The organism is Stenotrophomonas sp. FW305-C-20-S1, from assembly GCF_058783335.1.
In genome coordinates this window covers 57,672-111,244 of sequence record NZ_JBYTEK010000008.1, presented here as the reverse complement: position 1 = coordinate 111,244, position 53,573 = coordinate 57,672, and the positions used below count along the sequence as shown (strand labels likewise).

The 53,573-nt window shown below is 66.6% G+C and carries 60 protein-coding genes and 1 riboswitch (2 of these 61 cut by a window edge); of the genes, 25 read left to right on the top strand and 35 right to left on the bottom strand.

Annotated elements, in window-relative coordinates:
* The 5 genes from AC3WTC_RS06545 to pnuC all read left to right on the top strand — a co-directional run.
* Positions 1-1,687, top strand: the 3' portion of a protein-coding gene (locus AC3WTC_RS06545) for a peptidoglycan-binding protein (RefSeq protein ID WP_080150314.1). Its footprint begins 341 nt before the window's first position; the window shows 1,687 of its 2,028 coding nt (coding positions 342-2,028); its start codon lies off the left edge, out of view; its stop codon occupies positions 1,685-1,687.
* Positions 1,688-1,935: 248 nt separating this feature from the next.
* A complete protein-coding gene (locus AC3WTC_RS06540) occupies positions 1,936-2,334 on the top strand; it encodes a glycine zipper 2TM domain-containing protein (RefSeq protein ID WP_025875877.1) in 399 nt (132 codons plus the stop codon).
* A 129-nt stretch (positions 2,335-2,463) separates the two neighbouring features.
* Positions 2,464-3,591 (top strand): phosphotransferase enzyme family protein, encoded by a 1,128-nt coding sequence (locus AC3WTC_RS06535; RefSeq protein ID WP_080150313.1) that lies wholly within the window; start codon positions 2,464-2,466, stop codon positions 3,589-3,591.
* A 155-nt stretch (positions 3,592-3,746) separates the two neighbouring features.
* Positions 3,747-3,842: riboswitch (TPP riboswitch) on the top strand.
* 70 nt (positions 3,843-3,912) lie between these two features.
* Positions 3,913-6,090: a TonB-dependent siderophore receptor gene (locus AC3WTC_RS06530; protein WP_080150307.1), complete on the top strand. Its 2,178-nt coding sequence runs from the start codon at positions 3,913-3,915 to the stop codon at positions 6,088-6,090.
* Complete coding sequence (gene pnuC, locus AC3WTC_RS06525; protein WP_025875884.1) at positions 6,087-6,671, top strand: nicotinamide riboside transporter PnuC; 585 nt, start codon at positions 6,087-6,089, stop codon at positions 6,669-6,671. Before AC3WTC_RS06530 ends, pnuC begins: the two co-directional genes overlap by 4 nt.
* 108 nt (positions 6,672-6,779) lie before the next feature.
* Here pnuC and AC3WTC_RS06520 read toward each other — a convergent pair whose 3' ends face one another.
* From AC3WTC_RS06520 to AC3WTC_RS06490, 7 genes are all read right to left on the bottom strand, one after another.
* Positions 6,780-7,196, bottom strand: a complete 417-nt coding sequence (locus AC3WTC_RS06520; RefSeq protein ID WP_032978314.1) for a TonB C-terminal domain-containing protein — start codon at positions 7,194-7,196, stop codon at positions 6,780-6,782.
* Positions 7,197-7,356: 160 nt separating this feature from the next.
* Positions 7,357-8,331 (bottom strand): Dyp-type peroxidase, encoded by a 975-nt coding sequence (locus AC3WTC_RS06515; protein WP_059063175.1) that lies wholly within the window; start codon positions 8,329-8,331, stop codon positions 7,357-7,359.
* Positions 8,332-8,436: 105 nt separating this feature from the next.
* A complete protein-coding gene (locus AC3WTC_RS06510) occupies positions 8,437-8,706 on the bottom strand; it encodes a hypothetical protein (RefSeq protein WP_080150305.1) in 270 nt (89 codons plus the stop codon).
* A 7-nt stretch (positions 8,707-8,713) separates the two neighbouring features.
* Positions 8,714-9,040, bottom strand: a complete 327-nt coding sequence (locus AC3WTC_RS06505) for a hypothetical protein (protein ID WP_080150303.1) — start codon at positions 9,038-9,040, stop codon at positions 8,714-8,716.
* A gap of 24 nt (positions 9,041-9,064) precedes the next feature.
* Positions 9,065-9,433 carry a VOC family protein gene (locus tag AC3WTC_RS06500; RefSeq protein WP_059063170.1) on the bottom strand — a complete coding sequence of 123 codons (369 nt, stop codon included), beginning with the start codon at positions 9,431-9,433 and terminating at the stop codon, positions 9,065-9,067.
* A gap of 69 nt (positions 9,434-9,502) precedes the next feature.
* Positions 9,503-10,270: a helix-turn-helix domain-containing protein gene (locus tag AC3WTC_RS06495; protein ID WP_080150302.1), complete on the bottom strand. Its 768-nt coding sequence runs from the start codon at positions 10,268-10,270 to the stop codon at positions 9,503-9,505.
* A 115-nt stretch (positions 10,271-10,385) separates the two neighbouring features.
* On the bottom strand, positions 10,386-10,958 hold the full coding sequence (locus AC3WTC_RS06490; RefSeq protein WP_025875896.1) for an OmpO family porin: 573 nt from the start codon (positions 10,956-10,958) through the stop codon (positions 10,386-10,388).
* A 341-nt stretch (positions 10,959-11,299) separates the two neighbouring features.
* On the opposite strand from AC3WTC_RS06490, the gene AC3WTC_RS06485 reads away from it, so the two are divergent.
* The 4 genes from AC3WTC_RS06485 (at position 11,300) to AC3WTC_RS06470 (ending at position 14,069) form a co-directional block, all read left to right on the top strand.
* Positions 11,300-11,890 carry a hypothetical protein gene (locus tag AC3WTC_RS06485; protein WP_218788352.1) on the top strand — a complete coding sequence of 197 codons (591 nt, stop codon included), beginning with the start codon at positions 11,300-11,302 and terminating at the stop codon, positions 11,888-11,890.
* Positions 11,891-11,923: 33 nt separating this feature from the next.
* The gene (locus AC3WTC_RS06480) at positions 11,924-12,517 is read left to right on the top strand and encodes a hypothetical protein (RefSeq protein WP_218788350.1); all 594 of its coding nucleotides are present in this window, start codon (positions 11,924-11,926) and stop codon (positions 12,515-12,517) included.
* A gap of 428 nt (positions 12,518-12,945) precedes the next feature.
* Positions 12,946-13,215 carry a hypothetical protein gene (locus tag AC3WTC_RS06475; RefSeq protein WP_025875897.1) on the top strand — a complete coding sequence of 90 codons (270 nt, stop codon included), beginning with the start codon at positions 12,946-12,948 and terminating at the stop codon, positions 13,213-13,215.
* A gap of 155 nt (positions 13,216-13,370) precedes the next feature.
* Positions 13,371-14,069: a hypothetical protein gene (locus tag AC3WTC_RS06470; protein WP_025875899.1), complete on the top strand. Its 699-nt coding sequence runs from the start codon at positions 13,371-13,373 to the stop codon at positions 14,067-14,069.
* Between the two features lie 39 nt (positions 14,070-14,108).
* On the opposite strand, the gene AC3WTC_RS06465 is transcribed toward AC3WTC_RS06470, so the two are convergent.
* Both AC3WTC_RS06465 and AC3WTC_RS06460 read right to left on the bottom strand, forming a co-directional pair.
* Complete coding sequence (locus tag AC3WTC_RS06465; RefSeq protein ID WP_492711103.1) at positions 14,109-15,305, bottom strand: GAF domain-containing sensor histidine kinase; 1,197 nt, start codon at positions 15,303-15,305, stop codon at positions 14,109-14,111.
* 204 nt (positions 15,306-15,509) lie between these two features.
* Entirely contained in the window at positions 15,510-15,674 is a 165-nt protein-coding gene (locus tag AC3WTC_RS06460; RefSeq protein WP_279207914.1) for a hypothetical protein, read from the bottom strand.
* A gap of 11 nt (positions 15,675-15,685) precedes the next feature.
* On the opposite strand from AC3WTC_RS06460, the gene AC3WTC_RS06455 reads away from it, so the two are divergent.
* The 3 genes from AC3WTC_RS06455 (at position 15,686) to AC3WTC_RS06445 (ending at position 17,594) form a co-directional block, all read left to right on the top strand.
* A complete protein-coding gene (locus AC3WTC_RS06455) occupies positions 15,686-15,958 on the top strand; it encodes a helix-turn-helix domain-containing protein (RefSeq protein ID WP_099786278.1) in 273 nt (90 codons plus the stop codon).
* Positions 15,959-16,030: 72 nt separating this feature from the next.
* A complete protein-coding gene (locus AC3WTC_RS06450) occupies positions 16,031-16,579 on the top strand; it encodes a TetR/AcrR family transcriptional regulator (protein WP_025875904.1) in 549 nt (182 codons plus the stop codon).
* A gap of 28 nt (positions 16,580-16,607) precedes the next feature.
* Entirely contained in the window at positions 16,608-17,594 is a 987-nt protein-coding gene (locus AC3WTC_RS06445) for an NAD-dependent epimerase/dehydratase family protein (protein ID WP_354275536.1), read from the top strand.
* Positions 17,595-17,597: 3 nt separating this feature from the next.
* On the opposite strand, the gene AC3WTC_RS06440 is transcribed toward AC3WTC_RS06445, so the two are convergent.
* Positions 17,598-18,452 (bottom strand): AraC family transcriptional regulator, encoded by an 855-nt coding sequence (locus AC3WTC_RS06440; RefSeq protein WP_492711100.1) that lies wholly within the window; start codon positions 18,450-18,452, stop codon positions 17,598-17,600.
* Between the two features lie 148 nt (positions 18,453-18,600).
* Here AC3WTC_RS06440 and AC3WTC_RS06435 point away from each other — a divergent pair, with 148 nt between their 5' ends.
* From AC3WTC_RS06435 to AC3WTC_RS06425, 3 genes are all read left to right on the top strand, one after another.
* The gene (locus AC3WTC_RS06435; RefSeq protein WP_140227939.1) at positions 18,601-19,371 is read left to right on the top strand and encodes an SDR family NAD(P)-dependent oxidoreductase; all 771 of its coding nucleotides are present in this window, start codon (positions 18,601-18,603) and stop codon (positions 19,369-19,371) included.
* A gap of 211 nt (positions 19,372-19,582) precedes the next feature.
* Positions 19,583-20,152: a TetR/AcrR family transcriptional regulator gene (locus AC3WTC_RS06430; protein ID WP_492711098.1), complete on the top strand. Its 570-nt coding sequence runs from the start codon at positions 19,583-19,585 to the stop codon at positions 20,150-20,152.
* A gap of 63 nt (positions 20,153-20,215) precedes the next feature.
* Positions 20,216-20,692 carry a nuclear transport factor 2 family protein gene (locus AC3WTC_RS06425; protein ID WP_154879023.1) on the top strand — a complete coding sequence of 159 codons (477 nt, stop codon included), beginning with the start codon at positions 20,216-20,218 and terminating at the stop codon, positions 20,690-20,692.
* A 94-nt stretch (positions 20,693-20,786) separates the two neighbouring features.
* Here AC3WTC_RS06425 and AC3WTC_RS06420 read toward each other — a convergent pair whose 3' ends face one another.
* A complete protein-coding gene (locus AC3WTC_RS06420; protein WP_025875920.1) occupies positions 20,787-21,230 on the bottom strand; it encodes a RidA family protein in 444 nt (147 codons plus the stop codon).
* Between the two features lie 145 nt (positions 21,231-21,375).
* On the opposite strand from AC3WTC_RS06420, the gene AC3WTC_RS06415 reads away from it, so the two are divergent.
* Both AC3WTC_RS06415 and AC3WTC_RS06410 read left to right on the top strand, forming a co-directional pair.
* Positions 21,376-21,807, top strand: coding sequence for an HVO_A0114 family putative DNA-binding protein (locus AC3WTC_RS06415; protein WP_492711096.1), 432 nt, complete (start codon positions 21,376-21,378; stop codon positions 21,805-21,807).
* Positions 21,808-22,274: 467 nt separating this feature from the next.
* Entirely contained in the window at positions 22,275-22,643 is a 369-nt protein-coding gene (locus AC3WTC_RS06410) for a hypothetical protein (protein WP_492711094.1), read from the top strand.
* Between the two features lie 30 nt (positions 22,644-22,673).
* On the opposite strand, the gene AC3WTC_RS06405 is transcribed toward AC3WTC_RS06410, so the two are convergent.
* Positions 22,674-23,351 (bottom strand): hypothetical protein, encoded by a 678-nt coding sequence (locus AC3WTC_RS06405; RefSeq protein WP_309909232.1) that lies wholly within the window; start codon positions 23,349-23,351, stop codon positions 22,674-22,676.
* Positions 23,352-23,459: 108 nt separating this feature from the next.
* Here AC3WTC_RS06405 and AC3WTC_RS06400 point away from each other — a divergent pair, with 108 nt between their 5' ends.
* On the top strand, positions 23,460-23,936 hold the full coding sequence (locus AC3WTC_RS06400) for a YybH family protein (RefSeq protein WP_354275538.1): 477 nt from the start codon (positions 23,460-23,462) through the stop codon (positions 23,934-23,936).
* 97 nt (positions 23,937-24,033) lie between these two features.
* On the opposite strand, the gene AC3WTC_RS06395 is transcribed toward AC3WTC_RS06400, so the two are convergent.
* The 5 genes from AC3WTC_RS06395 to AC3WTC_RS06375 form a co-directional block, all read right to left on the bottom strand.
* Positions 24,034-25,059: an NAD(P)H-dependent glycerol-3-phosphate dehydrogenase gene (locus AC3WTC_RS06395; RefSeq protein ID WP_492711091.1), complete on the bottom strand. Its 1,026-nt coding sequence runs from the start codon at positions 25,057-25,059 to the stop codon at positions 24,034-24,036.
* Between the two features lie 20 nt (positions 25,060-25,079).
* Positions 25,080-25,598, bottom strand: a complete 519-nt coding sequence (gene secB / locus AC3WTC_RS06390) for a protein-export chaperone SecB (RefSeq protein ID WP_025875931.1) — start codon at positions 25,596-25,598, stop codon at positions 25,080-25,082.
* Between the two features lie 99 nt (positions 25,599-25,697).
* Complete coding sequence (locus AC3WTC_RS06385; RefSeq protein WP_025875933.1) at positions 25,698-26,135, bottom strand: rhodanese-like domain-containing protein; 438 nt, start codon at positions 26,133-26,135, stop codon at positions 25,698-25,700.
* 57 nt (positions 26,136-26,192) lie between these two features.
* Positions 26,193-26,624, bottom strand: a complete 432-nt coding sequence (locus tag AC3WTC_RS06380; RefSeq protein ID WP_032978037.1) for a hypothetical protein — start codon at positions 26,622-26,624, stop codon at positions 26,193-26,195.
* 32 nt (positions 26,625-26,656) lie between these two features.
* Positions 26,657-27,124, bottom strand: a complete 468-nt coding sequence (locus tag AC3WTC_RS06375) for a YiiD C-terminal domain-containing protein (RefSeq protein WP_032951885.1) — start codon at positions 27,122-27,124, stop codon at positions 26,657-26,659.
* Between the two features lie 33 nt (positions 27,125-27,157).
* Between AC3WTC_RS06375 and AC3WTC_RS06370 the strand changes: the two genes are divergently transcribed.
* The 3 genes from AC3WTC_RS06370 to AC3WTC_RS06360 all read left to right on the top strand — a co-directional run bounded on the left by AC3WTC_RS06370 (position 27,158) and on the right by AC3WTC_RS06360 (position 30,345).
* A complete protein-coding gene (locus tag AC3WTC_RS06370) occupies positions 27,158-27,946 on the top strand; it encodes a uroporphyrinogen-III synthase (protein WP_099786287.1) in 789 nt (262 codons plus the stop codon).
* 104 nt (positions 27,947-28,050) lie between these two features.
* Positions 28,051-29,031, top strand: coding sequence for a uroporphyrinogen-III C-methyltransferase (locus AC3WTC_RS06365; protein ID WP_059063155.1), 981 nt, complete (start codon positions 28,051-28,053; stop codon positions 29,029-29,031).
* Positions 29,032-29,037: 6 nt separating this feature from the next.
* The gene (locus AC3WTC_RS06360; RefSeq protein WP_492711087.1) at positions 29,038-30,345 is read left to right on the top strand and encodes a heme biosynthesis HemY N-terminal domain-containing protein; all 1,308 of its coding nucleotides are present in this window, start codon (positions 29,038-29,040) and stop codon (positions 30,343-30,345) included.
* Between the two features lie 154 nt (positions 30,346-30,499).
* On the opposite strand, the gene AC3WTC_RS06355 is transcribed toward AC3WTC_RS06360, so the two are convergent.
* Positions 30,500-31,795: an acetyl-CoA C-acetyltransferase gene (locus tag AC3WTC_RS06355; protein ID WP_088100805.1), complete on the bottom strand. Its 1,296-nt coding sequence runs from the start codon at positions 31,793-31,795 to the stop codon at positions 30,500-30,502.
* Positions 31,796-31,888: 93 nt separating this feature from the next.
* On the opposite strand from AC3WTC_RS06355, the gene AC3WTC_RS06350 reads away from it, so the two are divergent.
* Positions 31,889-32,776, top strand: coding sequence for a hypothetical protein (locus tag AC3WTC_RS06350; RefSeq protein WP_093820883.1), 888 nt, complete (start codon positions 31,889-31,891; stop codon positions 32,774-32,776).
* Positions 32,777-32,891: 115 nt separating this feature from the next.
* Here the strand turns inward: AC3WTC_RS06350 and AC3WTC_RS06345 are convergent, their stop codons facing one another.
* From AC3WTC_RS06345 to glnA, 11 genes are all read right to left on the bottom strand, one after another.
* On the bottom strand, positions 32,892-33,524 hold the full coding sequence (locus AC3WTC_RS06345) for a superoxide dismutase family protein (RefSeq protein ID WP_301867359.1): 633 nt from the start codon (positions 33,522-33,524) through the stop codon (positions 32,892-32,894).
* Positions 33,525-33,557: 33 nt separating this feature from the next.
* Entirely contained in the window at positions 33,558-34,127 is a 570-nt protein-coding gene (locus AC3WTC_RS06340; RefSeq protein WP_492711084.1) for a superoxide dismutase family protein, read from the bottom strand.
* 93 nt (positions 34,128-34,220) lie between these two features.
* Positions 34,221-35,669 (bottom strand): nitrogen regulation protein NR(I), encoded by a 1,449-nt coding sequence (gene ntrC / locus AC3WTC_RS06335; RefSeq protein WP_492711082.1) that lies wholly within the window; start codon positions 35,667-35,669, stop codon positions 34,221-34,223.
* Positions 35,662-36,723, bottom strand: a complete 1,062-nt coding sequence (locus AC3WTC_RS06330) for a two-component system sensor histidine kinase NtrB (RefSeq protein WP_033832857.1) — start codon at positions 36,721-36,723, stop codon at positions 35,662-35,664. Before AC3WTC_RS06330 ends, ntrC begins: the two co-directional genes overlap by 8 nt.
* Before the next feature lie 163 nt (positions 36,724-36,886).
* Positions 36,887-38,932: a TonB-dependent receptor gene (locus AC3WTC_RS06325; RefSeq protein ID WP_492711079.1), complete on the bottom strand. Its 2,046-nt coding sequence runs from the start codon at positions 38,930-38,932 to the stop codon at positions 36,887-36,889.
* 83 nt (positions 38,933-39,015) lie between these two features.
* Positions 39,016-39,318 (bottom strand): hypothetical protein, encoded by a 303-nt coding sequence (locus tag AC3WTC_RS06320; RefSeq protein ID WP_033832709.1) that lies wholly within the window; start codon positions 39,316-39,318, stop codon positions 39,016-39,018.
* Between the two features lie 109 nt (positions 39,319-39,427).
* The gene (mltA, locus tag AC3WTC_RS06315; protein WP_492711077.1) at positions 39,428-40,582 is read right to left on the bottom strand and encodes a murein transglycosylase A; all 1,155 of its coding nucleotides are present in this window, start codon (positions 40,580-40,582) and stop codon (positions 39,428-39,430) included.
* A 116-nt stretch (positions 40,583-40,698) separates the two neighbouring features.
* On the bottom strand, positions 40,699-41,445 hold the full coding sequence (locus tag AC3WTC_RS06310; RefSeq protein WP_140227947.1) for an N-acetylmuramoyl-L-alanine amidase: 747 nt from the start codon (positions 41,443-41,445) through the stop codon (positions 40,699-40,701).
* 288 nt (positions 41,446-41,733) lie between these two features.
* A complete protein-coding gene (locus AC3WTC_RS06305; protein ID WP_033832704.1) occupies positions 41,734-43,164 on the bottom strand; it encodes an ammonium transporter in 1,431 nt (476 codons plus the stop codon).
* A gap of 22 nt (positions 43,165-43,186) precedes the next feature.
* The gene (locus tag AC3WTC_RS06300; protein WP_004134334.1) at positions 43,187-43,525 is read right to left on the bottom strand and encodes a P-II family nitrogen regulator; all 339 of its coding nucleotides are present in this window, start codon (positions 43,523-43,525) and stop codon (positions 43,187-43,189) included.
* Positions 43,526-43,872: 347 nt separating this feature from the next.
* A complete protein-coding gene (glnA, locus tag AC3WTC_RS06295; protein ID WP_010487206.1) occupies positions 43,873-45,282 on the bottom strand; it encodes a type I glutamate--ammonia ligase in 1,410 nt (469 codons plus the stop codon).
* Between the two features lie 219 nt (positions 45,283-45,501).
* On the opposite strand from glnA, the gene AC3WTC_RS06290 reads away from it, so the two are divergent.
* The 3 genes from AC3WTC_RS06290 (at position 45,502) to AC3WTC_RS06280 (ending at position 47,805) form a co-directional block, all read left to right on the top strand.
* Positions 45,502-46,296 carry an undecaprenyl-diphosphate phosphatase gene (locus AC3WTC_RS06290; protein ID WP_033832703.1) on the top strand — a complete coding sequence of 265 codons (795 nt, stop codon included), beginning with the start codon at positions 45,502-45,504 and terminating at the stop codon, positions 46,294-46,296.
* Positions 46,297-46,369: 73 nt separating this feature from the next.
* Positions 46,370-47,197, top strand: coding sequence for an META domain-containing protein (locus AC3WTC_RS06285; protein WP_492711065.1), 828 nt, complete (start codon positions 46,370-46,372; stop codon positions 47,195-47,197).
* 140 nt (positions 47,198-47,337) lie between these two features.
* Positions 47,338-47,805 (top strand): META domain-containing protein, encoded by a 468-nt coding sequence (locus AC3WTC_RS06280; RefSeq protein WP_033832702.1) that lies wholly within the window; start codon positions 47,338-47,340, stop codon positions 47,803-47,805.
* Between the two features lie 111 nt (positions 47,806-47,916).
* Here the strand turns inward: AC3WTC_RS06280 and AC3WTC_RS06275 are convergent, their stop codons facing one another.
* From AC3WTC_RS06275 to AC3WTC_RS06250, 6 genes are all read right to left on the bottom strand, one after another.
* Positions 47,917-48,528, bottom strand: coding sequence for a YbhB/YbcL family Raf kinase inhibitor-like protein (locus tag AC3WTC_RS06275; protein WP_492711062.1), 612 nt, complete (start codon positions 48,526-48,528; stop codon positions 47,917-47,919).
* 10 nt (positions 48,529-48,538) lie between these two features.
* Positions 48,539-50,617, bottom strand: coding sequence for a tetratricopeptide repeat protein (locus AC3WTC_RS06270; protein WP_492711060.1), 2,079 nt, complete (start codon positions 50,615-50,617; stop codon positions 48,539-48,541).
* A 62-nt stretch (positions 50,618-50,679) separates the two neighbouring features.
* Positions 50,680-51,714, bottom strand: a complete 1,035-nt coding sequence (locus tag AC3WTC_RS06265; protein WP_025875982.1) for a YheT family hydrolase — start codon at positions 51,712-51,714, stop codon at positions 50,680-50,682.
* 7 nt (positions 51,715-51,721) lie between these two features.
* On the bottom strand, positions 51,722-52,513 hold the full coding sequence (locus AC3WTC_RS06260) for a lysophospholipid acyltransferase family protein (protein WP_492711058.1): 792 nt from the start codon (positions 52,511-52,513) through the stop codon (positions 51,722-51,724).
* A 119-nt stretch (positions 52,514-52,632) separates the two neighbouring features.
* Positions 52,633-53,067 (bottom strand): hotdog fold thioesterase, encoded by a 435-nt coding sequence (locus tag AC3WTC_RS06255; protein WP_025875986.1) that lies wholly within the window; start codon positions 53,065-53,067, stop codon positions 52,633-52,635.
* Positions 53,068-53,077: 10 nt separating this feature from the next.
* Positions 53,078-53,573, bottom strand: partial view of a phospholipase D family protein gene (locus tag AC3WTC_RS06250; protein WP_025875988.1) — the 3' portion only. The gene runs 1,562 nt beyond the window's last position; the window shows 496 of its 2,058 coding nt (coding positions 1,563-2,058); its start codon lies off the right edge, out of view — the gene reads right to left on this strand; the stop codon is at positions 53,078-53,080.

Sequence of the window (53,573 nt, the reverse complement as noted above, 5' to 3'; positions counted from 1 at the left end):
TGACCTGTATCTGGCACACCAGCAGGGTGCGGCCGGCTACGGTTCGATCCAGACCGCGATCGCCACCGGCACGTTCGGCGTGGTGCGCGACGGCCACGGCGATCCGATCGACATGCGCCCGCGCATCATGGGCCAGATCGGCGGTGACGTAGAAGCGCTGACCGGGCATACGCGCGCGGAGATGCGCACGATGAATGATCGTGACCTGGCCAGCACCTTCGCCCAGTACTACGACCGCAAGTACGACGCGATCAGCATCCCGGAAAAAAACATCGCGCCGATCACCGAGGCCCAGGCGCGTCCGGCGCCGGTGCAGGCCGCACCGACGCAGACCGTGACCCCCGCCGCGCAGGCCGCCGTCGCCGCCGGTGCCGCAGCCATCGCCGCTACCGCCACGGCTGCTGCCGCCAAGCCCGATGCACCCGGCATTTCGCTGGATGCGGCCTACAACGCCGGCGTGAAGTACGACAACGTCAAGTACGCGATCAACATCGAATCTAGCCAGTACTACCGTGGCAAGGGTGTCACCGGCAAGAACGTCGAGCAAGGCTACATCGACTGCTCCGGCTGGGTCGGCACGATGCTCAACAAGACCCAGGATGAGATCAACCAGAAGGCCGGCCATGCGGTGTTCGCCGACGCCGACAAGATCAAGCTGGGCTTCGCCGGCTCCGGCGGTATCGTGCATGACGCCTACAAGGACTCCGGCGTGCTGCTCAAGCGCGACGACATCCTCAAGCCGGGTGCGCTGAAGGAAGGCATGGTGATCGGCCTGGATACGGCCAAGACCAAGCACGAGCACTGGAACGGCATCGACCACATCGTGATGGTGGTGCGAGACCCGAACACCGACAAGCTGCTGATCAGCCAGTCCACCGGCAAGCTGGGCGTGCATACCATGCCGGTGGAGGATTACCTCAAGCAGGTAAAGGACCACCCCAACTGGAAGCTGTTCGCCTCCGATCCGCTGCACCAGGCACGCGATCTGCTGGAAAACCGCAGCCAGGCGCACGAGCAGGCGCAGGCCAAGGGCGCCGCCGAGCCGAAGCCGTCCCCGCAGGAAAAGCCGCAGACCAGCAACGAAGTGCATAAGCAGGGTGCGCACGGCGAGGATGTGCGCAGGGCGCAGGAACAGCTGGGCCACCTGGGGTATGTGGGTGCCGACGGCAAGCCGCTGGTCGAGGATGGGAAGTTCGGTCGCAACACCGAGGCTGCCGTGCGCCAGCTGCAGAAGGACAACGGTCTGGCAGTGGACGGCATCATCGGCCCGAAGACGCTGGATGCGATCAAGGACGCGCGCGAGCGCCCGCTGCTCAATGACGAGCGCCATCCGCAGAACCCGATGTACAACCAGGCCGTGAAGGGCATGGAAGGCCTGCCGGCAGGCACCTTCAAGGACCGCCATGCACTGGAGGCCGCCGCCGCTGCACTGACCAAGGAAGCGCAGGCCAGCGGCATGCAGCGCATCGATTCGGTGGTGCCCAGCACCAACGGCGAGCGCATGTTTGCCGTACAGGGCACCTCCGGTGACCCGGCTGCCTGCCGCGCGGCGGTGGACACCCGTGCGGCCAGCGAGCAGAGCATGGCACTCAGCAGTGGTGCGGTGCACGGTGCACCGAATGTCCTGCAGCAGCAGGACGCCCAGCAGGAGCAGGTGAAGCAGGCCCAGCGCGCCATGGGCCACTGAGCCAGGCCAGGCAGGGGAAGCCATGGGAAGGGCCGCGTACTGCGGCCCTTTTCCTTTCTGGCAGCTGAGCGGCCGCCGCGCTTTCAGCCTCGCTTCATGCCGCCTGACGCTAGATGAATGCGCAAGCCGCACGGGGATCGCGCGCAATGTTCCGGCAATGTCCGGGCACCAGCGTGGTCCCTACGGCAGCCGGGGCGCCCAGCGCCCTTCCTGCCCACCGTGGCATGCACCTCACAGGAGAACCCAACATGCTCAGCACTTCCGCACTCAGCTTCCGTGGTCTGGCGATGGCCCTGGCACTTCTTGCCGGCGTGGCCGTGGTCAGTGATGCCAGCGCGATGTCGAGGAAGGACAAGCGCACCGTGGTCGGTGCCGTCGTCGGCGGCGTGGCGGGTCACCTGATCTCCAACGGCGACCCGGCTGCCACCGTCGGCGGCGCGGTTGCCGGCGGCGCCATCGGCAACCTGACCACCTCCGACCGCCATGATCGACGCTACGACGGGCGCTATGACCGTCGCTACGACCGCCGTTATGACCGGGGCTACAACCGCGGCTATGGCTACGACCGCCGCGATGACCGTCGCTGGCAGCGCGAGCGCCATGACAACCGCTACTACCACGACCGCGGCCGCCATCGCGGCTGGTAAGCGCGCCGGCCACAGGCCGCACGTGGCGTCCCTGACGGGCGGGTCGATGACCCGCCCGTTTGCGTCTGTGGCGTCCATGGCGTTGAATGCGCAGCCTTGGATGTTCCATTACTCACCAGCGGCCGTGGCATGACTTCTTCCCCCCATCGCGTGCAGGGCCTCAACAACGACGAGGTCGTCGCCGACTGGCCGGCGATCGACGCGCAGGAGATCACCTGGCTGCGTGGCCACTTTCCGCAGCTGGGCGCGGACAGCACGCTGCGCTGGCACAGCCCGCGTCCGTTGTCGGCCGCGGCCATCGTCGACGGCACCGGCGGTCCGGTCTTCATCAAGCGCCACCACCACAGTGTGCGCAGCGCTGGAAGCCTGGAAGAAGAACACCGTTTCATCGCGCATCTGGCAACTGCCGGCATGCCGGTGGTGCAGGTGCTGGCCAGCAACGACGGCCGCACCGCACTCGAACACGGCCCGTGGACCTACGAACTGCATGCGGTGGGCGCCGGCAAGGACCTGTATCGCGAGCTGCCGTCATGGTCACCACTGACCGACATTGCCCAGGCCCACCAGGCAGGGCGCGTGCTGGCCACGCTGCACCGCGCGGCCGCCAGCTACCACGCCCCGCAGCGCAGTACCCATCTGCTGGTGGCACGCGACGACCTGATCCGCGCCGATGACCCGATCGCCGCGCTGAAGGCCGACCTCGGCAACCGCCCCGGGTTAGCCCGCTACCTGGCGCGCATTCCCTGGGAAGAACAGCTGCGCCGCGATGTGCTGCCGTGGCACCACGGCCTGGCCGCGCGCCTGCAGGACGAACCGCGGCTGTGGGCGCACAACGACTGGCACGTCTCCAACCTGCTGTGGAACGACGACGGCACGATTGCCACGGTGCTCGATTTCGGCCTGGCCTCGCCCACCAGCGCGCTGTTCGACCTGGCCACCGCGATCGAACGCAACGCGGTGGCCTGGCTGCAGCTGGAGCGCGGCACCGATGCTGTTCGCATCGACATCGCCCTGGCCCTGCTGGACGGCTATCGGCAGGAACTGCCGCTGTCGCCCACGCGCGTGCACCTGCTGGCCGACCTGCTGCCGATGGTGCATTTCGACTTCGCTCTGTCCGAAGTGGAGTATTTCGAGGGCGTCACCGGATCGACCGCGAACGCCGATGTGGCCTGGCAGCCGTTCATGCTCGGGCATCCGGCGTGGTTCGCCACGGCCCCCGGCCAGGCCCTGCTGGCGGCCCTGCACGCCGCCGCGTGAGCCGCGAGCCAGCAAACACGCGGGGTACTCAGTAGATCGACGCCATGCGTCGATGATGCGCTCGGCCGGGGTCAGATCCCTTTCCGTTGGAAAGGGATCTGACCCCGGCTGAAGGGCGGTAGCTCGCAAATCCGTACCATTTGTAGTGAAATGGTCACCTGAAGCGGGGGTGCCTGGATCTGCCAGGCTGAGAGAGTCCCTTGGAACCTGATCCGGTTTGCACCGGCGTAGGGAGCTTTGAGCCGCAGCCACACCCCCGTCATGGGCCGGTGCACCTGCGCGCCGTCGCTTCGTCTCCCTTGTTGTCTGAAGACGAATCGAATGAACCGCTGCCTGCGCCCCACCCTGCTCGCCCTCGCCCTGTGCGCCGCCCTGCCGCTGTACGCCAGCGAGGCAGGCACCGACGCTGCTGATGCGCCCTCCTCACCCACCGAACTGGCGGCGGTGCGCGTGCAGGCCGGCAAACCGAAGGCCGACACCTCGCGCGTCAACGCCTTCGGCGGCGGCTCGTGGAAGGACACCCCCGCCTCGGTGAACGTGCTGGAGCGCGACTACCTCGACCGCCGCCAGGTGCGTTCGCTGTCCGAGCTGGCCAGCAATGATGCCTCGCTGGGCGATGCCTATGCGCCGGTGGGCTACTACCAGAACATCGCCATCCGCGGCTTCGCGCTGGATGCGGCCACCGGCTACCGCTTCAACGGCATGTCCATCGCCGGCGAGCAGCGCCTGGCACTGGAGAACATCCAGGAAGTACAGATCCTCAAGGGCGAAGCCGGCCTGGCGGCTGGCGTGATGGCGCCCGGCGGCATCATCAACTACGTGGGCAAGCGCCCGGCGGAAGTGCGCACGGTCACCCTGGGCACCGATTCGGAAGGCTCGCGCTATGCCGCCGTGGATGTCGGCCACTGGCTGACCCCGCGCTTCGGCGTGCGTCTGAACGCGGCCTGGGATGCCAGTGATTCCTACGTCGAGCATGCCGACGGTCGGCGCAACTTCTATTCGCTGGCCACCGACTGGCTGATCGGCGAACACGGCAAGCTGGAAGTGGATGCCAACTACCAGACCAGCGCGCAGCGCTCGGTGTCCGGCTTCCAGCTGCTGGGCGCGCGCGACCTGCCGCGCGGCGTCGACCGCGAACGCCTGCTCGGCTACCAGCCGTGGCAGCGGCCGGTGGACATTGCCAGCACCAACATCACCGCGCTGCACACCTATGACTTCAACGATGCGTGGCAGTCGCGCGTCTCGTTCGGCCACAGCCGCTCGGTGATCGATGACAACGTCGCCTTCGCCTACGGCTGCTACTACACCGCAGGGTGCGCAGACGGCAGCGTGCCGGGCAACTACTTCGCCCCCAACGGCGACTACGACATCTACGACTACCGCAGCCCGGATGACACCCGCCGCAACCAGCAGGCCCGTGCCGAACTGCGCGGCAGTTTCGAGACCGGCAGCGTCGGCCACCAGCTGAGCATCGGCGCCGACTACTTCCGCCGCACCATCGACAAGCGCCCGAGCGTCAACGAGTACGTCGGCACCAGCAACATCCACGACGTGCAGGTGCCGGTGTTCGAGCCCTCGCCGAAGATGCCGGGTGCATCGGCACGGCGCCTGGACAGCCGGCAGACCGCGTTCTTCGCGCTGGACCGGATGAGCTTCGGCGATGACTGGCAGTGGCTGGCCGGCGGCCGCTTCGTGCGCCTGGACGAGCGCGCCTACGACAAGCGCGGCACGCCGCAGCGCCACAGCCGCCTCTCGCGCTTCCTGCCGCAGACCGCGCTGGTGTGGAAAGCCACCGACCAGCTCAACGCCTACGCCAGCTACGTGCGCGGCATTTCGCTGGGCCAGGAAGCACCGTTCTGGACGTCCAACGCCGATACCTTCCTGCCGTCGATGCAGTCGCGGCAGCTGGAAGTGGGCGTGAAGTACGTGCCAGTGGACGCCCTCACCCTGGGCGCGGCCGTGTTCCGCACCTCCCAGCCCTACCAGTACGCAAAGCCCGACGGCAGCGACGTCGGCTACACCTTCGTCGAAGAAGGCCAGCAGACCCATACCGGCCTGGAACTGACCGCCAACGGCCAGCTGACCGACGCGCTGCAGATCGTCGCCAGCGCCAGCGTGCTGCAGGCGCGCGCACGCGACACCGGCACCCCAGCCTATGAAGGCCATCAGCTGGTGAACGTGCCCAAGGTGCGCGCCAGCGTGCACCTGGCCTACGCGCTGCCGTTCGTTGAAGGCCTGGATGTGACGGGTGGCTGGCGCTATGCCTCCTCCAACGTGGCCCGCGCCGACGGCGGTGTGCGCGCACCGGACTACTCGGTGTTCGACGCCGGCCTGCGCTTCCAGCACCGCCTGCACGACCGTGCGGTCAGCTGGAACCTGTCGGTGGACAACCTGTTCAACCGCTTCTACTGGCGCGACACCGGCAGCAGCGGCGGTGACTACTACCTGTTCCCGGGTGCGCCGCGGCAGGCGCGCCTGTCGGTGACGTTCGCGCTGTGAGCGGCGTCGCGCTCGAGTGGACTGCCGCGCTCTTCAGCATCCTCGGGGTGTGGCTGATGGCAAAGCGACGGCTGGCCGCGTGGCCGGTCGGCCTGCTGTCGGTCGCGCTGTACGGCGCGGTGTTCGCCGAAGCCAAGCTGTACTCGGACACGCTGCTGCAGGTCGCCTTTGGTGGTTTCCTGGTCTACGGCTGGATCAACTGGCGCCAGCACGCCGCCGATGAAGGCAGCATCCGCATCGTGCCGCTGGCGCGCGGCAAGCTGCTGCGCGACCTGGCCATCGGCCTGTGTGGCGGCGTGGCGCTTGGCGCCGGCATGCACACCTTCACCGATGCAGCGTTGCCGTGGCTGGACGCGATGCTGACCGCACTGAGCCTGGTCGGGCAATGGTGGCAGGCCCGCCGGCACACCGCCTGCTGGTGGGTGTGGATCGTGGTGGACGTGGTCTACGTGGGCGCCTATCTGTTCAAATCGCTGCACGTGACTGCTGCGTTGTACGTGTTCTTCCTGGGCCTGGCATTGTTCGGCCTGCGGGCGTGGCGCGCCGCCGCGCGCGAGCCGCAGGCAGTACCTGCGCAGTAGAGTCACGCCATGCGTGGCTGCGTTTGGTAGATGCCGACCTTGGTCGGCAGGTGAGCGCCAACCAAGGTTGGCGTCTACCGATGCCCGGCATCCACGCATGGCGTGGATCTACTGGGTAAGGGTCAGCCCCAATCGCAGTGGCTGGCGCATGTCCTTCGGCGGCGCCGCCGGCAACGGCGTGGCCTGCAGCGCCGCACGCAGATCGGCATCGACCTGTGCATCACCCAGGCTGTCGAATTCCAGTTTCGAGATAGCGCCATCGCCGGCGATCCACACGCTCACCACCAACGGCGCCGGCGCATCGGGGTGTTCCTGCAGCCAGGCCAGCAGGCGCTGCGCGTGCGGATCCTGCTCCTGCTGCAGACGCTGCTGCAACTCGCCGCTGACGGAGGCGGCATAGGCCATCCAATGCGCAGGCGCGTCCTGTGCGGACACGCTGGCGCTCCCCAGCGCCAACAGGCCCAGCAACCATGCCAACGGGCGCCAGCCACGGCGCGAGGTGCGCTTGTTTCCTGCGGAAGCCATCACCCACGTCTCCACGTCCATCCCAACGCGTCATGGTCGGCGCCGTAGATGACAGGCAGATGGCGGCGCAGTAGAGCCACGCCATGCGTGGCTGTTCCGGGCAACCGGTTGATCCATCCACGCATGGCGTGGATCTACCTGGCTGCCCCACCCGGCGTGATCAGTCGCCCAGGTCGGCCAGCACCTTGCGCGAGGGCGCAAAGAAGGTGACGCCGGTGGTCGCGGTGGAGAAATCGAGAATGCGGTCGTGCAGCGGCGCCGGATTGCCGATGAACATCCGCTCCAGCATCTTCTCGATCACCCACAGCCGACGCGTGTAGCCGATGAAGTAGGTGCCGTACTCGCCGCGCCCCGGATTGGCGAAGGGCATGTTGTCGCGCAGGATCTCGTGCTCGCCGTCGGCATCCTCGATGGTGCACAGCGTCTTGTGCGACTTCTGCGCGTCGGCCGGTGCGTCGTCCAGCTCGATGTTGTCGTGCTTGGTGCGTCCGATGATCGCCTCCTGCGCCTCGGTCTTCTGCGCACGCCAGGCATCGAGGTTGTGCAGGTACTTCTGCACCACCACGTAGCTGCCACCGGCATGGTCGGGATCCTCGTCGCCGACGATGGTCGCCTCCGGAAGTGACAGGCCTTCGGGGTTGGCCGTGCCGTCGACGAAATCGAGCAGGTCGCGGCCGTCGAAGTAGCGGAAACCGGCCACGTCATCCACCGCGTCCACCGCATCGCCGAAGGCCATCATCAGGTTGCGCTCGAAGGCCACGATCAGATCCATCGTGCGTGCACGGATGTGGTACAGCAGGTCGCCCGGCGTGGAGACTGCCGTGTGGGTCGCACCCTTCACTTCCTGGAACGGCTTCAACTCGCGCGGCGGCGTACTGCCCACCAGCGGCGCCCACACGCGGTGGCCGATGGCCACGTTGCAGGTGAAGGTGCGCTCGATCTCGCGGATGGCGGTGTTCTTGATCAGGTCATCGGTGCTGGCCAGCACCTCGCGCACCTTCGCCAGCGATGCCGCATCGTCCTTCACCGTCAGCACCAGGAACGCGGCCGAATGGGTCAGCGGCGCGGTGATCTGCTGCGGCTCGTTGTCGAGCGTGTGGTTGAGGGCGGTGATGGGTGCGGGCTGGGCGTTCACGATGGTTCCTGCTGGCTTGAGGCGGGCACATCGCCTGCGGCGATGTGCGGGCGATCATAGCGGAACGACCTTGCCGGCGACGGAGCGGTTCTCAGTTCGCGGTGGTCAGCCGACGGGCGCCAGCCACTCGTCGGCAAGCACCTGTGCCTGCTGCCCGCTGTCGGTGATCGAGTGCTGCGGCTGCTGCACCCACCACTCCCCGTGCCACTGCGGCCGCATGTGTCCGCGCAGGAACCGCTCGACGCGAAAGCGCTGCCCGACACGAAGGATGCAGGCCAGCCGCGTGCGGTCCTGCGAGACCACGGATACCTGCAGCTGCCAGCCGTCCGCAGCATCGCGCAGCAGATTCGCTCCATCGATCTCGATCACGTCCATGCTGTGGCTACGCCGTGGTCACGGTGAACTGCTGCGGTGTGCGCCACGCAATCCGCAGGTAGGGTCCCTCCAGCACACCGCCATCGCGGAGATGCTCGAACACGTCGGCCGGAAACCACTCCCTGCCCGCCGAGAAGGCAACGCCGAGATCACGCAGGCGGAGGAAGACGGCGGCCTTGGCTGCAGCGTCGGGGACCGGCAGGGTGAGGGTGTTTTCATCGCCAGCGGTGAAGCCCAGCGACTGCAGCGAGGCCCGCGAGCGGCCATTGAACAGCATCACCTTGATGCAGTTGCCGTCGGCCTGCCTTACATAGGCATCGATGTGCGTTTCCATTGGCGGATTGTAGAGGCAGACGGATCAGCTGGCGTCGCTCCACACCGCCAGCACGTAGCCGTCCAGATCGCGGAAATGGAAGCGACGGCCGCCGGGAAAGGCAAACACGGCCTGCACGATCTCGCCGCCCGCTGCGAGGATGCGCTGCTGCGCGTCGGCAAGGTCCACGCAGTACACGATGACCAGCGCGCCTCCTGAGGGCGTCACTGCCTCGTCGGCGACAAAGCCACCTTTGAGGCGGCCGTCATCGAACTCGGTATAGGCCGGGCCGTAGTCGGTGAAGGACCAGCCGAAGACCTGCCCATAGAACTGCTTGCTGCGGGCGATGTCGGCGACGTTGAATTCGATGTTGTCGATGCGGCGTTCGGCACTGGTGGTGTCTGCGTGGCTCATGGTGCGGCTCCGTGGTTGGAGCGCCCAGCATCGGTCAGGGTCGGGCCCGGGTCTTGAACGAAACGGCCATCAACGTCCCCACTGCTGGCGCAGCGCGCTTGCCGTCAGGCCGGCAAGCTCGCGGGCTTCGCGGCTGAGGTGGGCCTGGTCGGCATAGCCCGCCTCCACGGCCAGCATCGCCAGACTGTGCGCGGGTTGGGTCTGGCTGCAGCGCAGGAACCGCTGCAGACGCAGGATCCGCTCCAGCGACTTTGCCCCGTAACCGAACTGTGTCTGGCTGAAGCGACGCAGGGTGCGCGGGCTCATGGCCAGTTGTGCGGCGAGTGCGTCGATGCTGGCATCGCCTCTGGCAGCGTGCGCGAACAGCGCATGCGCGCGGCGTGTGTGTTCGTCCAGCACGGCCGCCGGCATGTTCCGCTGCAGGCTGTCAGCCAGGCGCTGCAGGCGCTGGTCGGGCGCGGCGTCACCGATCCAGGCCGCAGCCTGCGTCGCCCAGCGGGTATTGAATTCGATCAGGGGCACGGCTTGGCCGACGATGCCGGACAAGTCGATGCCGAGCGCAGACGATGCCTGCCCAGGCCGGAACCGCGCGCCCAGCACCTGTGCCCCGGGGGCCAGTTGCGGGTGTGCGGCGGTACGGTCCGGTCCCACCACGAACAGCGCACCATCACGCCAGAGAATGTCCACGCATCCATCGGGCAGCACGGTGATGCTGCCACTGGCATCAGCAGGCAACTGGCTTTGCCAGAGCTGGCCGAACTGGCCACGCAGCGGCGCAGGCGCCAGGTGTTCCTGGTAGGCCGAGCCGGTGCCAGCGGGAGTGGAGGGATCGCCCATGCCCCATTGTGGCAAAGCGATGCCGGAAAAAGAGAAGCCCGGCACGAGGCCGGGCTTCGCTGGCGTGTGGGAGAGAGATCACACGCCAGTTACACGCACTAACGACAGGCGTTTGTTACCAGCTGAAGCGCGGGCCCACGAACCACTCGCGGTCGCCGGCCTTGGCCAGCTTCACTTCGCCACTCAGGCCCCAGTTCTGGTTGAACTTGGCGGTGGCGCCGACACGGCCGTAGAACTCGCCGTCCGGGTTGATGCCGTGCTTCTTGCTGTAATCCTCGTAACCGGCCAGCGCATAGCCTTCCAGGTACGGGTTGAACGCGGTGCGCACGCCCACTTCAGTGGAGTAGCCGTTGAAGTCCAGGCCGTGCTTCATGTCGAACTTCTGGTATGCAACACGAGCCACCAGGTCGGTGTTCGGTGCGATGCCGTAGTTGTAGCCGGCACCGATGCGCCACTGGTCGACATCGTTCTTGAAGGTGTCGGTTTCCTGCTTGCTGTAATCACCGAAGATGTGGAAGTTCGGGTGCACGGCAACCGAGCCCTTCACGCCCCAGCCATCAGCGTCGCCGCCCTTGGCATCGGTGTTCACGTAGCCGCCTTCAACGTAGTTGTACGACAGGCCATCGGCAGCCGATGCGGCGAACGGCAGCGCGGCCAACAGACCCAGGGCAAGCAGCGAATTCTTGATCATCGGGATACACCTTTCATTATTTTGGTTTCGTCGAACGCCCCTCGGGAGGGGAGGGAGGAGAGGCGTTCGACAGGTGTGAATTATCCGTTTGTTGATGAAATCGGCCCTGAATATTGAACTGACCGGTACATGAATGAGGTTCCTGTTCAGGGAACTCTCGACACGTCATGTGGGCGAACACGCATTGTTGCGTCAGCGCAGAAGGGGAGGTCTCGTCGCCTTTCTGCTTTCCGATCTTCGGTTTGCTGCGGCACCAAGGCAGATTTACAAATTTTCCTATGGCGACTCATTCGTGCCCTCTCTACCATCCGCGGCCACTATCCGCCCTAGGAATGCGCGTGAGACCTTTCCTGCTCCAAAGCCTCATCTGTGTCGCCTGTCTTGCTCCTGCCGTGGCCGCTTCGCAGGGCCTCGTCGCCGAGCCAGCTGCGCCACCAGACGTTGCCTCGCCCAGGACGTACACGAAGGACGGGCTGAAGATGCAGGTGCCCGGGAACTGGACAGTCGTAGAAGACCATCCCAGTGACGGGGAAAACCATCGACGGGTGTTCATCGAAGCCGACAAGACCCGTTTCGAAGTGTTGACCCTCGATGTGGGGGTCGTTCTCATCCACACGAGCGAGGTCCTCTCGCTGCCGGATTGGGCCGCCCATTTGTACTCACTGGATGTGGGGGACAGCCAAAACTACGGACCGCCCAAGTATTCCGCCTACCAGCTGGCGCCAGGCGTGAAGGCTCATGCAACGCAGTTCCGGCACAAGCTCTTCGAAGACGACCAACCGTATGCCCGAAGCCTGCACGTGTTGGCCGTCAAGCGGTGCGGCGTGGAGTGGAACTGCTACGCCTCCACTTGGACGTTGGAGGCAAATCGCAACGCCGCGGAAGCGGGCATTCGAAAGATCTTGGAAACCGCCACGTTCGCGGACTGATTCGTGCTGCGCGCACGCCACCCAAGAGCTCATATGAAGCGTCCTTTGAACCACCTACTGCTTGCCATCGCGCTGATCCTGCCAACGGCTGCCGTGGCCTGCAGCCGCACGCCCGCGCCGCAGCCCGCGCCTCGTGCCGATGTTGCTTCGCCCAAGAGATACACGGTCGATGGGCTGAGGCTGGAGCTGCCTGGAAACTGGTCTGTGGCATGGGCCGGATTCGACGAAGAGACGGACAACCGCTACTTGCATGTCGAAGCCGACTTGAAGCGGCCTGGGCAGATCGAGCTTGAACTCAGGGTGGACGTTGCCTTCGTCGATCAGGCGGTCACGTTGTCGGAGTGGGCATCTGCGAAATATGGAGCGCAGCAGGACGTGGCGCCCTTGGAGACTCCCACGTATTCAGCATTCGAGCTTTCTCCTTCCATCCAGGCATATTCGACCCGGTTCCAGGACGACCGTTTCCCCGCAGGTCATCCGAAACGCGAACGGGTGCAACTGGTGGCCATCCGGGGCTGTGGTCGCGGTTGGTCCTGCTATGCGTCTACTACTACGGTCGAGGCCAATCGCGAAGCGGCTGAGGCAGGAATGCGCCTGATGCTGGAATCGATGACCTATACCCTTTGAGTTGGAATCGCGTTATCTGCCAGCTTGCGGCACCGCTTGACCGTGGTTCCCCGCGTGAGGATCTACAAGACCATGCAGTAGCCCACGAAATGCAGTCCGGGGTGCCTGATCGCTTCGTGCAGCTGATCGCTATGAGGCCTGCACGCACGAAACCGCGGTGCGGGCGTCGATGTTGTTGCGTCACGCCCATCTGCGCCCATTGAGAGGAACAACGCGAGTCGGCTTCAGGCTGATGAATTGGAGAGATCGAAGTGGCACAAGGACATCAACCGATGCAGCAGAGCTCGCTTGTTCCCGCTTGTTAAGGATTGCTGATTGCCCGACCTTCACAGGCCATCCACGTCTTCCAACTGCAGCTGAAAGCACTTCGCAGCGGCGGGAACAAACGCCGCTATATTCCAGACTCCCCAGACGAAGGAGGGAGTGGAATGTTCCTGACCAAGCAGCAAATCAACGCGGCACGTGCCGTCACCGTAGCCATCGTTGCTACCGTAAGCCTCGGTGCTTGCGCCACCTACAAAGACGAATTTGCAACGATCAACTCGCGTCTCGACCAGCTCGACGTGAAGGTGCAGGGCGCGGCGCAGAGCGCCGAATCCGCCAACCAGTCTGCACAGCAGGCCAACCAGCGTCTGGATCAGATCGAAGGCCGCGTGCAGCAGCTCGAAAGGGTCCCCGGCCGCAAGCCGCGCGGGTAACCGCTCTCCACCCACTTTGATGAACGCTTGAACCAGACACCAGTGTCCTTCACCGGCCACTGGTGTCTTTCAGCCTCTCGGTCGTCATCCGAAGGAGCCGTCCCATTCGTACGTACTCACTCCCTGCACGCCGGGCCGTATCGGCCACGCTGGCCATCGCGCTGGCACTGGCAGGAACCGGCGCAGCCAGCGCCAGGAACGCCAAGGAAGCCAAGGACGCACCCACGGAAACGGCGACCGCCGCCGATGAACTTCCGCAGGGCCAGGAGGTATCCGATACGGTGATTGAACTGGCCGGCTGGGTCGTGGCCAGCAAGGACAACCAGGGCTATCCGTTCGCGATCATGGACAAGGCGGCTGCGCAGGTCCTGGTCTTCGGCGGTGACGGCAAGCTGCGCGGCGCAGCGCCAGCGCTGTTTGGTTCGGCCATCGGCGATCACTCGGCACCCGGCGTCGCCAAGCTCGCACTGAGCGCGATTCCCGGCCACGACCGCACCACCCCGGCTGGTCGTTTCATTGGCGCCTATGGCCCGTCCGAGGACGCCGGACGCGTGCTGTGGGTGGACTACGATTCCGCCGTTTCAATGCACCCGCTTCCCCCGGGCACCCCGAAAGAGAAGCGCAGCGAACGACTGGCATCGGCCACGCCGGACGACAACCGTGTCACCCATGGCTGCATCAATGTCTCGCCCGGGTTCTACGAGCAGATCGTGCATCCCACGTTCGAGAAGGGCGGCGTGTTCTACGTGCTGCCGGACAAGGACTCGATCGAAGAAACGTTCCCGGAGTTCGCGCAGAGTCGCGCGTCTGCGAAGGACGTGGATGAAAAAGACGCGCGACACGCCCGCAAATGAAACCCGGTTGAAGGCTGCGGTCGTGGTCGCGGCAGACCGCTACGGAAGCTCCAGCCTGGGCATCTTGAACGTGAACAAGGTGCCGGCGGCCGCACTGGACTCCACCTCCAATGTGCCGCCATGGGACCGCGCGATCTCCGACGCAATGTAGATGCCGAGGCCGAGACCGGGCCGCGGACGCTCACTCTTTTCACGTGAGAATGGGCTGAAAATCGCGTCCAACCTCGCTGATGGAATGTGTCCCTCGTTGTGTACGTCGAGCGTGAGCATTTCCGGCTCGGAGTGGACGGTCAGCGTAATCGGGGACGAGCGCTCTCCGTGTACCGCTGCATTGGTGAGCAGGTTGGCCAGGAGCTGTGCCAATCTGCTCGGGTCGCAGACCACGTCGTCGTCTATCTGTATGTGGACCTTGATGTCCTGGCGGCCAGTGGCGATTGCCACCTCTTCCACAACCCGCTTCAGGTCTTCTTCCAGCGTGCTTGTCAGCTGCAGCGCGATGGGAATGCCGCCGCCCAGACGTCCCCTGGCGAAATCAAGCACGTCGTTGATCAGTCCGTCCATTCTGGCAACGCCGGAAGTGATGTGCGCGAGCATCCGTTGCTGGCGCTCAGTGCCCGCCTCACATGCCAGCGAATCTGCGGCGATGCTGATGGCCTGCAGCGGACTGCGCAGGTCATGACCCAGCACGGCAATGAACTGGTCGCGCAGGTCGGCGACACGATGCGCATCGGAGAGCGCGGATTCCGCTCGCACAAGGCGATCTTCCTTGTCGAGGTAGCTTCCTACCAGGTCGGCCAGCAGCTCCATGGAGCGTTGGACGTGGGCTACGTCGAAGTTGGCCGGTGCCGAATCAATCGCGCAGAGCGTGCCGAAGAAGCTCCCGTCTGGCCGATGGATGGGAACGGACGCATAGCTCTCAAGCCCGTAGATCCGTGGCGTGTGATGCCGGGAGTAAATCGGGTGCTCGCTTGCATGCGCAAATACAACTGACGTCGCCGACTGCCTGATCTCGTCACAGATGGTGGTCTCAAGCACCAGTTGGCCACCGGGAACCAACCCGAACCCCAGGGTGTCGAAGGTGGCGCACGCGGTCCAGGTTGTCTGGGTCACGCGGGCAATAGCCGTGAATCGTGAGCCCGTGATGTGGGCGACGGTCTCCAGGATTCGCGGCACGGCCTGGATTCGACCAATCTCGGCGATGTCGTCCAGCAGATTGGGGTCCGTCAGCTTCTGCATGGTCGCTCGTCCGGTGGGCACCGCATCATCCCATGGAACCGTTGTGTAGGTTGATGCGAGGGTGATTGCGGCCTTTTCAGGCTTGGTCGTGGCGGACACCCGGGCCCCCTGCGGGAGGTGAACGACCGATCTGTCCGAATGCAGACATTGCGCAGGTCAGGCCATCTCCTTGGTCTCGTGGTCGCGCCGATCGTCGATGACCGTTCAGAGCTTGATTTCCAGCGTTGCCCGATACAACAGCGCCGTCTTGCGGCGCCGCTCGATATCCGTCGAGCCGCTCTCGTCGAAGTAGGCGTTCCCCGAAATGATCGCCTGCTGCAGCAGTTGCCCACGCTCACGCGGAGCTTGCTCTTCCTGCTGATGCTGCATCGCACGTCAGGTTGAAGACAGAGGGTACCGAAACCTCCACTGCGGCCGTGACCCAGCTGCTGAAAGGTCTTGTAGGTGCTGGCTACGTGGACAAGCAGGAGGCAGCCGACGACCGGCGCAAGGTGCGGGTGAAGGTGCCGGCCGCCGGTCGAGCGCGCCACCGGCAGCGCGAAGCGAACATCCAGCAGTGGATGCAGCAGGCGCTGGCGCAGTACTCCGAGGCCAAGCTGTCGGCGGCCACGCAGATCCTGCGCCAGCTGGGCGCGCTCTACGACGCGCTGTAGGCCGCCCAGAGGGCTTTACACCAGCGCATCCACATTTATAATCGACCGGATGGTTAAATATGGAATCCGGTGATGGGCCGTCGCAAAAGTATTGATCCGCAGCAGCTCCTTGATGCTGCCGAGCGCGTTGTCGCCCAGGTAGGGGCGGCGCGCCTGACGTTGGATGCGGTGGCCGCCGAAGCCGGGGTCAGCAAGGCCTCGGTGGTCTACGACTTCCAGTCCAAGGCCGGTCTCATCCAGGCCGTGGTCGAACGTGCGGTGGCCCGCGACAACGCCTTCAACCGCGAGGCGGCCAAGGGGTTCAACCAGGATGCGCTGCTGCGCGGTCGTATTGCCGCAGCGGCCCAGCCCTTTCCCGAGGCATTCCAGCCGGTGGCCTTGGCGCTGTGCGCGGCCATGGCCCAGGATCCACAGCTGCGCGCGCCCATCCAGCACAACCAGGCGCAGATCCTGGCCGAGATCCAGCAGCAGGCCACGCACCCACGCAGCGCGTTGCTGGCATACCTCGCGCTGGAGGGTATGAAGCTGCTGGAGTCGCTGGACTACGTGCAGTGGCCGGCCGCGCAGCGGCAGCAGCTGCTGCAGGACATTGGCGCGTTGATCGAGACGCCGCCGCGCTGAACCCGTTCTCTCCCCCGAGGTAACCCTGATGAGTTCTTCCACCCTCTTCCTGACCGGAGGAAGCGGCTACGTGGGCCGCAATCTGATTCGCCGCCTGTGTGCAGACGGTCACCACGTGCGTGCGCTGGTGCGCAGCCCCCAGGCGGCGGCGGTGGTACAGGCGCTGGGCGCCCAGCCGGTACACGGCGATCTGCTGGACCCCGGCATCGCTGCGGCGATGGAGGGCTGCGCCGCGCTGATCCACGCGGCCGCCGACACCGACCACCGAAATGCTTCACCCAGCCAGTGGCAGACCAACGTGGAAGGCACCCGCAACGTGCTGACGGCCGCCCGTACTGCGGGTGTGTCGGTGGCGATCGTGCTGAGCAGCGAATCGGCACTGACCACCGGTGCGCCTTTGCAACAGGCGCGCGAGGACCATCAGTATCCGGCGCGCGCAGCAGGCATCTACGGCGCGAGCAAGGCTGAAGCAGAACGGGTGGCGATCGCGCTGTCCACACCGCATTTCGCAGTGAAGGTGCTGCGACCAAGATTTGTCTGGGGCCGCGACAACACGACCGCTATGCCCTACTTGCTGCAGGCCGTACGCAGCGGCCGCTTCGCCTGGATCGACGGCGGGCACTACCTCACCTCGTCCACCCACGTGGACAACCTGGCTGAAGCGGTCTGCTGCGCCTTGACGCGCGGTGCGGGCGGCCGTGTCTACCACATCTGCGATGGTGCGCCCGTGCCGTTCCGCCGTCTGATTGGCGCTCAGTTGCTGGCTTATGGCGTACAACCGCCTGAAAAACAGGTGCCGCGTGCGCTGCTGCGTGTTTTCATCGGACTGGATGACCTTTTCCGCAGACTGCGGCTGCCTCTGCGTGCGCCAATGACCCGCCAGGAGTTCGCATCTTCAGCGGTGGAGGTCACGCTGGATGACAGCCGTGCACGCAGCGAGCTTCGCTATCGGCCGGCGGTTACGCTGGAAGCCGGAATCGCGATGCTGCAGCGCCAAGTGGCCGAGCAAGGCTGATACTCATCGAGCGATCGGCGGGAGAGCCTCGCGCGGTGCGTGGCCGAACAGCCGACTGAACTCGCGGCTGAACTGAGAAGGGCTCTCGTAGCCCACGGCGAACGCGGTGGCGGAGATGCTGGTGCCGCCCCCCTGCAGCAGGCGACGTGCCTCGATCAGGCGCAGCTGCTTCTGGTACTGCAGCGGTGACAGGCCCGTTGCCGCACGGAAATGCCGATAGAACAGCGCGCTGCCCATGCCTGCACGGCTGGCCAGCGCGGCCGCATCAAGCGGTTGCCGGAAGCTGCGTTGCAGGGTACGAATCGCGCCCGCCATCCGCCGTGCCAAGGGAGATGGCTGGGCCATCGCCAGCAGTGCTGGCCCTGCTTCACCCTGCAACAGACGAAACAGCAGCTCACGCTGTAGGGCAGGCCACAGCAGCCGCTGGGCGTCGGGCGTGTCGAGGGCCAGCTCCAGCAGACGCAGCAGACAGCTCAGTACGGGTGAATCCAGCGCTACCACACTGAATGGCGCAGGATGAGGCGCTTGGCCTGTAGGTGGGTTGCCCAACTGGCTCAGCAACTGTCGCAACAAGACGGTGTCCAACTCCACCACCAGCCCCAGAAAATGCGTCTGGTGGTTGCCCCGGGCGGCCATCCCGCGAGCGGGAACGGGCTGACGGGTGAGTAGTGCATCGCCGGCGCGATATTCCAGCACCGCATCGCCCACCCATACCTGTTTGGCCCCCTGTAGCACCGCCGCCACCGCGGGACGGTACAGAGCCGGGGCCGGAGCGCGCGTTGATCCTGTACGCGCCAGCCAAGCGCCGGGCAGAAGTTCCAGCAGCGGCTCCGCGTCCAGGCTGCGTGCGCGCAGCACCGCCTGCGCCTGCAGCGCTAATGCACGCAGCGGGGCTTGGCGATCACAGGTAGCAGGGGAATCGGGCAAGGATCGTGTGCAATTGGGCAAGTGCGGACGGCACCGTGGGCGCAGCATGTCACGCTCCGTTTCACGAGACAAAGCCACCATGAACAGCGTACACACCCCGCGCACGATCGCCCTGGTTACCGGCGGCAGCCGCGGCATTGGCCGCAGCATTGCCCTCCACTTGGCCAGGCAGGGTAGCGACGTGATGATTACCTACCAGCATCAGCAGGTTCAGGCCGCCGAAACCCTGCGCCAGATCGAAGCCTATGGCGTACGCGCCGCGATGCTGCCGCTGGATCTGGATGCGATTGGATCACTGGAGACCTTCGCATCGGCTGTGCGGGCACAATTGCAGCGCTGGGGTGCATCGCACTTCCAACAGCTGGTGAACAATGCAGGGCTGCACGCACCATCGGCGTTCGGTGAGATCCGCGGCGATGACATCGACCTGCTGTACCGCGTGCATTTCAAAGCGCCACTGCTGCTGACCCAGTTGCTGGCGCCGCAGCTGGCCGATGGCGGCGCCATCATCAACATCTCCACCAGCCTGACCCGCCACGTGGCTGCGGGCAGCCTGGTGTACGCAGCAATGAAGAGCGCACTGGAAACCGCCACCCGCTATCTCGCGCTCGAGCTGGGACCGAAGGGCATCGCGGTCAACGCCGTAGCCCCTGGCGCCACCGAGACCGACTTCTTCGGCGGTGCAGTGCGCGACGATGCCGCCGTGAACCACTACGTGGCACAGCACACGGCGATGGGACGTACGGGTCGCCCCGACGACATCGGCATGGCCGTGGCAAACCTGCTGGCGGGAGGCAGTCATTGGATTACCGGTCAGCGCATTGAGGCCTCAGGAGGAATGCTCCTGTAAGCGACTAGAGGGCCTCGCGATGTCAGCTTCTGGCCGAAAGCGGAAGCTGGCGTGTGCATGCCATCCGAGTCAGATATTGGTCAGCCCGGCCGGGCGCTACAGGTTGTGGAAATGTCCGGATTACCTGGCAGGTCGCCTTCGGCAACTGTGCCGCAGAGCTGATGTGTAATCGCTGGTTGACAAGGTAGAACGATCGTTCTACCTTGGCGCCATGGATAAGACAACGACCGACACTCGACTGAAGATCCTGGACACGGCGGAGGCGCTGATTTACCAGAACGGAATACATGCGACCGGCATGGATCTGCTGGTGAAGACCTCTGGCGTTGCGCGCAAGAGCATTTACCGACACTTTGAAAACAAGGACCAGGTTGCCGCAGCCGCGCTGAGCGCGCGGGACGTGCGCTGGCTCAACTGGTTCAGGCAGGAATGCGACAAGGCCGGCAGCCCGGAAGCGCGCATCCTGGGCATGTTCACGGTGCTCAAAGGTTGGTTCAAGTCCGAGGGCTATCGCGGCTGTGCCTTCATCAACACGGCAGGCGAGGTCGGCGATTCTCACGACCCGATCCGCAGGATCGCCAAGCACCACAAGCAGAAACTGCTCGATTACACGCTGGAGCTCACCGGGCAACTGAACATCGCGCAGCCGGCCGTTCTGGCGCAGCAGCTGCTGCTTCTGATGGAAGGCGCCATCACCGTATCGCGCGTGATGGGTGACTACGACGCCGCAGACACCGCAAGGGAAGTTGCGCAGTTGTTGTTGAAGCAAGCCACGCGCTAACGCCGCAGTAACCGAAATCCCGCCGCAGTACCCCGTTCATCCATTTCCACTGGAGGCCCCACCGTGTCCGCAGAAGCACCCCGTCCCCCCCTTCCCCCGTTCACTCTCGAAGCGGCGATCCAGAAGGTTCGATTGGCAGAAGATGGCTGGAATTCCCGCGATGCCGACAAAGTGGCGCTTGCCTATTCGCTCGACACCCAGTGGCGAAACCGCGCCGAGTTCACCAACGGCCGCGAGGAAGCCCGGCAGTTCCTTGCCCGAAAGTGGAAGAAAGAGCTTGAGTACCGCCTGATCAAGGAGTTGTGGGCATTCACCGGCAACCGCATCGCCGTGCGCTACGCCTATGAATGGCGCGACGACTCTGGAAACTGGTTCCGCTCCTATGGAAACGAGAACTGGGAATTCGGCGCGGATGGTCTGATGGAGCGCCGCTTCTCGTGCATCAACGATATGCCCATCAAGGACAGCGAACGCAAGTTCCACTGGCCACTGGGGCGCCGCCCGGATGATCACCCGGGGCTGTCCGACCTGGGCATGTAAGTTGCGGAGCCAACGTGAGGAAGGCCTGCGGGCGTGAATGCGCCCGCGGGCTTTCCATGTCAGCGCGGGGTGCTCCTTCGCTTCAGGGGGCCGGCTACGGCTGCACTTCAGCGCGGAACGCGATCTCGATCAACTGTTCGGGGAAGGCGAGCGCGGAAACCCCGATGAGGTTGCTGGCCACCTGGGGAACAGGCTGGCCATAGACGGCAGGCCTGACCTTGCTGCTGGCGGCGAACGCCGCAGGCACATCAATGACAAACAGGGTTTCCTCAACCACATCCGCCAACGATCCACCCAGCTCGGCCAACAACACCTGCGCGTTCTCGTAGGTGCGCTTCATCTGCGCTTCCATGGTGTCGAAGTTGGCAGGCTTTCCATCAGCGCCCAGAGCGGCCGGCGCCACCAGCTGTCCCTCCGGCGTGTGCGAGAGCTGGCCCGACACGAAGATCGAATTGTTCACGCGCACGGCCTGTACATACCCATAGGCCGATTCCCACGGCACGCCGAAGCTGGCCGTCTTGCGGTTGGAGGTACTCATTGCGTTGTTCTTCCAAGGATAAGGTCGCCAGTCTGCCGGCAGGCTCGGGTCCCCGCCTGCCCCGAACGGGTGAGGCAAGCGTGATCGTGAGCCTCGTGCGGCTGCTGCTGGCCGGAAGCTGACACAGCCTTCGGTTGCGCCATCCATGCGCCGTTTGTTCAATCCAGCGCGTGCTCGGCCAGACATGATCTGTCGGTCCCAATGCAATCCCGCACCGATGACAGATTCCGATACGTGCCGTTCGCCAGTCCAAAGTACCTTCCGACGTTGTGTCATCGGCGGAGAACGAAAGGACAGATCGGCACCGCCGCAGGTTACGGAGGGGGCGATAGCCTTCTCCACCCTGTCTTCCCTGGCCGCAGTACTGAGTGATGAGAACCGCCGGCTGTTGCGACTGCTGCGCGAACTTCAACCCAGGTCGCTCACCGAACTGTCCGAGCACTGCGGGCGCAAGGTTCCAAGCCTTTCTCGTACCCTTCGGATGATGGAAGGCTATGGGCTGGTTGAACTGAAGCGGGTCGGGGCGTCTGTGGTGCCATCTGCCATGGCCACGCGCTTTCTCATAGAGCTCGACTAGCCCCACGCTGTATCGCCGCATCGCGGAGTTCTGTCGCTATTGCCTCGCTGACGTGTCAGCACACTACGCTGGCAATCACGACCCATGTCGCATATTCCTCTATCGCTTAGGGCCCTTGCGCCATCGGCGTCTGGGGCGGCTTAACAGCATGCAAGAATGCCGAAAGCGTCTTGCATCAAGCGTTGAATGCAACTTGTCTGATTGGCGTTGCGCAGCCACAGAGGTACAGATGACGGGCCATCGAAAAAGGATGGCCGGGCCTCGAAGACCCGTGCGCTTGTTTGATTACGCTTGCCAGCCGGCGTCACCCCGCGTGACGCCGGCTGGCAATCCGTCTGCCGGCTATGGCGGGCGGAGCGTGGAGGCCCTGTGCCTGCCGGCTTCAACAAGCGCCCGGTTTTCGAGCCACGTCTCCGCCCGCCACCTTTGTGTGGCGGTTACCGTCTGTCCTGCACGGAGCCTCAGCCATGACCACACCGGAATTCCCCCGTCTTCACCCCTATCGCGCTGAGGACGATGCGTCATCAGAACAAGCATCTGCGATCGATCCCAGAGCTTTCATCGCCACGCTGACGCGGATTGGAAAAGGCACAGCCGCTGACGGCCAGCCGTGGCCGGAGCGTCATCAGATGCCCGGCCGCCGCATGGCGCTGGCCGATGCGGACTGCGCACTGGCGGGCCTGCGCATCGCGCTGGAAATGCTGCTGGCGGCCGAGCGCGTCCGCCAGAACGGACCGGACGACGAATACGTGGGCGATCGGGTGATGGAGGGTTTGATGATGGCGTGCCTGGCGCTGACCGCGCAGGTCAGCGCGCGGATGCGGCCTGAGGCGTAACGCCGGAGAATCTTCCGGCGTTACCGCCGGTCATTCGCAGGAATCGCCTTCTTCCTTCAACATCGCCTCGTCCACCGGCCGCTCGCGCTCGATGAGGGCGCGCTGCTCCGCGTTCGGCTCGCCCAGCCACCACACGTTGCAGCGGGCGGTAAGGCGGCCGACCATCTTCGAGTGCGTCGGCGAATACAGCATCGCCAGCGCGGTGGTCGAGCACTGGTGTGCCTGACAGGCGGTGTAAAGCCACCACGGCTCGCCCTGCAGCACCATCAGTTCGCCAGGACCGCTGGGACCGCTCAGCAGGCGTTCGCGCAGCGAGGGGACGTTCTTGTCGGGCGATTCGGCCGCCGCAGTGTTCTTCATCAGGGCGTCGAACGCGGCCAGCACCTTCGGGTCCTTGCGGCCGCAGTCGTCCACGGTGTTGCCGCCGACCAGGGTGAAGAAATAAGTCGCCAGCGGATTGTCCGCGCAGGTGAGTTCGGCGCCGGGGGTCTCACCTTCCGGCTCGCCTTCGTTGTCCCACACCGACGGGTCCACGCCGTCTTCGACGGAAGGTGCGTGCTCGACCACCGTGGTCGTGGCGGCGGGGGCTTCCGTCGGCGCAGCAGTAGCGGCGGGTGCAGCTGCGGTGCCTGCTTCCGGTGTCGCTGCCTGCGTGCACGCAGCCAGCAACGCGACCAGCCCTGCCATTCCCATCATTCGAGACGTCATTCCCTGTCCTGTGTCCATTCGCCCAGCCGGCGACCGCGTGATTCTACCCGCCAGCCAAGGTGGATACTCTGGCAATCACGCCTTCCATCACCGCCAGGATGCAGACGTATGTGCCATTCAAGACTTGCCGTGTTTCTCATCAGTGGCCTGTTGCTGGCCGGGCCTGTTGTTGCGCAGGAGCCCACCGCATCCTCGCCCGCCGCACGTCTTGCCGATGTCCCCCTGCCCGCCACGCTGGATCGCGTGCTGCGCGATTACGAACAGGCGTGGCGCACCGGTGATGCGAAGGCGTTGGCGAGGTTGTTTACCGAGGATGGTTTCATCCTGCAGAGCAACCAGCCGCCCGTGCGCGGGCGCGCGGCGATCGAGGCAGCGTATGCCGGCCAGGGAAGCAGCCCGTTGCGGCTGCGTGCGCTGGCCTATGCCGCAGAGGAATCCACCGGTTACATCATTGGTGCCTACACCTACGGCAGCAACGTAGGCGATACCGGGAAGTTCACGCTGACGTTGAAGCGGGTGGCGGGTGGGCCGTGGATGATTTTTTCGGACATGGACAACACCAACACGCCGCCGCGGTCGCGGTGATGGGCGCTGCGGGTTCCGCAGTAGATCCACGCCATGCGTGGATGGGTTTCGCGCACGCACAAAAAAAAAACCCCGGCACTGGGCCGGGGTTTTCGATTCACTTGAACAGCGTATCCGGATACTCCGGCTTCTGTTCGCGTGCCAACAGCGCACGCAATCCTTCTTCCGGGGTCTGCTCGCCATGCAGCACGGCGCGCACGCGGTCGGAGATGGGCAGGTCGATGCCATGACGGCGCGCCTGTCGCATCACTTCGTCGGCGGTCTGCACCGACTCGACCACCTGGCCGATTTCGCGGATGGCGTCCTGCAGCGTCTGCCCGCGGCCCAGGGCCAGGCCCAGGCGGCGGTTGCGCGACAGGTCGCCGGTGCAGGTCAGCACCAGGTCGCCCAGCCCCGCCAGGCCCATCAGCGTTTCCGGCTTGGCGCCGATCTCTGCCGCCAGACGCAGCATCTCGTTGAGGCCACGGGTGATCAGGCCGGCACGGGCGTTCAGGCCCAGCTGCATGCCATCGGCGACGCCGGTGGCCACGGCCAGCACGTTCTTCATCGCACCGCCCAGCTCGGCACCGACCATGTCGTCGCCGGTGTAGGCGCGGAACGCCGGACCGTGCATCGCCTCGGCCACCGTCTGCGCGAACTCGGGCACGTCGCCGTGCACGGTGATCGCGGTCGGCAGGCCCAGGGTGACTTCCTTGGCGAACGACGGCCCGGTGACAACGGCCAGCGGCACGTCCTCGCCCAGCACTTCGCGCGCTACTTCATGCAGGAAGCGGCCAGAGCCGGGCTCGAAGCCCTTGGTGGCCCAGGCCACACCGGCACCGGCCGGACGCAGCGGCGCCAGCGCGCGCACGGTTTCACCGAATGCATGCGACGGGGTCACCACCAGGATCCAGGCCGCACCTTCCACCGCCGACGCGAGGTCGGTGGTGGCGCGCAGCGATTCCGGCAACGGAATGCCCGGCAGGTAACGCGGATTCTCGTGGCGCTGGTCGATGGCCTCGACCACGGCAGCATCGCGCCCCCACAGCACGGTCTGGCGACCGTGGCGGGCGAGCAGCGTCGCCAGCGCGGTTCCCCAGGAACCGGCGCCGAGTACGGCAATCTTGTCAGCGGTAGTGCTCATCCGTGACGTCGCGGCCGGGATCAGGCGTTGCCGGCCGGCTCGGAGTCAGCCAGCGACGGTGCGTCGCCCTGCTCCTGGCGCTGGCGCAGGGTTTCTGCGTACAGGCCTTCGAAGTTGATCGGCTGCAGGAAGAACGGCGGGAAGCCGCCGGCCTGGATCAGGTCGCTGACCAGCTGGCGCACGTACGGGAACAGGATGTTCGGGCACTGGGTGCCGAGCAGCACGTCGATCGACTGCGGGTCCAGGCCGACCAGGCCGAACACGCCAGCCTGCTTCACTTCGGCCACGTACGCGGTGCGCTCGCCGGCCTGGCAGGTCAGGGTCACGGCCAGCACGACTTCAAAGGCATTCTCGCCCAGACGCTGGACCTGCTGGTTCAGGTTGAGCTGCAGTTCCGGCTGCACCTGGTCGTTGAAGATCGACGGGGCATTCGGCGACTCGAAGGAAACGTCCTTGACGTAGATCTTCTCGACGGTGAACGCGGGGCCGGTGGCGGCATCGACCGGCGCGACAGCGCCGTTGGTGGTCTCTTCGGACATTTCCAGTAACTCCAGTGAATGCAATGAAAACGATGGTCGAATTACTGCGATGGGGGCGGCGGAGGGCGCAAACAAGGCCACATCCGCCACCGCCTGCGATCAGTTGCGGCCCTTGACCAGCGGCAGTTCTGCCTGCTGCCACGCGGGGATGCCGCCGTCGAGCACGAAGACCTTCTCGAAGCCGGCCTTCTTCAGCGCCTTGGCGGCGGTCTCGGACGCGTTGCCGCTGCGGCACACCAGCACCACCGGGGCCTGCTTGGCGTTGGCCACCAGCTTGTGCTCGGGGCCGAACGCGCTGGCCTGGGCACTGCGGCTGCCGGCGATGTGGCCCTTTTCGAAATCAGCGCTGGGCGACAGATCAACCACCACCGTGCCGCCCGCGTTGATCAGCTGGGTCAGTTCGGCGGGCTTGATGCCCTTGAAGCCCCGGAACAGGCGGCGGATTTCGGTGACGATGAGGGCCACGGTCAGGCCGACCAGGGCCGCGGACAGCATCGGGTTTCGGCCTGCGAAGGCCAGCAACTCTTCGTAATTCACTCAGGTCACGGGTCGATTAAGCGGGCGCCGATTGTCGCACAAGCCGGACGCGACCCGTCACTGCCCCTGCCAGAGGTCCGGCAGGCCCGCGCTTTGCCACCAGCGCTTGGCTTCCGGATCCCAGCGCCAGCGCTCGGTCACCACCACGGTGCGCTCGGCCTGGGTGTTCTGGTTGATCACCCCGATTTCGACCCGGCGCTCGACCTGGCCGCCGTCCAGCGATGCGCTGCTGCGCTCGCGGTAGGACGACACGCGCAGCTGCGCATAGCGGTTGAGTTCGAACTCGGTCGGCGGCTTGGACTTGCGCAGCTGCGGGTCCAGATAGGCAATGGCGTCGTCCATGCTGCCCCAGCGGATGGTGGCACCGTAGGCGATCTGGGTCTCTTCCAGCAGCTTGCGCTGCTTGCGGCTGAGGTCGTCGGCGGCAGCGCCGGCGGCGGCGCTGAGCAGCAGCAGGGAACACAGGAGGATCTGGATGAGGCGGCGCATCGGTGGGTTCCGCAGGGCGTCAGCCTGCCATCCTACCCTTTGGCGAAGGCAACGAAGCGACCGCTGAATTCGGCCGCGGCCTTGCCGTCGGCACCGGGCTGGGTGGCGACAATGCTGATGCGGGCCTTGCCGCGCTGGCGGAAGGTGGCCAGGAAGGTCTCCCAGGCGCCGCTTCCAGCCGCTTCGGCATGGGCATGCAGGTCTTCATAGACCGGTGCCAGGTAGCGCAGGTTGCTGTCGGCCACGTAGACCTCGGCGTCGTGGCCGGCCAGGCGCAGGCGCAGGCTGACCAGCGCCCAGCCGGACAGGGTCAGCACCGAGGCCAGGCTGCCACCGAACGCATTGCCCTTGTCATTGACGTTGGCCACCAGCGGCGCGGTGATACGCAGCACGCCGTCGGCATAGCCATCCAGGCGGATCTGCATCGCGCGGACCGCCGGCATGCAGTCCAGCACGTCCTGCAGGGCAGCCAGCGAAGAGGTCAGGGCATCAACAGCCATCAGCAGCAACCACGACAACGAAGGGCCCGCATAATGACGGTAATGGCCAACCATACGATACCCACTGGCTGGACCCTGATCTCGCTGCGCCCGCAGGGCCAGCAGGCGGCGCTGCGCCACGCCGCAGCAGGGCTGGGAGGCCGTACCGTCGCGCTTTCGCCCTGGCGGCTGCAGCGTCTGCAGGGCAGCGCCGCGCGCCAGCAACTGCAACGGGCGCTGACCAGCGATCGGGTGGTGTTCACCAGCCCGGCAGCCGTGGCCGCAGCGGCCAGCCTGCTACCGCTGGCGACGGCGCAGCGCAGCCCGTGGCTGACGGTGGGCGAAGGCACCGCGCGTGCCCTGCTGGCCCATGGCGTCGCTGACGTCCATGCGCCCCAGCGGATGGACAGCGAGGGCCTGCTGGCGATGCCGGTGCTGGGCGATGTGCGGGGCATGCAGATCGGGCTGGTGACCGCACCGGGAGGCCGGGGCCTGATTGCCGCTGAGTTGCAGGCCGCGGGCGCGCAGATCACCCGCGCCGATGTCTACCGACGGCTGCCGCTGCGCTTGTCACGGCGCATGCTGGCGCGTTTGGCCCGTTCTCCCACGCCTTGGCTGCTGGCCATCAGCAGTGGCGAGGCATTGCAGCGTTTCTGGCAGCAGCTGCCTGCGCACTGGCAGCAGCGGCTGCGGGCGAACGCGATCGCGCTGGTGGCCAGCGACCGGCTGGGCGCGCAGGCGCAGGCCCTGGGGCTAACCCGGGTGGTGCGCAGCGAGGGCCCTACCAGCGTTCAGTTGATGGCCGCTGCACACACTGCGCTCACCGGCCCGGCAGCGACCTGAACAGGCGCCCGGCAGCGGCTTGCCGGTGTCGTCGGCAACAGTGATGCTGTGCACAACGCTGCCTGCCGGATCTGTTCCGGCATTGCCGCCGACAAGGAAGCCCGATGAACGACACTCTGCCGCCCGCTCCATCGCCCCATCGCCCCATGCGCTGGCTGCTGCCGCTTGCCGTGCTGGCGGTGCTGGGCGCGGGCGGCTATGCCGGCTACCACTATTGGCAGAAGCAGCAGAGCGACCAGCTGGCGCAGGCGCAGACCACCGCCGTGCAGCTGAAGGGGCTGGAGGCTACGGTCGAGGCCCTGCGCCGCGACCAGCGTGCTGCCAGCCAGCGCTTGCAGGATGCGGCCACCACCAACCGGGTGCTGCGCGACGAAGTGCTGGGCCTGTCGCAACGCAGTGCCCTGCTGGAAGAAAACCTGGCCAAGCTGGCCGACAGCGCCAACCAGGGCCGCCAGGCGGTGCAGCGCGATGAGGCCGAACTGCTGCTGACCCAGGCCGCACAGCGGCTGGCCTTCGCCGATGACGTGGAAGGCTCACGCCGGCTGTATGCGCTGGCCGCCACTGCATTGGCCGATCTGCCCGACAGCGACGGCCTGAACCTGCGCCAGGCACTGGTGCAGGAACGCAACGCGCTGGATGCGTTGGGCGCTGGCCCGCGCGTGCTGTCACTGCAACGCCTGGACGCGCTGGGCAAGGCCCTGCAGGGCCTGCCTTCGCAGATCGCGCAGACGCCGGCCAACAACACCGCAAAACCGTGGTGGCAGGCCGCGCTGGCGCCCTTCGTGGATATCACCCCGAGCCGCCTGAACGGCCCGCTGACGTCGGCCGAGCGCGCCACCATCGATACGGCGCTGCAGCTGGAACTGACCCTGGCCCGCGCAGCGATCGAGCGCGGCGACGGCAAAGGCCGCGATGCCGCGCTGAACAGAATCGATCTCTGGGCGCAGCGGCGCTGGCCGGATTCACCGGACCTGCGCGCGCAACGTGCTGAACTCCATGCCCTGCGCTCGCTGCCATTGCAGGCCGATGACACCGTGCTTGGCAGCACCCTGCAACAACTGCGTACCCAGACCGACCGGAGGTAAGCCCGTATGAAACCCCTGCAATCACTGGTCGTGCTGTTGCTGGCCGTGGCCATTGGCGTAGTTGCCGCGCAATGGCTCGGCACCGATGACCTGAACCGCTACGGCGAAGTGACCCTGCGCTATGGCGGCTACGACTACCACAGCAACCTGCCGAAGGTAGCGCTGCTGTCGGTGATCGGCGTGCTGGTGCTGTGGCTGCTGTGGAGCCTGATCGCCGCACCGTTCCGTGCCTGGGGCCGCTACCGCCGCAAGCAGGGCCGGGTGCGCCTGATCGATGGTCTGCTGGCCTATGAGCATGGCCAGTGGCAGCGCGCCGAGAAGCTGCTGGATGGCGCCGCCAAGGATCCGGAAGTGAGCGGGGTTGCCCTGGCCAATGCCGTGCGCAGCGCGCAGGTGCGGGCCGATGCCCCCGCTGCCGAGGCGCTGCTGCAGCGCCTGGGCGAAAGCGATGCGACCTTGCAGGCACTGCTGCGTGCCGAGCAGCTGTTGGCCAACGATCTGCCGGTGGATGCGATCAACGCATTGGATGTGGCAGCGATCCAGCCGCTGCCGCCGCGTGGTCTGTGGCTGCGTACCGAAGCGCTGGCACGTGCTGGCCGCGCGCACGAGGCTTACGGCCAGCTGGGCGCGCTGCGCCAGACCAAGGTGCTGCCGGCCGAGGCCAGCAGCGAGCTGGAAGCACGCCTGGCCGCGCAGGCACTGCTGGAAGCGGGCGACGTCAACGCCCTAGCTGCGCAGTGGGAAGCCACGCCGAAGGCGCTGCGACCGACCCCGGACGTAGTTGCCTCCTACGCCACCCGTGCAGTTGCACTGGACTGGGACGAACCGGCACTGCTGGCGCTTGAGCAGGCGCTGGACCACCGCTGGGATGACGAACTGGTGGCCGTGTATGGCCGTCTGCCGGCCGAACGTCTGGCCACGCGCCAGGCCAACCTGCAGCGCTGGCGCAACGTGCACGACGACTCGGCCGCCCTGCGCCTGGCCCAGGGCCGCATCGCGCTGGCGCAGCAACAATGGGACGCGGCCGATGCGTTCCTGCATGAAGCCATCGCCGCGGGTGCCGGCGCCCCTGCGTGGGAAGCGCTGGGCGAAGCCTTCGCGCAACGTGGCGAACACGTGCTGGCCGCGCAGTGCCTGGCCAACGCGCTGCGCCTGCAGCGAGGCGAAGACAGCGTGGCGCTGGTGCGTGCACCGGCAGCGGTGGTTGACCCGCCGCTGCATGCGACCGTCGAGGAGCAGTCGATTGCACCGCTGCCGCCGGTGTACGACGCCAATGAGGAGCGCGACGCGTTCGACAACCCGCGGATGCCGTGACCCTGGCTGAAGGTGTGCCGACCAACGGTCGGCACCCACCAGAGGATGCAATCTCGGTACCCACCGGAGGATGCAATCAACGAAAACGCCGCCCATCGGGCGGCGTTTTCAATTCCAACGTTGCCGGCCAGCGGCCGGCACTACCGCGTGGCGTTCAACGTTCGACGATCGCCACCACGCCCATGCCGCCGGCGGTGCAGATCGACACCAGCGCACGGCCACCGCCGCGCTCGGCCAACTGCTTGGCCGCCGTGGCGATCACGCGTGCACCGGTGGCGGCGAACGGGTGACCGGTGGCCAGCGACGAACCCAGCAGGTTGATCTTGTCCGGGTCGATGCGACCCATCGGCGCATCCAGGCCGAGGCGGTTGCGGCAGTAATCCTCGCTCTCCCACGCACGCAGGGTGCACAGCACCTGTGCGGCGAAGGCTTCGTGGATCTCGTAGATGTCGAAGTCCTGCAGGGTCAGGCCGTTGCGCTTGAGCATCTCCGGCACGGCCACGGTCGGCGCCATCAACAGGCCTTCGCCGTGCACGAAATCGACGGCCGACACGTGTGCGTCGCGCAGGTAGGCCTGCGGCTCGTGGCCATGCGCGCGTGCCCACTCTTCGCTGGCCAGCAGCACGGCGGCGGCGCCATCGGTCAGCGGGGTGGAATTGGCAGCGGTCAGGGTGCCGCGGCCGGACACCTTGTCGAAGGCCGGCTTCAGCGTCGCCAGCTTTTCCAGCGAGGTGTCGGCGCGCAGGATGTTGTCGCGCTCGACGCCGCGGAACGGTGCGATCAGGTCATTGAAGAAGCCGCGCTCATAGGCTGCGGCCAGCTTCTTGTGCGAAGACACCGCCCACTCGTCCTGCGAGTCGCGCGAGATGTTCCACTCCTTGGCCATGTCCTCGCAGTGGTCGCCCATGCTCTTGCCGGTACGCGGCTCGGCCACGCCCGGAAACTCCGGCTTGAGCTCGGCGAACTTGAAGCCGGAGGTCAGTGCGCGGATCTTGTCGCCGGTGCTCTTGGCACGGTTGGCCGCCAGCAGGCGCGCACGCAGCTTCTTGCCGTACACGATCGGCACGTCGGAGGTGGTGTCCGAACCACCGCCGATGCCGGACTCGATCTGGCCCAGGGCGATCTTGTTGGCAACGGTGATGATGCTGTCCAGCGAGGTGCCGCAGGCGCGCTGCAGGGTGATGCCGGGGGTCAACGGCGACAGGCCCGAGGACAGCGTGGCTTCGCGGCCCAGGTTCCAGTCGCTGGAGTGCTTGATGACCGCACCCATCGCCACTTCGCCCAGCTGCTGGCCGTGCAGGCCGAAGCGCTCGACCAGCGCTCCCAGCGTACGCACCGACATGCCGAGGTTGCCGACATCCGAATACGCGGTGTTCTGCCGGCAGAACGGAATGCGGACGCCACCGAGGATGGCGACGGGACGAGCGTTGGGCATGGAGATACCTGGCATGGATGAGGGTGTCTGCAACATGGCCTGCACGACAGAGCAGGCATAATGGGGCCAAGTGTAGCTGCCGCCCTGTGATGGGCCAACCGTGGAACCATGAGCAAACCCGACCCTGCGATGAATGCCCTTGGCGTGCTGGCCCTGGAACTGGCCGGCGGCGAAATCCCCCGCCAGGCGGTGCTCAGCGCTGAACAGGCCGGTGAACTGGCCGAACGCGTCGGCCGCGACCTGTCAAAGCTGGTGCCACAGGTGGCCGAGCTGGACCTGGTGTTCGCCGCCGCCCATTTCGATCCGGCCGAAGTGCTTCGCCCCGGCTGGCCGATCCATCGCCGCCTGGAAGAACTGCAGATGCGCGCGCCCGGTAGCAACCAGGGCCCGCGCGTGCTGGCCTTCGGCGCCGATGCCAGCGGTGATGTGCCGCTGCCTTTCCAAGCCGACGCAAGCCTGGTTGGTGGTGGCCTGCGGGTGGTGCCGTTCCTGCTGACCGGTACCGACGTGGCCACCACGACAGCCGTGGCCGATGCCCTGGAAGAGGTGCTGCTGGCCAATGGCATGGCCCATGCCGATACCGCGCTGATGGCACAGAACACGTTCGGTGCACGCGTGGAGCACGCACGCTATTTCACCGTGAACGATCTGGCCGCGATGATGTCGATGCAGTACGACAACCAGGGACTGGCCGCGCTGTGGCCGCTGATTGAAACCGCGATCATGGCCCCGGGCCAGGACGAGTGGCTGAGTGACGCGCCCGAGCCGTTGCTGCGCTATACGCAGGGCGAAGCGCGCATGGCGCTGTTCGACCCTGCCGGCTGGTGCGCGCATTACAACCACGGCAAGGGCGACTGCGAGCGCCTGCAGGGCATCTACGAGCAGTTCCTGATGCGCCAGCGGCAGATGGCCGCGGTGCTGGAAGCGCACGGTGTGCCGGTGCTGTTCGTGCATTGCGAAGCCGGCCAGGACGCGCGCGAACTGCTGGCGCGCTGACGACCAGGTAATGCCGCCGGGCATGGCCCGGCGCTACCCACGGAATACGGTAGCGCCGGGCCATGCCCGGCGGATCAACTGAAAAACGCCGGCTTGCGCCGGCGTTTTCGTTTTCTTACGGTGCCTTGTTGATTACCGCGCACGCCAGTCGCGCACCGGCGTTGCCGGTCGGCTGGGTCTTGTAGTCGTCCGCGTCGGCGTGGACGATCAGGCCGCGGCCGATGATGTCGAAATCATCACCCTTGCCGATGTTGACGTTGCTCGACACCGGACCATCAATGGTGGCTACGCCCTTGTCGTCGGCCTTGATGTTGGGCATGTCGCCACCGTGGTGCGGATCAGTGGCCACGTTGCCGTGGTCCTGCTTGCCCGGATTGAAGTGGCCGCCGGCGCTCATGCCGTCCGGCGCGCTGCAGTCACCCTTCTCGTGGATGTGGAAGCCGTGCTCGCTGCCCGGCTTCAGGCCACTGATCTGGCCGGACGCATGCACCTTGCCGTCGACCAGCTTGAAGGTGATCGACCCCTTGGTTTCATTGCCCTGGGTCGGTGCCAGTTCGGCAGTGGCCGAGGCATCGGTTGCCGGGGCCGCTGCGGTAGCCGGTGCAGTGGCCGGGTCGGCCGGCGCTGCCGAACCTTCAGCCGGGGTGGTGGCCGGGGCTTCGGCTGCCGGTGCTGCCGGCTGCTGGTTGCAGGCGGCAAGGCCCAGTGCAGCGATGGCCGCGAACAGCGAAGTGTGGATCAGACGCATGGAAACTCTCCTTGGGAAATGCCGGTGGTGTGATCAGCGGGTTACCCGGATCACGCCGCAGGCGATGCGGACGCCGGCATTGCCGGCGGGCTGGCTGCGATAGTCGTCGGCCCTGGCATGCACGACCAGTGCACGCCCGGCGATATCCGTGGCGGCGCCTCCGCCCAGGGTAACGCTCTTCAGGTGCACATCGATGTTGGCGCGGCCCTGCGCGTCTGCCTGCAGGTTGTCGATGTCACCGAGGTGGTGCTTGCCGCTGCCGGCACGACCGTGCGCGACGCCGGCGGGATTGAAGTGGTTGCCGGCGCTGCTGGCGTCCACCGCGCTGCAGTCACCGCGCTCGTGGATGTGGAAGCCGGCCTGCTGCATCGGCTGCAGGCCGCCGACCAGGCCGGTCAAGTGCACGCCACCGCTTTCGGTCTTCAACACCAGACGGCCGCTGACGATGCTGGCCGAGGCTGGCGCCAGGTTGGCTTCGGCGAGCTGGGCCACGGGCGTGGTAACCACCGGCGGCGGCGTGGGCTGCGGCTTCTTCGGTGCGCTGCCACAGGCAGACAGGAGCACGGCAGCGGACAGCGGCAGAAGGGCGAAGGACAAACGCATCGAGGACTCCTTGCAGGTAACACTACGGACGGCATCGTCCATGGAGGATCAACAGTTCGGCAAGCGGGTGCGAGGATCGCGTGCAGGCACCGTTCAATGGCCGCCGCGGCGGCGACCGGCGCCCAGCTTGCGGGTAAGCGTATTGCGGCCGAGGCCCAGGCGCGCGGCGGCTTCGGCACGACGACCGTGGGTGATCTGCAGGGCGGCCTCCAACAGGGCGTGGTCGACCCGTTCGCGCACCTGCGCGTGCAGGCCCTCGGTGCCCTCGGCCAGCTGCCGGCGTGCCCATTCGGACAGCAGCGCTTCCCATTGGCCCGGGTCACCGGCGGCCGTGCTGCTGCGCCGGCTGCGGGCACGGTTGAGCGCGGTATCGACATCGGCCACGCCAATGGTGTCGGCGGCGGCCAGTGCGGCCATGCGCCAGCACACGTTTTCCAGTTCGCGGACGTTGCCCGGCCAGTCGTGCTCGCGCAGCGCCTGCAGGGCGGCGGCGGTCAGCCGCTTGGGCGGCGTATCGAGCCTGCGCGCGGCAGCCGCCAGGAACGTGGTGGCCAGTTGCGCGATGTCCTCGCGGCGCTCGCGCAGCGGCGGCAGCTGCAGGCGCACCACGTCCAGGCGGTGCAGCAGGTCGGCTCGGAATTTTCCCTGCGCGACCAGCCCTTCCAGATCCTGGTGGGTGGCGGCGACCACGCGCACGTCGACGCGGATCAGTTCGCGTCCGCCCACGCGGAAGAATTCGCCCTGGGCGAGCACGCGCAGCAGGCGCGTCTGCAACGGCAACGGCATGTCACCGATTTCATCGAGGAACAGGGTGCCGCCGTTGGCCTGCTCGAAGCGGCCGATGTGGCGCCGCTGCGCGCCGGTGAACGCACCCGCTTCATGACCAAACAGCTCGCTTTCCAGCAGCTCGGCGGGAATGGCGGCGGTGTTCAGCGCGACGAACGGATGCTGCGCACGCGGTGATTCGCGGTGCAGCGCGTTGGCCACCAGCTCCTTGCCGGTACCGGTTTCGCCGATGATCAACACCGCCAATGGCGCCTGCGCGAGGCGGCCGATGGCGCGGAACAGCGCGCGCATCGGTGGCGTATCGCCCACCAGTTGCGGCGGCTGGTCGCTGGCGGCTTCTGCGGCGGGAGTCGGCGCGGCCATGGCCGGCGCCACCGCAGGCAGCACGCGCTGGGCCAGTGCCACCGCGTCGTCCAGATCGAACGGCTTGGACAGGAACTCGTGCGCACCGCCGCGGAACGCACCGGCTGTACTGGCGACGTCGGTGTAGGCCGACATCACCACCACCGGCAGCTGCGGCAGCGCGGCCTTCAGCTTGTCCAGCAGCACCAGGCCATCGTCGCCGGGCATGCGCACGTCGGTGAACAGCAGCGCAGGCGGCGGGCTATCAGCCAGCGCCTGCAGTGCGGGGGCGGCGCTGTCGAAGTCGACCACCCGGTAGCCGGCCTCACGCAGCGCGGTGCACAACACGAAGCGCACGGCGCGGTCATCGTCGACCACCCAGATGCACGGCGGGGACGCGGAAGACTCAGACATCGCGCGGGGCCTCCTCGGCGGCGGCGGTGCCGTTGCCGATCGGCAGCAGCAGGGTGAATACGGTATGGCCCGGGCGCGACCGGTAGGTCAGCGTGCCGCGATGCTCGCGCGCGACCTGCTGGGCCAGCGCCAGGCCCAGGCCGGTGCCTTCGGCGCGACCGCTGACCAGGGGCAGGAACAGATGTTCGGCCAGTTCTTCGGGCACGCCACGGCCGTCGTCGGCGATTTCCAGCCGCAACGCCAGGGTGTGCAGCTGCTCGGCGATGCGCACTCCGTGTTCAACGCGGGTGCGCAGGGTGATGTTGCCGGCACCGGCCTGGATGGCATTGCGCACCAGGTTCCATACCGCCTGGGTGAGGCGATCGGCGTCGCCATCGAATTCGGGGATGCTGGGGTCATAGTCGCGCTGCAGGCGCACCGCCCAGCCGGCCTCGTTCTCGGCCAGGCGCAGCACCCGCTCCAACGCGGCGTGGATGTTCAGCGCCGCATGTGGCGCGGCGGGTGCCGGTGACAGCAGCTGCTCGAGCAGGCCATTGAGCCGCTCGATCTCCGAGCCGATCAGGTCGATCAGTTCGCGTTCGCTGGCATCGCGCTGCGCCGCGCGGCGGGCCAGCAGCTGTGCGGCGCCCTTCAACCCGGCCAGCGGATTGCGCAGTTCGTGCGCCAGGCCCTTCAGCGCTGCGCTGAGCGCGCTGGGCAGGGCCTGGGTCGGGTCGAGCCCGGGGAACTCATCGACCGGATGCGCCTCCAGCAGCCAGCCGCCATCGTCGCGGCGGCTCATCCAGCCTTCGGCAAAACGCGCGGCTTCGCCCGGCAGCGCCAACGCCAGCCGGTTCAGGCGCAGGCTGTCGCGCTCGTCGCGGGCCAGGAAATGGGCCAGCGCCTCACCCTGCACTTCCAGCGCGGCCAAGGGTTGACCGAGCAGGCGCCGGCCGCTGACGCCCAGCCAGCGCGCGAAGGCCGGGTTGCAGCCGGCGATGCGGCCATCGGGCCCGGCCCAGGCCAGCGGCGTGCCGAGGGCATCGAGGGACGGCGGGGGCGCGGGGTCGGACATTGCACCAATGTAGTGCAAAACGTGGGTGTGGGGTCAGAGCCCTTTCCTCGCGGAAAGGGATCTGACCCCTTGCGCTGCGGGGTCCGGGGTCGGATCCCTTTCCGTCAGGAAAGGGCTCTGACCCCTGCAGGTCGAGCAAGCTCGACCACTACCGGCTTTGCGGTTACAGCTTCATGTTGAGGCCGACGAAGACCGCGCGGCCCGGGGCGGGCGAGAACATCGGCCGGGCGCTGTCCCAGAAGAAGCTGTCGTACCACGCGTAGGCATACTCGCGGCCGGTCACGTTCTTCAGCTGCAGGTCCACGCTCCAGGCCGGGGTGATCTGATACTTCGCGCTGAGGTCGAGCACGGCGAAGCCGCCGAACTTGCCAGTGGCGTTGCGCTCTTCCAGGTAGTAATCGCCCTGCGCGCGCGCCTGCAGGCCCAGTTGCAGGGCATCGCTGGCCTGGTAGTCCAGGCCGAGGTTGCTGATGTGGCGAGGGGTGGCGGCCACTTCGCGTCCCTGCAGGGTCACGCCAGCGGCGCGGTCGTCGCGGGTGATCTTCGCCTCCTGGTAGGCATGCGAGGCCCACAGCGTCCACGCGTCACCCAGCTGCGCGCTGATCTGCGCATCCACGCCTCGGCGGCGGGTCTTGCCCAGCGTGACCGTGGTGCCGGTGGCCGGCATGTTGGACACTTCGTTTTCCGCGTCCTGCTGCCATACCACCAGCCGGGCCTGGCTGCCGACGAAGGGCTGGAATTTCAGGCCCAGCTCCATGCCGGTGTTGGTGGAGGGCTGCATCGGTGCCTGCCCCGGGGTGAGGTAGGCCGGCGCGGTGGAACCAGTCAGCACCTGGAAGGTACGGCCCCAGTTGGCGTAGACGTGGGTGTGCTCACCCAGGCTGTGGATGACACTCAGCTTGGGCTGGCCGATGCTGCCGTAGTCCTGCAGGCGGCCGTTGGCGCCGTTCATCAGCCGGGTGTGGCCGCTGAAACGGTCCACGCGGTAGGCCGGCACGATCTTCCACGCTTCGACCGGCTGGTAGATGGCCTGCACGTAGGCGCCCCAGTTGTCGAAGCTGTGGCGGTCGTTGTTCTGCACGCGTGCCGGTGCCTGGCTGAAATCGGTGGGCTCGGCGTAGGCGTAGCGCTCGCGACGGTAGCCGTTGTCCTGCTGCTCGTAGTTCAGCCCGCCTTCCACGGTAAGCATGGGGCTGGCCTGCCAGGTGAGCGTGCCGAGCAGGCCTGCCTGGCGCTCGTCCCAGACACGACGCTGGCGCGGCAGGTTACCGCTGGGCAGGTCACTGAAGGTCACACGCCGATCGTCTTCATAGCGGTTGTAGTACAGCCGCGTGCCGAAGGTCACCGCGTCGGACAGCTTCATGTCCAGGTGCGCGGCGAACTGGCGCATGTCGCGGTCATCGCCGTCATTGGCGTTGCGCAGGTCGCTGCGGCGGCGGCCCGCATGCAGCTCTTCCGCCGTCATGAAACCGGGTTCGTCGGCCTGATGATGGTAGGCGCGCGCGGTCAGGCCGATGCGCAGCCCCTCCTCCAGCGAGCCGAAGAACCACTTGCCGCCCAACGCGTATTTCTTCGAGCTGTCGTGGTCGCGGTAGCCGTCGCTGGCCTGGGTACCGACGAAGTAGTTCTGCGCGAAGCCGTCGGCTTCGCGGCCCACCGCCAGCTGCACATCGCGGGTGTTGTAGCTGCCATAGGCCAGTCGCCCGTCGGTGTAGGTGCCACCCTGGCGCGTGCCGAAGTTCACGTTGCCGCCGATGTTGTGCAGGCCGTAGCGCGGATCGTTGGTACCGCGCACCACTTCGATGTAGCTGATTTCCAGCGGGAACAGCATGTCGATGAAGCGCTGGTTGCCGCTGTTGACGTTGCTGGGGATGCCGTCGATCAGCGTCTTGATCGCATTGAGGTAGCCCTCGCCGTTGAAGGCGCGGAAGCTGACCTTGCCCGACTCGGCGCCCTGCCGGGTTTCGGTCAGCTGGATGCCGGGCATCTGCCCGAGCAGTTCCCAGCTGTGCGACACGTTGCGGTTTTCGATCTGGTCCGCGCCCAGCACGTCCACCGAGGTCAGCACCTGGTGTGCGCTCAGCTGCCCCTCGCTGTGCTGGTGCACATCGACCTTGCCCAGGGTGAGCGCGGCGTCGGCGGACTGGGCGAATGCTTCAGGGGCGAACGGGGCGGCCGCGAGCGCGGCCACCAGCGTGGGAGTCTTCATCAGGGGGCGGGCGGGAGGCTGGAAATGAAACTTTATAACATTTCGATTCCGCCAGCCATCCGATGACTGCAGCTCCCCCGACCTTAGACGGGATAGCCGGTGGCTTCCCGGGCCTTCTTCCAGGCAATTTCAAACTCGCGCGCGCTGATCTCGTCGTCTTCGTCGAAGTCCATGAACGACACCGGCTGGTCGGCCAGCACGAAGCGGTCATCGCTCTGGCCGGTTTCATCGGCCCACACGACCTTTGCCCCGTAGATTTCCACCTGGCGCACGATCTTCTCGCCACGGGCTTCCATCAGCACGTTGCCCTTGCCCAGGCCCGATTCGGCCCAGTGCTTGTAGTACTTCTTCGTGTTGGATTTTGCGTTGTTCTTTGCGTATTTCATTGCATGGGTCCTGGCCGCATGCGCGACCGGAAAGTTCGGAATGGCGCCATTATCAGGCATATGGGGGTCAGATCCCTTTCCTGTGGAGGGGGATCTGCCCCCTGCTGACCTACTGCGGCAACGCCACACCCTTCGGCCACAGCAGCCACAGGTTGCCCTGCTGCTTCATGTCGCCGGCCAGCTTGCCGGCGGCATCGCCACTGCCCCAGTACAGGTCGGCGCGTACCTCACCGGCAATGGCGCCACCGGTGTCCTGCGCGGCCACCGGGCGCACCACCGGCGTGCCGTCCGGGCGCGTGGTGGACAGCCACAGCAGGCTGCCCAGCGGCACCACGGTGCGATCCACCGCCACGCTGTAGCCGGCGGTCAGCGGCACGTTCAACGAACCACGCGGACCTTCCGGGCTGTCCGCGCTGCGCACGAAGAACACGTAGCTGGGATTGCTGCGCAGCAGTTCCGGTACGCGCGTCGGATGTGCCTTCGCCCACGCGCGGATCGCGTCCATGGTGACGTCTTCCTTCTTCAGCTCGCCCTGCTCCACCAGCCAGCGGCCGATCGCGCGATAGGGGTGGCCGTTCTGTTCGGCATAGGCCAGCCGCACCTGCTTGCCATCGGCCAGGCGCACCCGCCCCGAACCCTGGATCTGCAGCAGCTGCAGGTCCATCGGATCGGTCAGCCAGGCCAGCACCGGCGCCTTGGCCCCCCTGCTGGCGATGCTGCCGGCATCGTCGTAGGGCTTGAGCACCTTGCCCTCCACGCGACCGCGCAGGCGCTTGCCCTTCAGTTCGGGATAGACGCTGTCCAGCTGCACCACCACCAGATCATCGGGGGTGCCGTACACCGGCACGGTGGCGGTGTCGGTACGGGTGAGGCTGCCCGGATAGATGGGTTCGTAGTAGCCGGTGATCAGGCCGTCGGCGCGATGGCCGCCGGCGCGCAGGGAATAGACATCGAGATCGCGCTGCAGGAATGCGCGGACCGCGCTGGCGTCCTTGTCGGACACGGTGCTGGCGGTCGCGCAGGGCTTGGCCCAGGTCGCATCGTTCTTCAGGCGGGTGCAGCTGCTGCGCCAAGCGGCGAAGCCGGCCTGCAGGTCGGCATCGGTCACGGCCGGGAGAGCCTTCCAGTCGACCTTGGCGTAGGTGGCGGCAGCGGGCTTGGCAGCGGCCGGCGCTTCAGGCCGGGTGCCCGTGGTGGCGCAGCCGGCAAGCAGGGCAACGGCCAAGAAAGTGAGGAGCGCGCGCGGCGACGTAACAGTGATCATCGTCGCAATGTAGTGGGGCCGATGGTGGCGCGGCAACCTTGGGTAGCGCCGGGCCATGCCCGGCGAGAAGCGGATCCCGCGCGGTGCGCTCGCCGGGCATGGCCCGGCGCTACCGGCTACGGGGTCTGCAGCAACAGCGAATGCAGGATGCGCGCGTCTTCGGCGTCGAGTGTTTTCGGCAGGGTGTCGCTGCCACGGAAACGGCGGTGGAACGCCCGTACCGCTGCTTCGCGGTTGTCGAGCGGATAACCGAAGCGCGCCAGCGCGGCCCATGCATCGAAGCCTTCCGGCGCAGCACCATCGGCAGCGCGCGGCCACACGCCGAAACCGGCTTCGGCCAACTGTTGCCACGGGAAGAAGCGGCTGGGATCTTCCTTGCGCGTCGGTGCCAGGTCGGCGTGACCGATCACCTGTCGCGGTGGGATGTTCAGCCGGTCAGTGAGGTCGCGCAGCAGCACGATCAGCGATTCGATCTGCGCAGGGCTGAAGGGCGTACGACCGTCATTGTCCAGCTCGATGCCGATGGACGCGGAGTTCAGATCGGTGATGGTGCCCCAGCGCCCGGAACCGGCGTGCCAGGCGCGGCGCTCATCGGCCACCAGCTGGTAGCGATGGCCATCGGCGCCGATCAGGTAATGCGCACTGACCCGCCCGCCGCTGTTGGCGGTACGCAGCGTGTGCAGGCTCTGCTGCACCGATTTCTGCTCGGTGTGGTGGATGACGATGATGACCGGCGTGCGCGCGTTCTGGTTCGGCGACGGCACCCAGGTGGCAAGCGGGTTGCGGGTTTCCTGCGGCGTGGAGGCACAGGCGGCCAGCAGCAGGCAGGCCGAGAGCATCAGGGAAGTGCGGATCGGGTGCATGCCCCGATTGTGCGCGATAAGCCCGGACGATGCAGTAGAGCGACGCCATGCGTGGCTGGGCCACCGACCGTGCCGACCAACGGTCGGCACCCACCAGAGCAGGAGTAGTCCAGCACAGGAGCAGTGCCAAGCAAGCTTGGCAACTACCAGAGCAGATGCAGTGCCGACCAACGGTCGGCACCCACCAGAGCAGGAGCAATCCAGCGCAGGAGCAGTGCCAAGCAAGCTTGGCACCTACCAGAGCAGGTGCAGTGCCGACCAACGGTCGGCACCCACCATGTAGATGCATCAGGCCTCGTAGGCCGATTCACCATGCGAGGTCACATCCAGGCCGGTACGCTCGGCCTCCTCGGTGACCCGCAGGCCGACCACCACCTTGACCAGCAGCAGGATGGCTGCGGTCACCACGGCCGACCACAGCACGGTGAGGCCGACGCTGACCACCTGCACCCACACCTGGTGGCCGATATCCAGATCGGCCTTGGTGCCGCCCAGCGACTGCGCGCTGAACACACCGGTGAGGATCGCACCGACGATGCCGCCCACGCCATGCACACCGAACACGTCGGCGGTGTCGTCCACCTTCAGCAGACGCTTGAGGCCGGTCACGCCCCACACGCAGACCACGCCGGCAACCAGGCCGATGACGATCGCACCGAGCGGGCCGACGGTACCGCACGCCGGGGTAATGCCGACCAGGCCTGCCACCGCACCCGAGGCCGCGCCCAGTGCCGACGGCTTGCCCTTGCTGATCGCTTCAACCAGCGTCCAGCCCAGCACCGCTGCAGCAGTCGCCAGCACAGTGTTGAGGAAGGCCAGCGAGGCGACGGTGTCGGCGGCGGCGGCAGAACCGGCATTGAAGCCGAACCAGCCGACCCACAGCAGCATCGCGCCGATATAGGTGAACGGCACGTTGTGCGGCTTCAACGCGGTCTGCCCGTAGCCCAGGCGCTTGCCGACGAACCATGCAGCCACCAGACCGGCCACGCCGGCGTTGATGTGCACCACGGTGCCACCGGCGAAATCGATCGCGCCCAGTTCGCCCAGGTAGCCGCCGCCCCAGACGATGTGCGCCATCGGGATGTAGCTGAGGGTGAACCACAGCGCCGAGAACAGCAGCACCGCGCGGAACTTGATGCGCTCGGCGAAGGCACCGACGATCAGCGCGGTGGTGATGCCGGCAAAGGTCGACTGGAAGGCGACGAACAGGTAGTCCGGCAGTCCCTTGATCGGCGTGTTGCCCACCGACTCCGGGGTGAAGCCCTTGAGGAAGGCGAATTCGGTGAACGAGCCGAAGAACGGATTGCCGGCGCTGAACACTGCGCTGTAGCCATAGGCCACCCACAACAGCAGCACCAGCGAGAACACCACCAGGATCTGGCTGAGCACCGACAGCACGTTCTTCGAACGCACCAGGCCGCCGTAGAACAGGGCCAGGCCCGGTACCACCATCAGCAGCACCAGCAGGGTGGAGGTGAGCATCCAGGCGACGTCGCCATGGTCATAGGCGGGCGCGGCCACCGCTTCGGCAGCCGCAGGCGCAGCGGCGGTCGGGTCCTGCAAGGGCTCGACGGCCACGGCCTCGCTCTGCAGCGGCGTGACCTGGGCCTGGGCATGTGCACTGCCTGGCCAGACACCGGCGGCCAGCGCACTGAACAGCATCAGCAGGCACACCAGATGGAACCGGGCTTGCCACCCGGTAAGAAGGCGCATCTTCATGGGGGAGTCTCCGGAAGGGGGCTTACAGCGCGTCGGCGCCGATTTCGCCGGTGCGGATGCGGATGACCTGCTCGACAGCGGTCACGAAGATCTTGCCGTCGCCGATCTTGCCGGTGCCTGCAGACGACTGGATCGCTTCGATCACCGCATCGGCACGTTCGTCGGTGACCACGGTTTCGATCTTGATCTTGGGCAGGAAGTCGACAACGTACTCGGCACCGCGATACAGCTCGGTGTGGCCCTTCTGGCGGCCGAAGCCTTTCACTTCGGTCACGGTGATGCCCGACACGCCGGCATCGGACAGGGCCTCGCGGACCTCGTCGAGCTTGAACGGTCGGATGATGGCGGAGATCAGTTTCATGCGCATGTCCCGATGGTGGATGGGGCCAGCGCGCGAACGCGCGATGGCATCAGGCAACCACGGGCCATCGTGGTGATGGCCGTGGCTGTTGCACCGGACACGAATCGGGCCGGGACAGCCGTGCCTCTCTCCTTGCACGGCCGACGCGGGAGGGAGGGCGGCCCATGTCGCGTGTCCGGTCTCTCTCTTGCCCCTGGATCTGCGGGCCAAGGGCCCGCGTTTCCAATGCAGCGGACCAACGGTCCGCTCTACCACGGCGGGCCGGAGCCCGCCCTGCGGCTCCCCAGCCGCAAAGACGGATGCGATGGCGGCGGGTGGGAGGGGGTACCCACCGCCATCGCAGCCGGTCAGCTGGCGTAGTACAGCTGGTATTCCAGCGGGTGGGTCGCCGCGCGGAACTTGGTCACTTCCTGCATCTTCAGCGCGATGTAACCGTCGATGAAGTCATCGCTCATCACGCCACCGGCCTTGAGGAACTCGCGGTCCTTGTCCAGCGCTTCCAGCGCCTGGTCCAGCGAGGAGCAGACCTGCGGGATCAGCTTCTCTTCTTCCGGCGGCAGGTCGTACAGATCCTTGTCGCTCGGTGCGCCCGGGTCGATCTGGTTCTTGATGCCGTCCAGGCCGGCCATCATCAGCGCGGTGAAGGTCAGGTAGCCCGACTGGATCGGATCGGGGAAGCGCATTTCAATGCGGCGCGCCTTCGGGTTGGACACCCACGGAATGCGGCACGAGGCCGAACGGTTGCGCGCCGAGTAGGCCAGCATCACCGGGGCTTCGAAGCCCGGCACCAGGCGCTTGTAGCTGTTGGTGCCCGAGTTGGCGAAGGCGTTGATGGCCTTGGCATGCTTGAAGATGCCGCCGATGTACCACAGCGCCAGCTGGCTCAGGCCGCCGTAGCCGTCACCGGAGAACAGGTTGGTGCCGCCCTTGGACAGCGACTGGTGCACGTGCATGCCGCTGCCGTTGTCGCCGACGATCGGCTTGGGCATGAAGGTGACGGTCTTGCCGTTGCGGTGGGCGACGTTCTTGATGACGTACTTCATCCGCAGCAGTTCGTCGGCCTTCTGCACCAGGGTGCTGAACTTGGTGCCGATCTCGCACTGGCCGGCGGTGGCCACTTCGTGGTGCTGCACTTCCACTTCGATGCCGACCTGTTCCAGGGTCTTGCACATCTCCGCACGCAGGTCGTGCAGGGTGTCGGTCGGCGGAACGGGGAAGTAACCGCCCTTCACGCCCGGACGGTAGCCGCTGTTGGCGCCGTCGTACTTGGCGCCGCTGTTCCAGGCCGCTTCTTCCGAGTCGACCTTGAAGAAGGTGTTGCCCATTTCATTGGCGAAACGGACCGAATCGAAGATGAAGAATTCCGGCTCCGGGCCGAAGAACGCGGTTTCGGCGATGCCGGAGGACTTCAGGTAGGCCTCGGCGCGCTTGGCGATGCCGCGCGGGCAGCGGCCGTACGGCTGCATGGTGGCCGGGTCGAGGATGTCGCAGCTGATCACGATGGTCGGATCGGCATAGAACGGGTCGACGTAGGCGCTGGCGGTATCGGGCAGCAGCACCATGTCCGATTCGTTGATGCCCTTCCAGCCGGCGATCGAGCTGCCATCGAACATCTTGCCTTCTTCGAACAGCGACGGCTCGATGATGCTGACCGGGAAGGTGACGTGCTGCTCGACGCCACGCATGTCGACGAAACGCAGATCAACGAACTCGATCTGGTTGTCCTTGATCAGCTTCTCAACGTTTTCCACGGACATCGGTACGACCTCGGATGGGAATGAATGCCTGCTGAGGTACAGCAACGACCGTGCCAACTTTTCGGCCTTCACAAGTTGTTGATTTCAAAGCGCCTGCCCCAGCGCGGTGCAGACGCACTTGCACCAAACGGGTGCGCGGATTGCCGCACGCACCCGTTTGGTGCGGCATGGATCGTCTATTCTCTCGGGCTTCTTCCGCCGCCAGCGCCCGCACCGTCCATGTCCGACCTGCTCTCCGCCCTGCTGCTGGGCATCCTCGAAGGCTTGACCGAATTCCTGCCGATCTCCAGCACCGGCCACCTGCTGATCGCCCAGCACTGGCTGGGCGCGCGATCGGACTTCTTCAACATCATCATCCAGGCCGGTGCGATCCTGGCCGTGGTGCTGGTGTTCCGCCAGCGCCTGCTGCAGCTGGCCACCGGCTTCGGCCAGCGCGAGAACCGCGAGTACGTGTTCAAGCTCGGCGCGGCCTTCCTGGTAACCGCAGTAGTCGGCCTGGTGGTGCGCAAGGCCGGCTGGTCGCTGCCGGAAACCGTCAGCCCGGTGGCCTGGGCGTTGATCATCGGCGGCATCTGGATGCTGCTGGTGGAGGCCTATACCGCGCGCCTGCCCGATCGCGACCAGGTGACCTGGACGGTGGCCATCGGTGTTGGCCTGGCGCAGGTGCTGGCCGGCGTGTTCCCCGGTACCTCGCGCTCGGCCTCGGCGATCTTCCTGGCCATGCTGCTGGGCCTGAGCCGCCGCGCGGCCGCTGCCGAGTTCGTGTTCCTGGTCGGCATTCCCACCATGTTCGCCGCCAGCGCCTACACCTTCCTGGAACTGGCCAAGGAAGGGAACCTGGGCAGCGAGAACTGGACCGACGTTGGCGTGGCCTTCCTTGCCGCAGCCATCACCGGCTTCGTCGTAGTGAAGTGGTTGATGGGCTACATCAAGTCGCATCGCTTCACGGCGTTCGCGATTTACCGCATCGCCCTGGGCGCTGCATTGCTGCTGTGGTTGCCGTCCGGCAGCTGAACAGCGCCGGGGCACGGGAACCCCGTTGCCGGCCCCGGTCCGTTTCCCCCTCGGTTCCCCAAGGAGAATCACCATGAACCGCAAGCTCACCCTGCTCCTCCCGCTGGCCCTGCTGGCCGCCTGCAGCCAGACCCCTGCCCCGGCCGGTACCGGCGGTGACGATCTGGCCCCGGCCGCGGCCAAGGCCGGCGACCAGAAGGCGCTGGCACACCTGGATGCGCAGCGCCTGCAGAGCCAGCACTGGCTGCTGCAGCAGGCCACCGCGGCCGATGGCAAGCGCATCGATGCGCTGTTTGCCCGCGAAGACAAGCCGGTCACCCTGGACTTCGTTGATGGCCGCCTGTCGGTCAGCAACACCTGCAACCGCATGGGCGGCGGTTACACCCTGGCCGATGGCAAGCTGAGCGTGAGCGCGATGGCCTCGACCATGATGGCCTGCACCGACAAGGCGCTGATGGCGCTGGACGAAGCCGTCTCCAGCCGTCTGCAGGGCGAACTGAAGGCCGAACAGGATGCCAACGGCGTGCTGACCCTGACCACCGCCAAGGGCGACGTGCTGGTGTTCAACCCGGAACCGACCGCTGAAACGCGCTATGGCGGCGCCGGCGAAACCGTGTTCCTGGAAGTGGCTGCGAAGACCGAGAAGTGCTCGCACCCGCTGATCCCGGATTACCAGTGCCTGCAGGTGCGCGAAGTGAAGTTCGACGACAAGGGCCGGAAGCAGGGCGAGCCGGGCAAGTTCGAGAACTTCTACGGCAACATCGAGGGTTACACCCACGAAGACGGCGTGCGCAACGTGGTGCGTGTGAAGCGCTACGAAGTGAAGAACCCGCCGGCCGATGCGCCGTCGCAGGCGTACGTGCTGGACATGGTGGTCGAGTCGGCCATCGAGAAGAAGTAATGCAGAAGGGCGGCCGCGAGGTCGCCCTTCTTCGTTGTGGGTAGGGCCGGCCGCTGGCCGGCGGCTGCACACAGCTCAGGCGACCTGCGGAACATGCCGGCCAGCGGCCGGTATTACCCACATGCATCAGGGAGATCGGCATGAAACGGACGTACATGCTCACACTGGCCTGGCTGGCCATCGGCATTGGCATTGGCAGCAGTGCACGCGCCGCCAGCACACCCACCACCGACCAGCTTGAAGCCCATCCGTGGCAGCTCACGCGCGCCACCGACGCGCAGGGCAAGCGTATCGACGCGTTGTTCGTCAGGGGCCGGGCGCCGTACACGCTGCGCTTCCAGCCCGGCTACATGAGCGAGTTGAACCTGTGCAACTACGCAAGCAGCCAGTATCACCTGCAGGGCGACCGGTTGATCCTGGAGAACGGCGTCGTTACCACAGCCGGCTGCATACCTGCCGAGGTTGTCGAGCAGCAACGGCGTGCCAGCGTGCTGGTCAATGGCCGACCGGCCCCGACCCTCGCACTGGACGACAACGGCAGCCTGATCCTGCGCAACACGCATGGCGACACGGCGATATTCAAACCCGCGCCGCTGCCGGCGAAATGAAGAAGGGCGGCCACTGGCCGCCCTTCTTCGCTGGTGGGTAGAGCCGGCCGCTGGCCGGCTGCCACGTACAGCGGATGCCGGCCAGCGGCCGGCACTACCCGAAGGCTGTTATCAGGCCAACGCCGGGTTCAACGTGTAGGTGCCGTGCAGCGCCGCTTCGGCCAGTACGTGGCCGTGCATTGCACGGTACGCATCGGCGGCGGTGAAGCGTTCCGGCAACGACAGCGTGGTCACATCCAGCGCGAACACACGGAAGAAGTAGCGGTGCACGCGCTCGTCGTTGAACGGCGGGTACGGGCCGTCGTAGCCGAGGTAATCACCGGCCATGTCCGGATTGCCGGCGAACCAGCCGGTGAAATCATTCAGGCCCTGGCGGCTGCCGGCCGGGCCGGCCGGCGCGGTCTTGCCCTTCACCACGAAACCATCGCTGCAGCTGCCAGCGGCGATCTCCTGCACCGAGGCCGGAATGTCGGCCATCACCCAGTGCACGAAATCGCAGCGCGGCTGATCGCGCGGCACGCTCATGTCATCGCGGCCGACCGTCTCCGGTACCGTTGGCACGTCCGGGTCCACGCACACCAGCAGGAACGAGCGGGTGCCATAGGGCACGCCGCTCCAGGCCAGGTGCGGGTTGCGGTCGGGGGCGAAGCCGGCGGCATCGCCGGCGGCGAACTCACGGTCGATCGGCGCACCGTTGACCAGGCTGTGACTGCTCAGTTGCATCAGATGCTCCTCACTCTTCCGGGTAACCCAAGCGCACCGCGACCGGGGTGAGCTGGGCGAACGCGGCGCCCATCACGTCGCGATACCTGCGCCAGTGGCCGGCAGGCAGGCGCGGTGCACCCAGCTGTGCAGCCGGCGGCATCGGACGCCCGAACACGCGGCCCAGCAGGTCGGCCATCGCATGCGCATCGTTGCCGATGTCGTCGATGCGCAGCAGCACGTGCGGATACAGGTCTTCCTCGTGCAGCGCGGCGATCTGGGTCAGCGAACGCACCAGCCACTGGCTGGCTTCGGCCATCGAGGTCATCGCCAGCGGAGCGGCGGCACCATAGGCGATCCAGTCCAGCAGCATGTCGCGCGGGTCGCGCAGCACCAGCAGCAGGCGACCCTGCGGCAGCTGCGGGCGCAATGCCCACAACAGCGCGTTGTCCCACCACAGCAGCCAGTCGATCACGGTGTCACTTTCCAGGCCGCGGGCGGGCAGGTGCTCGCGCCAACGCTCGACCAGGCGTTCCGGGCTCAGCACGCCCGACGCCAGGTCCTGCAGCGTGTTGTAGTTCTGGAAGGCATCGTCCGGTGGCGTGGCGGTGTAACGATCACTGCGCAGCACCGGGCTGGCAGCGGCCAGGCCGGTTGCCACCCGCTCCACGCCCGAACCCGGGGCGCCCCACAGGAAGATCGGCGCCGAGCCGCTGTCGCGCGTCGCTTCGTCGATGCTGGCCATCTCCGGCCAGCTCGGCGGTGCCTTGGCCTGCGGCGGCAACGGCAGCCGCTGCGAAGCCTGGTCGGTCTGCAGCGCCATCCACGTACGCAGCGCTTCTTCCGGCTGCCCGGCGCGATCCTGGATCTCGCCCAGCCAGGTCCGCAGATCAGCGCGGTGTCCCTCCGGTGCCTGTGCGATCAGGGCGTGCACGCGCTCCACGGCGGCGGCCGGGTCACGCTGCAGCAGCCCCTCGACGCGACGGCTTTCACCGCTGACGCGGCCCGGTTCCAGGGTGGTGATGCGCTCGGCGATGGCTTCGCCCTGCTCATGCTCGCCGGCCATGTCATGCAGGCGCATGCGCGCTTCCAGCGCCGGCAGGTGGCCGGGCATCGCTGCCATCCAGCGCTCCACGACGGCTACGGCGCCGGCACTGCCGACGTCTTCCACGGCCAGTCGTGCCAGCCACAGGTCATGCAGCTGGTCATTGCTTTCCAGAGCGTCATCCAGGCGTGTGCGGGCTTCATCTTCGCGGCCCAGGCGCTGCCAGGACATCAGCAGCAGCTGCAGCACCTGGCGATCACCCTGCAGCGATTGCAGCAGCGGCAGCAGGTGCTCCAGCGCCTGCAGCGGCTGGCCACTGCGCAGTGCCAGTTCGCCGGCCAGGCGGCGCATCGGCGGCACGTCCAGCTCCGGCTCCTGCAGCGCCTGCTGCATTGCCTCGGCGGCGGCCTCCACGTTGCCCTGGCGCAAGGCCAGCTGCACCACCATGCCGTGCAGCGAGGACATCTTCGGGTTCAACGCCAGCACGCGACGGAACGCCTGCTCGGCAAACGCCAGCATGTCCTTGCCCAGATAGGCAAAGCCCAGCGCGTACAGCACGCGGGTATCGTCCGGCAGCGCCTGGCTGGCCGCCGACAACAGGGCCAGCGCACGGTCGGCGTCGCCGCGGCGCAGCGCGACCATGCCATCGATGGTCAGCAGTTCCGGATGGTCCGGCTCCAGCCGCGAGGCCAGGGTCGACAGCCGCTGGGCCTCGTCGAAATCATTGCGGCCCACCGCCAGGTGCGCCTGCATCAGGTAAGCCGGGAAGGCGTTGGGGTCCAGCCCGGTGGTGCGCAGCAGGGCTTCATCGGCACCGTCGAATTGGCGCAGTGCCAGCAGCAGGCCGGCGTGCTGCAGGTGCAGCTGCGCATCATCGGGGGCCAGCTGCAGCGCCTGCTGCAGCGCCTCCATCGCGGCCTCGGCCTGGCCCTGCTGCTGCAGCGCAAGCGCCAGCCAGCGGTGGGCCTCGGCCTTGCCGGGTTCGTCACGGGTCCACGCCTGGGCCAGCTGCACGGCCTGGCCGGCATCGTTCTGGCGCAACGCTTGGAGGATCTGGTCTTGCATGGCCGTCCGGTTCAAGGTCAAACCGGCATTGTAGCGGGCCGCGCGCCGGTGCCGGTGCCGGTTCAGCCCGGCAGGACCCGCCGCAGGCGCTGTGCGACCCAGCGCTCGGAGAACCCATCGCCGCGCCAGTTTTCCAGGAAGCCACAGTGGCCGCCCCAGCAGGCGGTTTCCAGCCGCGCCTGCTGCGGCAGCTGCCAATCGCGGAAGGTCGCGTAGGGGATCACCGGATCGTCCTGCGCCATCAGGATGTCAGCAGGTACCTGCAGCGTGGACAGGCGGTCGCCGGCGATGGAGTAGCCATCGAAATAGGCCTGCAACGAACCGAACGTGGTGTGCCGCTCGACCAGCCAGGCGGTCAGCGAACGGATGTCCATGTTCAGCACACGGTCGTCGCAGTCGCTCAGTTCGGGGAACAGATCGCGCTTGCGCCGCAGCGAGCCGGCCCACTTGCGGCGGAAGTACCAGTCGTACATCGCCGGGCCGTTCTCGATGTTCTCCATGGTCAGCCCGGGGTCGAGCACCGGGCAGACCGCGGCCACGTGCTGCAGCGGTACACCGGCGGCCGGTGCGCGCAGGGCCAGCCGCAGCACGAAGTTGCCACCCAGCGAATAGCCGGCTGCAACCAGCGGCAGATCGGGCCAGCGCTGGGCGACATCGCCTGCGGCGTGCACCACTTCGTCGATGAGGTTGGAGTGGAAGATGCCGGGATTGAGGTGATGGGTGTTGCCGTGGTCGCGGAAATTCAGCCGCACCACGTCGAACCCCTGCTCCAGCATGCGGGCAGCGGCCATGCGCATGTAGCTGGATTCGGCGCTGCCTTCCCAGCCGTGCAGCAGCAGGGCGATGCCGCGCGGTTCGCGTCCTTCGACATGGCTGTGCCAGCCCTGCAGCCGCACACCTTCGCCACCATCGAGGATCAGCTCCTCGCTGACCGCGCCGGTGGCGGCCAGCAGCAGCAGGCCGCGCTGCAGGCGCATGCGGCTGGAGCTGAGCATCGACTGCAGGTGCGGATTGCGCAGCCAGCGCGGCGGCTGATAGTCGGACGCGGTGAGCATCGGCGCATCAGCGTCGAGGGTCGGTGGCGGAGACACGGCCACCCTCGCCTCAATCCCCGCTCATGGCCGCCACGATGCGCGCGCGCGAGGTTTCCGCGATGCGCCGACGGCCTTCCAGGTCCTGGGTGCCGATCGGCTCCAGGAAATGCACTTCGGTATGCCGCGCCGGCTCACCGAGCAGGCGCAGGAAATTGGCGAAGAAACTCTCGCCCGGGCCGAAGGCCACGATGGTCTGTGCATCCCCGCGCACGCCGTAGATCAGCGCCACCGGCTGCACCGGCACGCTGGTTTCGACGGCGGCCTGGAAGATGCGCGCATGGAACGGGCCAACGTCGTGGCCGCCGCGGGTACGCCCTTCCGGGAACACGCCTACCGCCTTGCCGGCGCGCAGGCGGTCGGCCATCACCTGCATCACCCCACCGAGCGATTCGGTGTTGCCACGCTGGTGGAAAATGGTCTGGCCGCGCGCGGCAAGCCAACCGACCACCGGCCAGCTGGCGATCTCGCGCTTGGCGACAAAGCCCATCATGCGCTGGCTGTGCAGGATGGAGATATCGACCCAGCTGACATGGTTGGCGACGAACAGCACTGCGCCCGGCAGCGGCTGGCCGACGCGCGACAGGCGGAAGCCGAAGATCCACATCAGGCCGCCCTGCCACCAATTCACTACCTTGGCGCCGAAGGTAGCATCGCCCACGCGCAGCTCGCCCCATGGCGGAAGCATGCCGATCAGGATCAGCGGCAGGAACACGGAGATGTGGACCAACAGCAGCGGTACGCGGTACAGGTAACGGCACACACGCGCCACGCCGCCGCGGGGGGCCGGAGTGGGGGAAGTCATCCACGCACGATACCGGAGGGCTGCCATCGCTGCCAGCCGAATTCGGCCATAAGTCTCATTGACGGCGGCCATCGGTGGGGAACGCTGGGTTCCGCCGCCGTCACCGATGCCGCGACGGCTCAACCGTGCCCGGCCGCCACCACGGCTAGGGTCAGCCGCGAGATGCAGACCAGCCGGCCCTGCTCGTCCTCGATGCGGATTTCCCACAGCTGGGTGCTGCGGCCCACGTGCACCGCGCGCGCGGTGCCGGTGACCGTACCCGAACGCACGGCGCGTACGTGGTTGGCGTTGATCTCCAGGCCCACGCAGACCTGCTTGGCGGTATCCACGCAGAGGTTGCCGGCGCTGCTGCCGAGGGTTTCGGCCAGCACCACCGAGGCGCCACCGTGCAGGATGCCGTACGGCTGGCGGGTGCGCTCATCCACCGGCATGGTCGCCTGCAGCCAGTCCTCGCCAGCGGCGCTGAAGACGATGCCGAGGGTATCGATGGCGGTATTGCGGCTGAGTGCGTTGAGCTGCTCGATGGAAACGGCTTCGCGGAATACCTGGGTCATGCGGCTACCTTCAGAGGATGGGAACGAGGCCGGCGCCGAATGCGGTCAGCATGCGCACCAGCAGCCACTTCGGCCCGACATTGACCTCGGGGAAGTCGCCCACCGCGACATAGCAGCGGTGGAAATCGGCGCTCTGCCGCGGCAGTGGCTGCGGGCAGTCCGGGCCGGGCTTGAACTCGTAGTCGGTGGCGTAGCGCCACGGCCAGAAGTCGAGGATCGGCAGCGCCTCGGAGGCCTTGCCGACGCTGTAGTTCAGGCCGGACAGGACCGGCGGCTTGGCACGCGGCGCCACCGTCCAGGAGTTCTGCGGGTGGGTATCGCGCAGGATGCTCTGGGCCAGCTGCTCGGCGAAGGCCGGATCGTCGATGATCACCGCGCCTTCGGTGTTGTAGTTCTCGCTGCGCGGATCGAAGTTGTGGGTGCCGACCACGCCGATGCGGCGGTCGACCACCAGCGACTTCGCATGCAAGCCCATGCGCGCGCCCTTGCGGGTGACCGGCAGCGGC

What these genes read in the sequence shown, in the direction of transcription:
- AC3WTC_RS06350 (WP_093820883.1), top strand. Translation starts at nt 31,889, where the DNA reads ATGAGCAAACCCGACCCTGCGATGAATGCCCTTGGCGTGCTGGCCCTG.
- AC3WTC_RS06510 (WP_080150305.1), bottom strand. Translation starts at nt 8,706, where the DNA reads ATGGACGTGATCGAGATCGATGGAGCGAATCTGCTGCGCGATGCTGCG.
- AC3WTC_RS06290 (WP_033832703.1), top strand. Translation starts at nt 45,502, where the DNA reads ATGTCCGACCTGCTCTCCGCCCTGCTGCTGGGCATCCTCGAAGGCTTG.
- AC3WTC_RS06380 (WP_032978037.1), bottom strand. Translation starts at nt 26,624, where the DNA reads ATGCGCCGCCTCATCCAGATCCTCCTGTGTTCCCTGCTGCTGCTCAGC.
- AC3WTC_RS06465 (WP_492711103.1), bottom strand. Translation starts at nt 15,305, where the DNA reads ATGCAGAAGCTGACGGACCCCAATCTGCTGGACGACATCGCCGAGATT.
- AC3WTC_RS06370 (WP_099786287.1), top strand. Translation starts at nt 27,158, where the DNA reads ATGACGGTAATGGCCAACCATACGATACCCACTGGCTGGACCCTGATC.
- AC3WTC_RS06360 (WP_492711087.1), top strand. Translation starts at nt 29,038, where the DNA reads ATGAAACCCCTGCAATCACTGGTCGTGCTGTTGCTGGCCGTGGCCATT.
- AC3WTC_RS06310 (WP_140227947.1), bottom strand. Translation starts at nt 41,445, where the DNA reads ATGCACCCGATCCGCACTTCCCTGATGCTCTCGGCCTGCCTGCTGCTG.
- AC3WTC_RS06405 (WP_309909232.1), bottom strand. Translation starts at nt 23,351, where the DNA reads ATGACGTCTCGAATGATGGGAATGGCAGGGCTGGTCGCGTTGCTGGCT.
- AC3WTC_RS06275 (WP_492711062.1), bottom strand. Translation starts at nt 48,528, where the DNA reads ATGCAACTGAGCAGTCACAGCCTGGTCAACGGTGCGCCGATCGACCGT.
- AC3WTC_RS06345 (WP_301867359.1), bottom strand. Translation starts at nt 33,524, where the DNA reads ATGCGTCTGATCCACACTTCGCTGTTCGCGGCCATCGCTGCACTGGGC.
- AC3WTC_RS06355 (WP_088100805.1), bottom strand. Translation starts at nt 31,795, where the DNA reads ATGCCAGGTATCTCCATGCCCAACGCTCGTCCCGTCGCCATCCTCGGT.
- AC3WTC_RS06520 (WP_032978314.1), bottom strand. Translation starts at nt 7,196, where the DNA reads ATGGCTTCCGCAGGAAACAAGCGCACCTCGCGCCGTGGCTGGCGCCCG.
- AC3WTC_RS06400 (WP_354275538.1), top strand. Translation starts at nt 23,460, where the DNA reads ATGTGCCATTCAAGACTTGCCGTGTTTCTCATCAGTGGCCTGTTGCTG.
- AC3WTC_RS06475 (WP_025875897.1), top strand. Translation starts at nt 12,946, where the DNA reads ATGTTCCTGACCAAGCAGCAAATCAACGCGGCACGTGCCGTCACCGTA.
- AC3WTC_RS06495 (WP_080150302.1), bottom strand. Translation starts at nt 10,270, where the DNA reads ATGGGCGATCCCTCCACTCCCGCTGGCACCGGCTCGGCCTACCAGGAA.
- secB (WP_025875931.1), bottom strand. Translation starts at nt 25,598, where the DNA reads ATGTCCGAAGAGACCACCAACGGCGCTGTCGCGCCGGTCGATGCCGCC.
- AC3WTC_RS06365 (WP_059063155.1), top strand. Translation starts at nt 28,051, where the DNA reads ATGAACGACACTCTGCCGCCCGCTCCATCGCCCCATCGCCCCATGCGC.
- glnA (WP_010487206.1), bottom strand. Translation starts at nt 45,282, where the DNA reads ATGTCCGTGGAAAACGTTGAGAAGCTGATCAAGGACAACCAGATCGAG.
- AC3WTC_RS06460 (WP_279207914.1), bottom strand. Translation starts at nt 15,674, where the DNA reads ATGCAGCATCAGCAGGAAGAGCAAGCTCCGCGTGAGCGTGGGCAACTG.
- AC3WTC_RS06340 (WP_492711084.1), bottom strand. Translation starts at nt 34,127, where the DNA reads ATGCGTTTGTCCTTCGCCCTTCTGCCGCTGTCCGCTGCCGTGCTCCTG.
- AC3WTC_RS06530 (WP_080150307.1), top strand. Translation starts at nt 3,913, where the DNA reads ATGAACCGCTGCCTGCGCCCCACCCTGCTCGCCCTCGCCCTGTGCGCC.
- AC3WTC_RS06420 (WP_025875920.1), bottom strand. Translation starts at nt 21,230, where the DNA reads ATGAGTACCTCCAACCGCAAGACGGCCAGCTTCGGCGTGCCGTGGGAA.
- AC3WTC_RS06375 (WP_032951885.1), bottom strand. Translation starts at nt 27,124, where the DNA reads ATGGCTGTTGATGCCCTGACCTCTTCGCTGGCTGCCCTGCAGGACGTG.
- AC3WTC_RS06480 (WP_218788350.1), top strand. Translation starts at nt 11,924, where the DNA reads ATGAAGCGTCCTTTGAACCACCTACTGCTTGCCATCGCGCTGATCCTG.
- AC3WTC_RS06325 (WP_492711079.1), bottom strand. Translation starts at nt 38,932, where the DNA reads ATGAAGACTCCCACGCTGGTGGCCGCGCTCGCGGCCGCCCCGTTCGCC.
- AC3WTC_RS06535 (WP_080150313.1), top strand. Translation starts at nt 2,464, where the DNA reads ATGACTTCTTCCCCCCATCGCGTGCAGGGCCTCAACAACGACGAGGTC.
- AC3WTC_RS06445 (WP_354275536.1), top strand. Translation starts at nt 16,608, where the DNA reads ATGAGTTCTTCCACCCTCTTCCTGACCGGAGGAAGCGGCTACGTGGGC.
- AC3WTC_RS06285 (WP_492711065.1), top strand. Translation starts at nt 46,370, where the DNA reads ATGAACCGCAAGCTCACCCTGCTCCTCCCGCTGGCCCTGCTGGCCGCC.
- AC3WTC_RS06395 (WP_492711091.1), bottom strand. Translation starts at nt 25,059, where the DNA reads ATGAGCACTACCGCTGACAAGATTGCCGTACTCGGCGCCGGTTCCTGG.
- AC3WTC_RS06280 (WP_033832702.1), top strand. Translation starts at nt 47,338, where the DNA reads ATGAAACGGACGTACATGCTCACACTGGCCTGGCTGGCCATCGGCATT.
- AC3WTC_RS06300 (WP_004134334.1), bottom strand. Translation starts at nt 43,525, where the DNA reads ATGAAACTGATCTCCGCCATCATCCGACCGTTCAAGCTCGACGAGGTC.
- AC3WTC_RS06435 (WP_140227939.1), top strand. Translation starts at nt 18,601, where the DNA reads ATGAACAGCGTACACACCCCGCGCACGATCGCCCTGGTTACCGGCGGC.
- AC3WTC_RS06450 (WP_025875904.1), top strand. Translation starts at nt 16,031, where the DNA reads ATGGGCCGTCGCAAAAGTATTGATCCGCAGCAGCTCCTTGATGCTGCC.
- AC3WTC_RS06305 (WP_033832704.1), bottom strand. Translation starts at nt 43,164, where the DNA reads ATGAAGATGCGCCTTCTTACCGGGTGGCAAGCCCGGTTCCATCTGGTG.
- AC3WTC_RS06415 (WP_492711096.1), top strand. Translation starts at nt 21,376, where the DNA reads ATGCGCCGTTTGTTCAATCCAGCGCGTGCTCGGCCAGACATGATCTGT.
- AC3WTC_RS06430 (WP_492711098.1), top strand. Translation starts at nt 19,583, where the DNA reads ATGGATAAGACAACGACCGACACTCGACTGAAGATCCTGGACACGGCG.
- AC3WTC_RS06410 (WP_492711094.1), top strand. Translation starts at nt 22,275, where the DNA reads ATGACCACACCGGAATTCCCCCGTCTTCACCCCTATCGCGCTGAGGAC.
- AC3WTC_RS06505 (WP_080150303.1), bottom strand. Translation starts at nt 9,040, where the DNA reads ATGGAAACGCACATCGATGCCTATGTAAGGCAGGCCGACGGCAACTGC.
- ntrC (WP_492711082.1), bottom strand. Translation starts at nt 35,669, where the DNA reads ATGTCTGAGTCTTCCGCGTCCCCGCCGTGCATCTGGGTGGTCGACGAT.
- mltA (WP_492711077.1), bottom strand. Translation starts at nt 40,582, where the DNA reads ATGATCACTGTTACGTCGCCGCGCGCGCTCCTCACTTTCTTGGCCGTT.
- AC3WTC_RS06270 (WP_492711060.1), bottom strand. Translation starts at nt 50,617, where the DNA reads ATGCAAGACCAGATCCTCCAAGCGTTGCGCCAGAACGATGCCGGCCAG.
- AC3WTC_RS06330 (WP_033832857.1), bottom strand. Translation starts at nt 36,723, where the DNA reads ATGTCCGACCCCGCGCCCCCGCCGTCCCTCGATGCCCTCGGCACGCCG.
- AC3WTC_RS06260 (WP_492711058.1), bottom strand. Translation starts at nt 52,513, where the DNA reads ATGACTTCCCCCACTCCGGCCCCCCGCGGCGGCGTGGCGCGTGTGTGC.
- AC3WTC_RS06540 (WP_025875877.1), top strand. Translation starts at nt 1,936, where the DNA reads ATGCTCAGCACTTCCGCACTCAGCTTCCGTGGTCTGGCGATGGCCCTG.
- AC3WTC_RS06255 (WP_025875986.1), bottom strand. Translation starts at nt 53,067, where the DNA reads ATGACCCAGGTATTCCGCGAAGCCGTTTCCATCGAGCAGCTCAACGCA.
- AC3WTC_RS06320 (WP_033832709.1), bottom strand. Translation starts at nt 39,318, where the DNA reads ATGAAATACGCAAAGAACAACGCAAAATCCAACACGAAGAAGTACTAC.
- AC3WTC_RS06500 (WP_059063170.1), bottom strand. Translation starts at nt 9,433, where the DNA reads ATGAGCCACGCAGACACCACCAGTGCCGAACGCCGCATCGACAACATC.